The organism is Roseovarius carneus (genome assembly GCF_020141465.1).
GTDB lineage: Bacteria > Pseudomonadota > Alphaproteobacteria > Rhodobacterales > Rhodobacteraceae > Roseovarius > Roseovarius carneus.
In genome coordinates, this window is sequence record NZ_JAHSPD010000001.1 from 2,910,144 (window position 1) to 2,965,881 (window position 55,738).

The window sequence follows — 55,738 nt, forward strand, 5'->3', positions numbered from 1 at the left end:
AGGCTTCACAGGCCGCCTTGATGGCATCCAACGCCTTGGCGCGTTTCTTACCACTCAAAGCCTCAAGCTCTTCAATCGTTGCAGCTTCTCCCAGATCGTCCCGGAAAACCGTGACGTCGATATCCTCCGAAAAGCGCCGGATCAGCCCAAAGCCCTTTGACAAGGACGTCCCGCCCTTGAACAGAAGCCTTGGCCCGTCCGGCAATCCATTGAACAGCGCGTCGAGGGTCCAACAAACCCAGAAGTCCTTTTCGACATTCTGCGGTGTAGTGCCCAAGCGCTGTGCTGTTGTCGTGAAAAGACCAAGGCGCGTCTCATCATCCGCAGAAATAATCTTGTCAAACGCGGGGTTCACGCAGCACCTGCTTGCTCTGCCAGTATCGGGCGCAATAGACTCTGCATCCAACTCGGCAATGTCGTCAGCCCGTCCTCGAGATCGTCGCGAAGGCGCTTGCCGTTCGCAGGATCATTGAGAAGAGCCGTGAGACGGCGGATCAGCACTTGATCCTCGTCGACTTGCCCCATCGTATCCCGCAACCAATGCAGAGCTTGCACAATGCGCATGGCCGGCCGGCCAGCCCAATAGAGCTTGCTGGCAGCTGTTGGTTTGAACACGATGTCGAGCTGGCCGAGCGAAATCGATTTCAACCGGGCATCCGTATGCACCAGGATCTTGGCCGGAACAGCATTGGTGAGCCCCAGATCGTTGGCTGCCGTCATCCCATCGACAAGGACGCGTATCTGATCTCGGCGTGCGATGGCATCAATCACTTCGCGGGGATCTGCCGGGCTGTCTTTCTGGGTCAGGCGGTTGGTCGACGGTTGATCGTAGAGGCCACGATCCACCCGGCGCAGAGCCCCTGCCCGCGTCAATCGCTGCAGCACCTTGTCCACGGCATCACGTTCGCCAAGATCCAGAAAATCCCTCGGCGTCCACACGCCGCGCGGCGTGCCATTCGCGATCCGTGTCAAGATATCGCTCTTTAGATCTGTTGATGCATGGTTCATGTCCGAAATATGTAGCATGATTTCGGACATGGTGGAAGTGATTTGTCCGAAATATGTATACAAACATCGGACGACCGCCCAAGCAACAGAGCCCCATTAAGAAGCGTTTGATCCGGAAAACCATCGGAGTGGGAGAGCGGAGGCTGTTCCCGTGACGGGTTTGGAGGTCGAGAGAGAGGCTCCTGACCGCCCGTCGCGGAGGTTTTCTCATGAATACCCAAATTATCGATGCCGGGCGTGACGCCAGCGGCGGTTACAAGATTGATGTGTCACGCGGTGAAAACGTGGATCGCGTGTCATCGGAGTGGTTCTCGCGCCCCGATGATGAGCGATACCTGTCACTCGACGACCTCTTTGCGTCGGTGAAAACCCGCGCTGAGCAGAGCCGAACACGCACTGTGGAGAGTGCCGCGATCCGGGTCGAGGCGCATCGCGATGACCCCGAGAAACTGGGGCTGGTCCTACCCGGGACCGACGAGCCCATCGCGCCGACGCATTGGAGTTTTGGGCAGCTGTCCAGCATTGTCGGCGCGCCTGCCGCCTACTTGCGCCAGCTACCCGCACCGCTGGCAGGCATCAACCTGCAATACGGGCTGACCAACCACCGGGCAGAGCAGATCAAGACCATGGAGTTCGCGAACGGGCGCACGGAACTGCGTGCCGTCACCGGTCCGGACTATGGCCGCATCTACGACCACGAACTGGTCTCCGCCGTGCAGCGCATCGCGGGCAATGGCACCGGTGATACACGCTGGAAGGTGCCAGGCGTCCTCGACTGGTCGACCGGCATCTACAATCCGCGTGTGGACGTGACCAAGGAAACAACAACGCTCTATGCATCGGATCGTGATGTGTTCCTGTTCCTCGTCGATGACCTTAACCCAATCGAGGCGGGGATCCTGCCCGATGGTTCGCCCGACCTCTATTTCCGCGGCTTCTATTGCTGGAATTCAGAGGTCGGTGCCAAAACGCTGGGCATCGCCAGCTTCTACCTCCGTGCCGTCTGCCAGAACCGCAACCTCTGGGGCGTCGAGGATTTCCAGGAGATCAAGATCCGCCATTCGAAATATGCCGCGTCCCGCTTTGCACATGAGGCGGCCCCGGCCCTCAAGAATTTCGCCAACTCATCGCCCGCGCCCTTCATCGACGGCATCCGCGCCGCGCGGGAGAAGATCGTCGCGCGCAACGACGAGGACCGGTCGGACTTTCTGCGCAAGCGCGGGTTCTCCAAGGCTGCCGCGACCACTATCATCGACACCGTGCTGACCGAAGAAGGCCGCCCGCCCGAAAGCGTCTTCGATTTCGTACAGGGCATCACGGCGGTCGCGCGCAACAAACCCCAGCAAGACGCGCGGCTGGAGATGGAAACCCGCGCCAAGACACTTTTGGAAAGTGCCGCCTGAAACTCGTCGCACCCAAATCGCCCCGGTCCGCGTCTTCCCCAGAGGAAGAGGTGGGCCGGGTTTTTCGTGACGGGTTTGAAAGGTCGAGAGAGGTTCCCGACCGGCCCGTCGCGGAGAACTCCGATGACCAAGCAACAGAAAATCACCCTCAGCGCTTCGCGCGATATCCCCTTCAACAAGCTCCTGCTCAGCCAGTCCAACGTCCGGCACATCAAGGCGGGTGTGTCGATTGAGGAGCTGGCCGAGGATATCGCCCGGCGTACCCTTCTGGCGAGCCTGACGGTCCGGCCCGTGTTGGACGAGAGCGGTGCCGAGACCGGCATGTTCGAAATCCCCGCAGGCGGGCGCCGCTACCGGGCGCTGGAACTCCTCGTCAAGCAAAAGCGCCTCAATTGCACAGCCCCCGTGCCCTGTATCATCCGCACGGATGGTCTCGCCGAGGAAGACAGCCTGGCCGAAAACATCCAGCGCGCGCCGCTCCATCCGCTGGATCAGTTTCGCGCCTTTCAGGCGATGCGCGAGAAGGGCAAGAGCGAGGAAGAGATCGCGGCGGCCTTCTTCGTCTCCGCCAGCATCGTCAAACAGCGGCTCAAGCTCGCCGCCGTCGCTCCGTCCCTGCTCGATGCCTATGCGGAAGAGGAAATGACCCTCGACCAGCTCATGGCGTTTACAGTCAATCCCGATCACGAACGGCAGGAGCAGGTCTGGGAGGCGCTGCGGCGGCATTACTCCAAGCAGCCCTATGAAATCCGCCGCATGCTCACAGAAGGCGCGGTGCGCGCCTCCGACCGTCGCGCCCAATATGTCGGGCTGGACGCCTATGTGGACGCAGGTGGCGCGATCCTGCGCGACCTGTTCCAGACCGATGATGGTGGTTGGCTGCAGGATGCCGGACTCCTCGACCTGATGGTCACCGAGAAACTGCGTGAAGATGCCGAGACGATTCAGGCCGAAGGCTGGCACTGGGTCGAGGTGGATACCGACTTTCCCTATGGCCATACATACGGCATGCGGCGCATCCCAGGCGAATCCGAGCCGATGAATGAAGAGGAAGCGGCGACCTACGATGCGCTTAAGGCGGAGTTCGACCAGCTTGAGGCAGATCATGCCGATGCCGACGACTTGCCAGAGGAGGTCGATGCACGGCTGGGCGAGATCGAAACGGCGATGGAGACGTTGCAGGATCGTCCCGTCCGCTTCGAGGAGTACGAACTGGCAATCGCCGGGGCCTTCGTCAGTATCGACAGTTCGGGGCGGCTGCGCGTCGAACGCGGCTATGTGCGTCCGGAAGACGAACCTGCGTTGCCCTCTGAAGATCAACCAGACGCGGATACAGCCGATGCGGATGTCGATGACACCGACATTGATCCTGACGCCGGAGCACCACATGACGAGGAGGACGAAGACGACGGCATCAAACCGCTCTCTGACCGCCTCGTCACGGAACTGACGGCACATCGGACGCTGGCCCTGCGCGACGCACTTGCGGGCGATACACATATCGCCTTCGTCGCAGCCCTGCATGTGCTGACGCTCAAGCTGTTCTACCGCTATGGGCTGAACAGCTGCATCGAGATCGATCCCCGCAGCGCCGCCTTCTCGGCTCAGGCCTCCGGTCTGGCCGACACGGCGTCGGCCCAAGCCATCGAAACGCGGTCCGAGAACTGGGCCAAGCACCTGCCCAAGGCACCGGAAGACCTCTGGGACGTGCTGATCGACTTCGACAGCGACAGCCGTCAGGCCCTCTTCGCCCATTGCGTGTCGTTGACGCTCAACGCGGTGCATGAGGCCTATAACCGTCGTCCCGGCGCACTTGCCCATGCCGACATTCTGGCCACTGCGCTGAGGCTAAACATGGCCGCAGAGGGCTGGACACCGACGGCGGAGGTCTACCTGTCGCGCGTGACCAAGGCGCAGATTCTCGAAGCGGTGCGGGAGGCCAAAGGTGACGATGCCGCTGACCGGATCGCTGGGCTGAAGAAGCCCGAAATGGTCACGACTGCCGAAGAATTGCTCGAGGGCTCCGGTTGGTTGCCGGAACCGCTCCGCACGCAAGGGCAGGAAACTTCGGTCATCGAAGCCGAGGCAACCGACGCAGGCGAGTTTGCCCCAGACGGCAACCTGGACGCTGCGAATGCGCCCGACGCGGAAGATGAAGCACCGATCGAAACGGTTGGAACCGTCGCCGCCGAGTAGCGCAGGCTTCCTTCCAAACGCACCCGGACCCGGCCTCGCGCCGGGTCCTTCCTCTTTCAGCACAGGAGAATTCCGATGACAGAACCAAACACAACACCTGCCCCATCCTTCGACGTCGCCGCCTGGGAGGTCGAACGCCGCGCGCATGAAGAGGCCCAGGCAGCCATCAGACCGGCGAACAAGACCGCCCTCTTCAGCGTGCTGTCCGCCGCCAGCATCACCAGCGTTGATGTAACCTTCGACGGGTATGGCGACAGCGGGCAGCTCGAAAGCATCGATGCGAAAGCGGACGAGACGGACGTGCCTTTGCCAGAGGCAACCGTGTCCCTCAGCATCATTGGCTGGCGAGACACCGATCCGACGGAACGCACAATGTCCATCCGCGACGCCATTGAGCATTTCGCCTATGACTGCCTCGCCCAGACCCATGGCGGCTGGGAAAACAATGAGGGTGCATACGGCACCTTCGTATTCGACGTCGCGGACCAGTCGATCACACTCGACTACAACCAGCGATTCGAGGACGTCGAGTCTTTCGAACACGCGTTCTGAGGGCGGCTGATATGGCAAATCCCTGGCATCACGCCCTCTCCTCCGCACGGCGCTTTGGCGGCGTGGCGGACGACTATTTGGCCCTGCACAGCTGGTTCGACGAAAGCAAGCTCATCACAGCGGACTTTCGGCACCGGGCGCTTAGGCACCACGCTGAGGGCATCTTCATGGCCGAGCGCTTCTTTGGTACGACAATCACCGTCTCGACGGGTCGCAAGGTTCCGGTCCGCTTGATCGGCGAGCAGCATGTCATCGAGGATCTGGGTTTCATCCCGAGCTTCGCGGATTGGGTGCGCTGCATCCGCCCCGAACCGTGGATGGGCCGCGCGCAACCGCTCCACAGAACCGTCGAACCCGTTCCTGACGTGCCGGTGGCAATCCCCATCGCGGCCGAGCGTAGAAACGACGGCAAAACGGCCATGGAACGGCAAGATGGTTCGGGTGATCCTGACGACACGAGGCAGGACAGGCAGTGCACCGCTGCGGAATGACGACTTCACTCCCCACTGGGTCCGCTGCAAGGCGGGCCCTTTTTTTATTGGAGGCATCCTCATGTCAGGGTCCATTGCCGATCTGACCGAAGCGCTCGCCAGCGATGCTGAAGCTGTTTGTCGGCACTACCTATCGAACGGGCATCGCGAAGGCAGCTACTGGATGGTTGGCGATGCCCGCAACACGCCCGGACGCTCCCTGTTCGTGCGCTTAAAAGGGCCAATTTCGGGGAAAGGTGCAATCGGAAAATGGACCGATGCGGCCACCGGAGAGCATGGCGATCTGCTCGACATAATTCGCGAGACCTGCGGTTTCGTCGATTTTGCCGATATAGCACAAGAGGCCCGGCGGTTTCTCAGCCTGCCGCTACCAGAGCGCTCAGGCGACACCGCCTCCCGATCTGACCCCGCACCGACCGGATCGCCAAAAGCAGCCAGACGGCTATTTGCCATGTCGCAAGGGATTACAGGGACGCTGGCCGAAGCCTATCTGCGCAATCGTGGGCTGGCGGCGTTGTCCAAAACAGCGAGCCTGCGATTTCATCCACGCTGCTACTACCGGCCAGATCGGCATTCGGAGACCGAAGCCTGGCCTGCCCTCATTGCGTCGGTCACCGATCTTGATGGGACGATCACCGGCGCGCATCGCACTTGGCTTGATCCGATCGGCTTTTCGGAAACGAACTTGGGCAAGGCCCCAATCGACACGCCCCGCCGTGCGATGGGCAACCTGCTTGGCCACGCTGTCCGTTTTGGCACCGCACGCGATGTAATGGCGGCAGGCGAAGGCATCGAGACCATGCTATCGCTGAGAATGACCCTGCCCAATCTACCTATGGCCGCAGCGCTGTCCGCAGGCCATCTTGCCGCCATCCGGTTCCCGCCATCCCTCAGACGCCTCTATATCGCCCGTGACAACGATCCAGCCGGTGACGGCGCATCGGCCCGTCTGATGCAACGTGCTAGGGATGCGGGCATCGAGGCGATCACCCTGTCGCCGCAACTGGGCGATTTCAACGATGATCTCCGCCTGCTTGGCGCTGATGCCCTCCGAGACGCGCTCCGAGTCCAGATCGCACCGGAAGACGTCGCCCGCTTCATGGATGCTGCAGCTTTGAACGCGCATGAGACCGCGCCCGGCTAGTGCACCCTGCCTGTGACCGGCAAGGGATGTGCCCCTGGCTCGAAGAGACGCGCGACCCCGGCCTTATTGGGAGGGCGACCGGACGGCAAACGGGACAGCCCCGCAATGCCTGCGCCCGGTTCTTTTCCACCGCGCCCAAACGGGCGCTTTGCATCGCGAGACAAAAGAACCGGCCTCCGCCCTCCTCCGCTGCGCTGCGGCCCTTCCGGGTGCAGGTCCGTCCCGCCTGCCCTCTTTCGGCGCCATGAAGGCCGCGGCGGTCGCGGTCAAACCGACGAAGGAGCACACCATGTATGCCGATCCCCACCAAAGCGATGCCGAGCCGCACCACGACGCGTCCGCCACCCACGCCATCTGCAGCGATCTGGAACTCTTTGGCTACCGCCATTCCGAAAACGACCCCGACCCCCGCGACGTACCCGAGGATCGCCTGATCGCAGGTGCCGTCAGCGACATCTTCGACGCCCTCGTCGCCACGATGGCCGACACCAGCCTCGATGCCGATCTCGACGAGATGCTCTGGTCGGCGGTCAACATGTTCCACCGCGCGACCGATCGGATCGAACGCAAACTGGACGACAACGAGCAGGCGCAAAAACGCCGCCAGCGCGAACAGGACGGATCCGAGGTCAAATCAGTTCAGCTCGAACATCTGATTGCAACCGGACAATCCCTGCTCGACCGACGTGATTGCATGGAGGTCTTCCGAGACCATGCCGCCGATCACTATCTGCGCTTGACGGGCTCGCCTTGGTCGACCCGCTCCGGGTCACGGGTCAATCACCGCAATCTCACTGCGGCCATGATCGACAGTCGGGACTTCCTTGCAGCGAAGACCCGCGCCGATACTGAAGTCTATCTGCCAGCGGGAACCAAAATTGCCTTCACCGGCGGCCTCGAGTTCAACGATCACCGATTGATCTGGGACACCCTCGACAAGGTTCACGCCAAGCACACCGACATGGTGCTGCTGCATGGCGGATCGCCGCGCGGTGCCGAACTGATCGCCGCCAAATGGGCCGAGACCCGCAAAGTTGTGCAAGTTGCCTTCAAACCCGACTGGACGCGCCACGCCAAAGCCGCCCCCTTCAAGCGCAACGATCAGATCCTCGACGTCCTGCCCATCGGCGTCATCATCTTCCCCGGCACCGGCATTCAGGACAATTTCGCAGATAAGGCCCGCAAGCTCGGCATCAAGGCCTGCGATTTCCGCAAAGGGTGCAGCGCGTGAGCGCTGCATTTGCCGAGCAATTTCAATATAGGAAGGACTCGAGATGCGGACGCTGAGTCAGGGTTTCAACGGGGTCTGCACAGTGGCCTTCCACAGAACTTCTCTCAATGTCTGTTTCGCTATCCAGATTGCAGCCTTAAAGACGCACTAGCTCTCGATCCCAAATGCAGCATTTATCTTCTTGAACAAGCGTTCTGCATTGGCAGCAGTGCCTTTTGGCAGGTCACTGATTTTCATCCAGCTGTCGAAGTCTTTTAACATCTCTGTCAGCACATCTTTCTTCTTAAGCTCACGCCCATGGCGTTGCTTCAAGGCAATCTCGACACGCTTGGCAATGAGGGTCGAACCGTCTTCTGGAAGATCTTCCAATTTGAGCGCCAGCCCGTAGGCGCGGTTTACACAGTCAAGAAACCACTCGTCTGGAAACAGGTCTTCGATCGCGACGTCCGTTTTCTTTACTCCGGCTGCTTCTCCAAGCATCAATACCCGGAAATCATGGCCAGTCTCCTCGGCGTACGCTTTGAGGTTCATATCCTTGATCTTCTCGTGCGCCTGATGGCCAGCCTCATCGGTATCGAGCAAAACCCCAGCATTCCACCTTTGGCCGATCGCAAACGCCGCATACATCGGTGCTTTGGTTGAGGTCTGCGCGGGCCACTTATATATCTGATCAGACAGCCCAACTTTGTCGCCCTTGGTCAACAGACCTGACAGCTTGCTCAATATCAGAGCGTCAGTGCCACCTTCCACAATCAGAACTTTGCGGTTGCCAAGCATGCCGGAGAGGTCGGGCGTGAGGCCAAGCGCACTCTCAATGACTGCCATTGGAGCAGACTGGCTACTCACCACGCCATGCGTAACCCGCAAATGGTGGTCAGTGTCAGTTTCGATAATGCGAACCCGCTCAGGGTTTGCTTGATCGACCATCGAAGACAGATGGCTGGTGTACACGACCGTGTTCGTTTTCGACAGGTCTTCAAACACTCCGAGCAGGTCACGTTGGCCACTGTAGTGGAGGTGAATGCCCGGTTCCTCCAATAGAAGCGTGCAATTCTCGAAGTCACCCTCAGATGCGTGCGTAAATTTCCATGCGAAAGAGACGTACCATCGGAAACCAGTTGAGCGCCGATTCAGGCGCACCGGAAATCCGATCGCCGTGTCCTTTGCAAAGATGTTGAGTGTCTGGCCGTCGACGCGAATATCGAATTCGACAAGCTTTTGCTTCCACAATTTCTGAAATTGCTTGGTGAGGTAGGTCGAAGCGGCGACGCTATCAAACTGGCGCAGTGTCCGGCCGTCAGCGCTTGCGCCCTTCTCAACAATGTCATCGAGATCAATCTCGGCAAGATCGAGTACGATCAGGATTGTTTGATCGTCGGTGGAAAGCTCATGGCGCTTGCTGCCCGCCGCATCCAAGCGGCTCTTAAGCTCGTTTAGCTCAACCTGCGCCCCGGAAAATTCATAATCTTGAATAAGAACAAAGCGCGGGACGTGCTCGCTGGCCCATTCCGATACTTTTTCCCTGGAAATGCCCAAATCTGTCGCCGCAATGGATTTGCCCTCCTGATCGCTTAGGCTGAACCCGGTAAGGTGCCCATAGCTGCGGCGAGCAAAGAGACGAAGCCCATCCGGAGGAATTGCGATCGCGGTTTCAAGCTCATTTCCCTCGTCGTCAGTTGATATATCCGTCGCAAATTCAAACAGGGCTTCAGCTTCACCTTCATCAAAATCAAAGTAGGCCTGAGCCACTGGTTTTCCTTCGGCATTCTTTTTGCCTTTCCAGTCGTCGACTGGCCAGTCCTCATCGGGGTTGAACCGCGTCTCGACGTAGGAGTGCAGACAATACAGCGCCTCAAAAAGATTACTCTTACCCGCTTCGTTTTGTCCGACGATTGCCGTTACATTGGTCACTTTGATCCATCCGGAGTCGATGATGTTCCGATAATTCGTGATGCAAAATTCTGATAACCGCATAATCTGCCCCAAATTCGATTGTTTGGCACAATATATTCCTAGGAAGATCGTTGTGCGAGTCGTTAATCTCCGCAAGTCGCCTTTCGAACTTCACGCAGCATTGCTTGCGATGCAGCCTTTCCCGAACTTAGGTGCGACCCGGACTTAGCTCCCATACACGCGCCAGCGTCGCGCCGACGCCGCGCAGTCATCAGCCTTGATGGCTGGCGATAGCTTGCAACTTCTCGCCGATCAGCCTCGGTGTAAGCACGCAAAACTACCTAAAACCTGCTTTCTGACCTACAATCCGCTAGCGTTGAGGTGGTGGTGGCAGGCGCGACCGATCACCTTTTTGCACGGAGGCATTCACCATGCTTGTCCTCAATATCGTCCTATTGCTCGTCACCATCGGGTTTCTCTGTTGGCTCGTATTCACCCTTGCCGTCTTTGCGTTGCCACTGTTGGTGGGCGTCACCGCCGGACTGTGGGCCTATGAGACAGGAACAGGGCCTGTCGGAGGTTTCCTTGTGGGAACAGCCGCCGCTTGGGCGGTAGCGATTGTCGGCCAGCTTCTGTTCGCCTTTGCGCGTCCGCTCTGGGTCCGGGTCATCGTTGCAGGTTTGTTTGCCGGTCCCGCTGCCGTTGCCGGGTATGCCGCCACCCTTGGCATTGCCAGGCTCGCGATCCCCTCCGAGACGTGGCAGATGGCGGTCGCCTTTATCGGTGCCTTGGCAGTCGGCATCACCGCATTGTTTCGGATGGCGGGTGTAACCCCACCCGATCCACGCACGGAAATGGCCAGCGAAGCTTAGTCGCACAGTGGTGGCCGGAAAGAAGGATCATTGCTGGTCTGTCACCTTATCTTCGGCGTTCTCGATGGGCGACTGAGCTGAGACTGCTTGGACGAGCAGCTTGAGCCATGACGTAGGAGGAGCACCTCAATTGTCTTCAAGGCAGTTCCGATCCACGCAGCACGTCACAATCTGCGGCTGCAACGGTTTCGCGCAGGCTGTTTCGAACAATGAAGTTGCGAGGCATTTGACCTGAAACGCGTAACGATTTTCGGACATTCGGTCGTACCTGACCCCGTGAGTGGGTTTGGTCGCCAAATTCTCCACTGATCATCTCTGTCTTGGTCGACCGCTCCATATGGCCTCGTCAATGGACTGATCTGACCGAAGGACGGCTGCGCCTCGACCGCCTAAGGCTCAACGGGGTTGGTCGACTTTCTTCCCCTGTCGGCTGCGCCGCCATTCCTCGCGCGACAAGAAAGTCTCTCGTCCCCGTCCTCCACTCACGTTCCGGCACCATGGGTGAGCCGTCGGTCGCCTCCGGCCTGTCGATCTCCATCGAGGCCGCAATGGTGCGGGCTCGAAAACATCTGATCAAGGAGACCTACAATGGCAACCATCGGCACCTTCAAGAAGTCCGGCACCGAATACACCGGTGAAATCGTCACCCTCAACGTTCAGGCCAAGAACGTCCGCATCGTTCCCGAAACCAGCCAGACCAGCGAGAACGCCCCGAGCCACCGCGTCCTCGTGGGCCGCGCCGAAATCGGTGCCGCCTGGTCGAAGACCTCCAACGAGGGCCGCACCTATCTGGGCCTCAAGCTGGACGATCCGAGCTTCACCGCTCCGATCTACGCCAACCTCTTCGACGAGGAAGACGGCGACGCCTACAGCCTGATCTGGTCCCGCCCGGTCCGCCGCAACGGCGATTGAGCCACCGCTTTACCTTCCCCGCCCAGCACTTCGGGCGGGGACACACGCACCCAATCCCACCCGAATCAGATTGCGCGATTTCCGCCAAACACCTGCCCAAGAACAGATAATCTCTCGCCATCAGTACAAAGAACGACTATTATAGTCGTATTTCTGGCGTGCGCAGATGTGTCCGTGGAGGTGATCATGCATGATCACCGCCCGACAAACACGGGCCGCGCGCGCGTTACTTGGTTGGACGCAGGAAACGCTCGCTGAACGGGCCCTGGTCTCATTGACCGCGTTGAAACGCCTCGAGTCGCGCCACGGCAAGCGGGTCTACGAGTCGACCGATGATCAAGTGCGCCGGGCGCTTGAAGCCGCCGGCATCGTATTTCTGACGACCGCTCAAGGCGAAGGTGTGTTGATTAACGAGTCCGATGAGGTTGGCAAAGGAACCCGTTAGAGCAGATTGCTGCACCAGTTGTCTGCGTCATTGCATGGAATTGGGGCCTTGGGCACCCAAGGGATGGAAATGGTTAACAGATGCTTCAATCGGCAGTAACGTGCCAATAAAGGGGGCACTTTGAAGAACACAGACTTCCTTGACGCACCGCCCGAAAGTGCGGTCCTGACCGATTACGACCGGACGCATGTCACACTCTACATGCGCCTGCTGGACGCCTATGCCGACAATGCAGATTGGCAAGAAGTCGTCTCCGTCCTGTTTGCGTTCGACCCTACGAATGATCCCGAACGTGCGCGGCACATCCACGACAGCCATCTGGCGCGTGCCAAATGGATGACGGAGCACGGCTATCGGCAACTTTTAGGCGGCGACACGCCCTGACCCCGGCAGGATACTGCCATTGCCCTATTTTTGAGCACGCTCTCAGCTTGTCTCGACTCACCTTTTGATTGAAAATCTATCCCTTAAACCAATGTGCATGTCCGGAGGATCTCTATGCCCCGTCGACCATCGCGTTGGCGCTCGGCATCAGACTACGACTATGTCGAATCCCTGACTGCACCGGACCTCGCCTGGGAATGGTTGCGTCGAAACGTCGACTATCAAAAAGCCTATGCCCGCGCCGTTGAGAGGAAAGAGGACCCCCGTGATCTGATGCACATGATGCGTCGGTCGTGGGGGTTACGATTTCCCAATCGATCCACAGCGGACTGCCTTGCAGGCGGTTGTCTATTGGCAGCCTGAGATAGATCCGGGCACGGTCATTCTTTCAACCAGATCGCCAATCGCAGGTCTTCAACCCGTCGATTTCCCATCGGTCGAACCGGACACTACCGTGCATGACCCGGATGGAACGAGTTTGACTTTGTCCGATGACCTTGGGGCGCTGCGCGTTCTCTTCATTGATGACGCAGGGCCCGACACGCCCCTCGTGGCGGTTATACCGCTCGATGAAACCGGTCTGGATCGCATCGAAGCGGCCTTGCGCCTCTGGCGCATGCTGCAGGGCCGTCCATCAGCATCGAATGGACGACTGACCGCTCAGCGTCGTCAAAGGTTGCGCCGGATGCTGCAAGCAATTGACGGACATATCGACGGTGCGAGCTACCGCGATATTGCGAAAGCCCTCTATGGAAAATCCCGCATCGCTGCCGAAGCCTGGAAGACTTCGGCGCTGCGGGACAGCACGATCAGCCTCGTCCGGGACGGTCGCGCCATGATTGATGGCGGATATCGCACGCTTTTGCGTCAGCGCCGCCGGAAGTAGACCGCTACCATTCCAACGGTCCTTCCGTCTCGATGATCATCGCCGTTGCTGCTGCGACTGGGCAAAGGGGTGCGATTCAAGCACCCGTTTCTTCCCCATCCCCCTTCCCGGTTCTTCTTCGCCAACGTGGCCGCAATCCGCCGCCCCTCTCTGGTGGCCGCATTGGAACCAACGGAGGCCCGATCATGCCCGCAAATACAACCGACTTGCCGCCACGCTACCTGCGCACCCCTGAAGCAGCGCGCTTTCTGAGCCTGTCGGGCCGCACACTGGAAAAACACCGCACCTATGGCACCGGTCCCGCCTACCACAAGTTGGGTGGTCGGGTCGTCTATTCCATCGAAGACCTGCAAGCTTGGGCCAATCGCGGTGCCGTCACGTCGACGTCCGACCCCCGCGGATCAGTCTTGCCCGCAAAGCATCATGACCCTGTCGCGCTGACCCGCTCCGGCGGTCGGTCGCGCTGATCCGGTAAGCGGTCTTCTGTGATGATCAAGCGAACCCCCATCCCATCTGAACGCGGTCAGCTGGAGCTTTTTCGGGCGCACAGCACTGCGCTTGCCCCGCGCGATGCGCAGGATCTGATGGCGTATCCGTTCTTCAGCCTCGCCAAATCGCGGCGTATCCAGCCCATCGACTACGCGGTAGCCGGGGTTATGATCCGCGTCGAGGCTGTCGCCGAGCACGGTATGGCGACAATCTGGGACGCCGATATCCTGATCTGGGCCGCAAGCCAGATCGTCGAGGCGCGCGACGCAGGCCTGCGCACTTCCCGCCTGATGGCCGCGACCCCTTACGATATCCTCACCTTCATCGGACGGGGTGTGAGTGCGCGTGACTATCAGCGCCTGAAGGCGGCCTTGGACCGCCTGCAATCCACGACAATCGCAACGACCATCCGCCAGCCCAGCGAAGGTCGGCGGCATCGCTTTTCCTGGATCAACGAATGGATTGAGAGGGTCGATCCCCATGGCCGACCAGCCGGTATTGAGTTGATCGTACCAGACTGGTTCTACAATGCCGTCCTTGACGACGCGCTGGTCCTGACCATCGACCCTGACTATTTTTCTCTTACCGGCGGATATGACCGGTGGCTTTACCGCATCGTGCGCAAGCACGGAGGTCGCCAACGCAACGGCTGGCGGTTCGAATTCCGTCATCTCTATCTGAAATCCGGCAGCCTCTCGCCATTCAAGCGCTTTGCCTTCGAGTTGCGCGGCATTGTCCATCGCCAGCCCCTACCCGGATACCGTTTGTGGATTGAGAATGGACCCCGCCGACAAACGCTCCTCGCATTTGCGCCGGTCGGCTGTGGACAACCTGTGGACGGCCTCGTGCTATCGGGAACCCGCCATATCGTGCCATCAGGAACCGCTGGCTCGTGCTATCGGGAACCGAAAACCGACCCAAACCCTTACACACAAGCAGAAAATCCGGCTCTTAACTTAGAATCTAACAGAGATTCTAACTTTGGTAGTAGCGCCCGTTGCGTTGGGGACAAAGACGAACAGACGCGCGACTCCAGCATGGCGGAGACCCGCGATGAGCAGTGAGCGCCTTTACACCCAAGCCGTCTCCGGGACAGGCAATGATCTGAAAACTCATGCGCTTACGCATGTCGAGTTGATCTGGGTCGAAGGCAGAATCGAATACTGGATCCGCTTCGGTCGCGTTGCGAAAGAGCAGATCCTGGATCGTCATCGCCGCATTGTCAGCTTTGCACAGGACAGTGTTTTCGCCTTGGTCCGCTGGCGATCGAACGACTATGGAATGATCCTGTCGCGCATCGACGTCCTGCGCGCCGTTCATCCCAGTGAACCGCATCAAACCTTACCGTGCGTCCGGCCAGGAGCTGAAAGTCTTCTGCACCTGACCGGCTGGCCAAATGTCCAGCAGGTGCTGCAAGCAACTGACGCCATCGACGCGCTCGGCATCGGTCCCGCGGACGTCGCACAGGACTATTGGCGTCATGTCCACAACCGGATCGCAGCGGGTCAAACGCCCCGCCTCTACACGATTGAACGGCATGCTGCTTGGATCAAGCGCCAGAGGGCGGGTCAATGACGCGCCGTATCTGGGCAGGCATCGCGTTCATCACAGTCAGTGCGACTGCTCTTTCGACTGCCGTCGACTTGCCGTCAGTGCTCCTCTGGAACGCCAGTTCTTCGGTCTCAATGGGCCTCTATCGCTTGCAGTCGGTCGACCATCTTGGCCCGCGCGATCTTGTTGCCGTTGCCGCGCCCGACCAGATCGCCGCGTTCATAGCCGAACGGGGCTATCTGCCACCAGATATCCCACTCCTCAAACATGTGGCCGGGCTGCCGGGACAGATCGTCTGCCGACTTGGTCGCAGCATCTCTGTCGACGGGGTCAGTCTGGGACAGGCGCAGCATACCGACAGTCGCGCTCGTCCAATGCCCGTCTGGCAAGGCTGCCACAGGATAACATCCGACGAAGTCTTTCTGATGAACCCGGAGGCCGAGAACAGTCTCGACGGTCGTTATTTTGGACCGATCTCCCGCAACGCCCTCCTCGCCGAAGCGATCCCAATTTGGACTGCGGATGCGCATGCTAAGCAGCAACCATCGGCGTCCGATGTGATCGGCAACGCCCTAATCTCAATCACCAGCACCCCCTGAAAGGAGATACCTATGGCACATATCGGACAATTCACACGCACCAAAGACGGCTATCACGGTCGGCTCAAAACGCTCACCCTCGATATCGAACTGACGCTCGTTCCGGCCGACCACAACGACACCGAGAATGCGCCCGACTACCGCGTGCATATCGGTACCGACGATCAGAGCCTAGAAATCGGCGCAGGCTGGAAACGCACCGGCGAGAAGGCTGGGGCTTACGTCTCGGTGCTGATTGACGACCCAGCATTGCCGCATCCAATCAACGCCAATCTGTTCCACTCAGTGCAGGACAATGACCTCTATTTGCTGACCTGGAACCGGCCCTCAAAGCGCCGCGACCGGTCCTGATCAGATGGACAATGCGCACCATAACCGAACCAGCATGTGGCAAACAACCACCCGAATTGCGTCCCTTTTCTTACTTTCCGGACTGCTTGTGAATGCCGCCCCACCGATACCTGTACATGCTCAGAACTTTGCGGCAGAGCGTTCATCCGCGCATCCTCATGCCGACCATATTGCCGAAGCTTCGCAGCGGTTCGGCATTCCGGAGCACTGGATCAGGGCGGTGATGGAGGTGGAAAGTGCGGGTCGGGTGACCGCCGTCTCGTCCGCCGGAGCATTGGGTCTGATGCAGATCATGCCCGGCACCTGGACGGAACTGCGCCTTCGCCACTGTCTTGGTAACGACCCGTTTGAGCCCCGCGACAACATCCTCGGCGGCACAGCCTATCTACGCGAAATGTACGACCTCTTTGGCGCACCGGGCTTTCTCGCTGCCTATAATGCGGGTCCTGCTCGGTATGCTGACTATCTCTCTACGGGACGTGTACTACCGCGCGAAACCCGTGTTTACGTCGCGATGCTTGCGCCGATGATCGGATCAGATTTCCCACCGGACAACCGTCATACTGCGGTACGACCGACGGATTGGCGTGACGCCGCGCTTTTTGTAGCGCCTGCAGATGGCGCACCGACCACAGTTCGACAGCAGCTTCACCGTCAACCTGACGCCGATCCGAGAGCCTTGGGTCCGCATGCCCTTGCCCCGTCAGCGGATCGTCCGGACGGGATATTCGTCACACCATCTCGCTAGGATCCTTCAAAATGATGGGCATGAGGCGAAATCGCACCCTAGAGGTCTACCGCGCAGTCTGGCGTATCAACAGGTGTACAACAGACGACAGAGGAAGGGGATGGCGAGATAAAAGGGCGCGATGTGCGCCTCGGTTGTGGGGAGTGATTTCAGGGACTTACAGAGCTATTTTGCGAGGTGTCCAACCTGGGCACAGCCTGCAACCTATCCTGTTCTGCAATCGTTTCAGAGCGTTAACGCGATGTGCAGGGGTGGCGCGATGAACGATGACGACACCTTCCACATCCGCCCTGGCCGCATTCGCTCATCATCCAGCCAACGTGCGCGGCCCTTCATTTCGCAAGCTCTTGCGGCGACACAGCGCGCGGGGGGCAAGGTCTCGCGTTCAGGCAAGATCACGTCCGGCAGTCGATCCCATTTTGGTCGCGGCAAGAGCGCCAGCGTGCAGGCCATTCGTTGGCTCAGCCCACGGTCCCGTGTCGCTGTCATCAAGACGCGGGTTGTCCGGCACAGCAGTCGCAGTACCCCACTTGCCACCCACCTTTCGTACCTCCAACGCGATGGCGTCACGCGCGACGGGGAGAAGGCACAGTTGTTCGGACCTGAGGCAGACGAGACCGACGCAAAGGAGTTTGCCAAACGATGCGAGGGCGACCGACATCATTTCCGCTTCATCGTCTCCCCGGAAAACGCCGTCGAGATGACGGACCTCAAATCCTTCACCCGCGACCTGATGCATCAGGCTGAAACGGATCTGGGCACGAAGCTGGACTGGGTCGGTGTCGATCACTGGAACACGGAACATCCGCATATCCATGTGATCGCCAGAGGTCAGGCCGATGACGGCGGTGACCTCGTGATCGCGCGCGACTACATCAGTGACGGGATGCGCGCCCGAGCGCAGGATCTGATCACGCAGGAACTTGGGCTTAGAACTGATCGCGACATTCACAACACGCTGGAGCGTCAAATCGACAGTGACCGCTGGACCAGCCTTGATCGCCAGCTTGCCAAAGAGGGTGGCCGAAACGGCATCATCGATCTCGCGCCGCGGTCGGGAAGCCAGCCAGACAACCATCACGCGCTGAAAGTCGGGCGCCTACGCAAACTGGAATCCCTCGGCCTCGCCGAACAGATCGGGCCGGGCCAGTGGGTGATGGACGAGAGTGCCGAGACCACCTTGCGTGAGCTTGGCGCGCGCGGCGACATCATTAAACGCATCCATCGTGGCCTGTCGGACAGCGCCATTGAACGCAGCGCAGCCAGTTACGTCTTGGCGGGAGAAAGCCTCGACGATCCCATTCTCGGCAGGCTCGTTGATCGCGGCCTTGATGATGAGTTGAAGGGCACCGCCTATGCAGTGGTCGATGGCGTGGATGGCCGAACGCACCACATCCGCTTGCCCCATATCGACGCCGCCGGTGACAGCCCACCGGGGTCGATTGTCGAGCTGCGGAAATTCGATGATGCGAAAGGCCGCCGCCGCGTTGCCCTCGCCGTCAGGTCGGACTTCCCAATCGAACGGCAGGTCACGGCGACGGGCGCGACCTGGCTCGACCGGCACGCCATTGCCCGTGAGCCAATGTCCCTCGGTGAAGGCGGGTACGGTACAGATGTCCGCGGCGCGCTGGAAAAACGCGCAGATCACCTGATCGCGGAAGGGTTAGCGAAACGTCATGGACAGCGCGTGATCTTCAACCGCGACCTTCTGAATACGTTGCGCAACCGCGAACTCAAAGCTGTCGGTGAGAAAATCGCCACGGAGATCGGTCGTCCTCACACGCCCTCAAAGACAGGGGACTATGTCACCGGCACGTATCAGCGCCGCATCGCGCTCTCGTCAGGGCGTTTTGCCATGATCAATGACGGGCTCGGCTTCCAACTCGTGCCGTGGACTCCGTCCATCGAGAAACACCTCGGCAAACACATCAGCGGCGTCGCCCGCGGCAATGGCGGCGTGGATTGGGATTTTGGGCGAAACCGGGGGATCGGGTTTTAGCCTCAACCATCGCCAGGAAAGGAAAGGATCATGTCAGCAACGAAAATCCTCTGGGGCCAGATCCTCATCGTGTCCCTGATCGTGCTCACCACGACCTGGACCGCGACACAATGGACGGCTCTGCGGCTCGGCTTCCAGCCGCAGTTGGGACAGCCGTGGTTTGAACTGTTCGGAGTGCCCGTCTACTACCCACCCGCCTTCTTCTGGTGGTGGTATGCCTATGACGCCTATGCGCCGCCGATCTTTATCGAAGGTGCCCTGATCGCGGCGTCGGGCGGATTTTTGTCCGTTGGGGTTGCGATCTTCATGTCGGTCTTGCGGGCACGCGAGGCGCAAGACGTCGACACCTATGGTTCCGCCCGTTGGGCAGAGGAGCGCGACATCAGAGAAGCGGGACTGTTCGATCCGGATGGCGTGATCCTCGGAAAGCGAGACCAAGCCTATCTGCGACACGACGGGCCGGAGCACGTGTTGTGCTTTGCACCCACGCGATCCGGCAAAGGGGTTGGGCTGGTCATCCCGTCGCTCCTGACCTGGCCCGGATCAGCCATCGTGCATGACATCAAGGGCGAGAACTGGCAGCTCACGTCTGGCTTCCGCGCGAAGCACGGTCACGTTCTGCTGTTCGATCCGACCAACTCAAACTCTTCAGCCTACAATCCGCTGCTGGAAGTGCGGCGCGGCGAATGGGAAGTGCGCGACGTCCAGAACATTGCTGACATTCTTGTCGATCCAGAAGGCTCGCTCGAAAAACGCAATCATTGGGAAAAGACCAGCCACGCGCTGTTAGTTGGCACAATCCTGCATGTCCTCTACGCCGAGGCCGACAAGACACTCGCTGGCGTGGCAAAGTTCCTGTCCGACCCACAGCACCCTATCGAAACCACGCTTGAGACAATGAAGACAACCGCGCATCTCGGGAACACCGGACCGCATCCCGTCGTTGCAGGTGCCGCGCGTGAGCTGTTGAACAAGTCGCCCAACGAACGCTCCGGCGTCTTGTCTACGGCAATGTCGTTTCTAAGCCTCTATCGCGATCCTGTTGTGGCCAAGGTCACCCGACGTTGCGACTGGCGGATTGGAGATCTTGTTCAGGGCACTGACCCGGTCACACTTTACCTCGTCGTACCACCGTCCGACATCAACCGCACCAAACCGCTGATCCGCCTGATCCTGAACCAGCTTGGCCGCCGATTGACCGAAGATCTTGCGTCTAAGGATCGGAAGCATCGTCTCCTCCTCATGCTGGACGAGTTCCCAGCGCTGGGTCGGCTGGACTTCTTCGAAAGCGCGCTGGCGTTCATGGCGGGCTATGGCATCAAGAGCTTCCTGATCGCGCAGTCCTTGAACCAGATCGAGAAGGCTTACGGGCCCAACAACTCGATCCTCGACAATTGTCATGTGCGCGTGAGCTTCGCGACCAATGATGAGCGGACGGCAAAGCGCGTGTCCGACGCGCTCGGCACCGCTACCGAAATGCGCGCGATGAAAAACTACGCGGGTCATCGCCTTTCCCCTTGGCTCGGCCATCTTATGGTCAGCCGACAGGAGACGCCACGCCCCCTTCTTACCCCCGGCGAGGTGATGCAGCTTGCACCCACAGACGGAATTGTCATGGTGGCGGGAACGCCGCCGATCAGGGCGCAGAAGGCGAAATACTTCACAGATGCTCAATTGCACGCCCGCATTCTACCGCCAGCGACGCCAAACAAGACTGATGCACCAGCCAACGACGTCTGGAGCCGGATCGTTCCACTCAAGCCACCGGAGATCGCTAATCCCAAGATACAGACGGCAGACGAAAGCGCAGCGACCGACGACCCGAACGAACAGCGGCGTCAACCAGAACTGGACCGAAGCCAAGAAATAGCGAATGCAAAGCCCATCGAGAACGAGTTTGAACCCGACCTCAAGAAGCCACCGAAAGACCAGGCCGTTCAATTGAGGCAGCTTGATCAGCGGGCCCGCCAGCTTGCCCGCCAAGCCTCGATGGATCCAAACGACGGCATCGAAATGTGAGGGCCTGAAAATGAAACAACCCAAGAAACATCGCCTATCTGTCTATTTAGACCCAGACATCATGGCTTCGCTTGCCGATTACGCCGCCCGGCGCGACCACTCGCGCTCTCTCGTGGCCGAAGCCGCCATTGCATCATTTCTGTCGCCCGACGGCGCAGAGCGGCAAGAAGCAGCTACCACGAAACGCCTCGACCAGATCGATCGCCGCATGATCCGTTTTGAGCGCGACGTCAGTATTTCGGTCGAGACCCTCGCGCTATTTGTCCGGTTTTGGCTCACCACCAACCCGCCTCTGCCAGAGCCCGCCAGAGCGGCGGCTCAGGCACAAGCAGGCGAACGGTATGATGCCTTTATCGCAGCGCTCGGTCGGCGGCTAGCCAAAGGGCCAGCTTTGCGTCAGGAAATCTCTGAAGATGTAAGCGGTGACGCAAAACAATTGTAACGAATACGGTCAATGGGGTTGTTCACTAGCCAACATGCAGGTTTCCGCAGTGCGGGCGAAGCGTAAATTCGCTGCGCATGCGTGTACGGCTGCTTAAGCGCGCGTTGCGGCCTTTCAAGATGAATTGCTGACCTTCATTGGTAATGGTCTTGATCCGGTAAGAGAGTCTGCTAATCGTTCCGACTTCGAGCCATAATCCAAACTTCTGTCCCATAGCTGACCGCCACGCCATGTGAAGTGGCGATCAAAGCAAGTGACTTAGGTGGTTAGACCTACGAATGGCGCTCAAACACAATGGTCTCTCCACCATGCAATACAAGTAGCGTTTCGAAAGCATCGCGCTGGTCCCCCATCTCCATGCCGGGCGAGCCGATCGGCATTTCGGGAACGGTCAGGCCAACGGCATCTGGACGCTCAGCCAACAGGCGTTGGATGTCAGCCGCCGGGACATGGCCCTCGATGACGTACCCTTCTATGAACCCTGTGTGACAGGAGCTAAGCTCGGGTGTTATCCCTGCATTGTCCTTGGCGGCCCACAAGGCATCTTGCGTGATGTCTTGCGCATCGACGTCAATCCCGGCGGATTCAACGTGGGCGATCCATGCCGAGCAGCATCCGCAAGTCGGGGATTTGAGCACTTTCATGCTTGGCGTTGCGGCAAAGACCGGACCAGCGGCAAGTGCTGAGCCAGCGGCGATCATTAGGAAGTTTCTACGGTTCATTGGATTTCTCCTTTAGTGTTTTATTCTGGCGCTAATCGGTTCAAGCCACGCGCAGCCATGTCATCATTCCGCCTGCAGAATGCTCCAGCATGTGGCAATGCAAAAGCCAATCTCCGGGATTGTCGGCAACAAAGGCGATCTGCGCGGTCTCGCCTCGGTCTATAAGAAGCGTGTCACGCAGGGGACCTGCCGTCCCATTCGTGGCGATCTGGCGGAAGTGATGACCATGAAGATGCATCGCGTGGGGCCAGGCCGTATCGTTGGTGATGTCGATCCAAACGGTTTTGCCCCGATCAGCCGCAACCAAAGGCTCATCCGGCATGTCGGCCATGCCGTTGAAGGCCCAGACTTTACCGGCGCCGGCCATCTCGCGCATGCCCATCATCTGTCCGCCCATCATGGCACCACCCATACGTCCCATGGCCCCGCCTTCCATCAGAAGGGCTGCCCTTCTGGCAGTCTCCAAAGGGCCAAGCTGCGGCACCGGGTTGGGTGGCAGGGGTGACGGAGCGTCCAGACGTTCGGATCGGGCAACCGCTGTGACGTCAAATGTCGCGATTGCATAACCGCCGTCACGCTCAAAGCTGATAAGGAAAGCTTCCTCGCCAACGCTCGCCGTCACGTCAACAATGATATCCGCCCGTTGCGCCGGCGCCAGTGTCAGGCGATCCAACGGTTGTGGCGCATCAAGCGGCATGCCGTCCAGAGCAACAATCCATCCGGCAAGGCCTTGAGCCTCAAGCGAGAAAATCCGCGCATTTGCGGTGTTCACAAGGCGCAAACGATGACGATTGTGCTGCTGAACAGGTTTCCGCCAGGCACCCAATCCGTTCACAGTGATCCAGTTCCCAATCCGACCGGCATGCGCCCAATCGTGCATATCACCGAAACCGCCCGCGATCTGGGCATCCTCCGACAGACGCCAGTCATCAATTAAAAGTACCTCATCGTTGTCGACTTCGGGGCCTCCCTCGGCTTCTTCGACGACCAGCGCCCCGGAAAGCCCCCGCGCCATCTGCTCATAAGACCGATTGTGGGGATGATACCAATAAGTTCCGGCATCGGGCACAACGAAGTCATAGAGAAATGTCGCTCCAGGTTCGACGACGTCTTGTGTCAGACCGGGGACGCCATCCATCGCGTTGTCGATGCGGATCCCATGCCAGTGGATGGTGCTTGGCTGCGGGAGTTCATTTAGAAATCGGCGCGTCATTCGGGCGCCTTGCGGCAGCCTGAGCGTAGGACCTGGAACCGCTCCGTTATAGCCCCACACCTGCGTTTCAGGGTAGTTCGCGGGTGCGAGTTGAAGCGCGCCTTCGCGCGCAATCAGGTCTGGCGGCGTTTCAGCCTGTAAAGTTGTCGGACGAAAGCCAGTTGCCGCCAATGCCGCAACCATCCCACCTCCAAACCTCCGACGTGTGATCGTTTTCATAAGAAACCCCCTCTGTTCGTTTCTGTGGTCTGACCGCTGGCGGCCGCACTACCGATTTGGTTTGTCGCTTCGGGCGCGCTGATCGTGGTCAAGATTGCTGTTGTCATAAGGATCAATGCCACAAGCACCGATTCCATTTGAATGCTCCGACGCAGATGCGCGCTGGCACCCGGCTCTTGCCGAAGCGAGGCAGGCGTCAGGCGCAACTTGTTCCATGCGGCAAAGCCAATGATGCCGAGAAAAACGCCCAGCTTCATTGCAAAAAACTGCCCGTAGGAGGTAAAAAACGCATCTAGTACGTTGCCAGTTAGCAGCCATAGGGTAACTCCCCCCGCCAAGGTCAACGCACCAACGACCCAGATGGCAATCCGGCCAAAATCGTGGCTGACCTGCCCGGCGACACTGGCCGTGTCCGCCCCCGAAAGGCGGTAGAGCGGCGTGAAGGCCCCAATCCAGAACGCCAAGCCCAGGATATGGAGCGAGATGAGTGCGGCAAGCAAAAAGCGTGGTTCTTCCAGCGCATGGCCGCGAAATACGAAAGATGCCGCCACGACAAGGACACCGAAGACCGCGAGCGGTCGCCCGAGACGTGCGGGCAGCAGGATCGCACAAATCAAGGCCAGTCCGACAAGCCGCAAAGCGATGCTGGAGCCCAGGGGGCTTTCCGAAACCATCGTCAGCATCATCAGATCAGTTGCGCCCTGCCATGTGCCGCCCATCAGGAAACTCGCACGCAGCGGAAGTCGCAACAGAGACAAAAGGGCTGCCCCAATGGCGCAGAAGACCGACAACCGGCGCAGCGCTTGCACCTCGGGTGCGGGAAGACGGCGGAGTATCAAAATACTCAATATGCTGCCCATTGCGATCAAGGCCGTCGCGTAGACAAGCGCCTTTACGCAAATGGACAGCCAAGTGACCAAGTCAGCTGAAGCGAGCGCGCTCAGCATCGGCTCTCAATTCGAGATTTCAAAACTGAACGTCCCTTGCATTGGATGACCATCGGCTGCCAGTCCCCGCCACTCGACCTTGTACTGACCTGCTGGCAACGCTGGCGGCGCGGCACTGAATTCACTGACAGGCTGCATATTGTCGCTGCGCGTCACATCATGCGAAGCTCCATCCTGATCGGTGAGAGAGATCAGAGTGACGCGCATTGGCATGTCAAAGCGCATTGAAATTGTCGGCGGAGACGTCTCCAGAACGGCCCCATCCGCTGGCTCCGTTGCCTCTTTCTTGGAATGCGCATCTGCGCTTGGAGATGCGAACGCCAGCGAAAGTGCCGCGATCGCGGCAAAGTAAACGGCAGGTTTCATATTTTGCTCCTGAGCCTGGATTTGAAAAACGCTGACCGGAAACAAGGTCTCCGGCCAGCCGTCGCCGCCTTATTCAGGCATCATCGCGCCAATTGCATACATGCCGTCGTCGCCCTTTATCAGCATCAGCGTGACGGAATCTCCGGCCGCAATATCGCCCATCATTTCCGCGTCGGGCATCATCGCCAAATCCATCGTCATGGCCGGCCAGCCGATTTCAGGAATGGGTTCGTGACTGACATTGGCAGTGCCTTCGCCGATGGAATTCACCACGGCCTTGGTATGCACGGCACCTTCCATCATTTCGTCACTCATCGGCATGTTCGAATGGTCCATGTCCGAGTGGTTCATTTGCGCAAACGCCAGTGGCGCGCTCAGAACGAGAACAGAGAGGGCAAGAGGGAGAGTTTTCATGGGTAGTCCTTTCAGGTTGGGTTGATTGGCAGGCTTCATTCTGCCGGTAAATGTGCTGCGGGTTCTTGAGCTGGTTGCAGCAATTCTCTGTTGACCCGTTTCAGGGCCAGCCTTTTCCAGATCACGAAGATCGACGGAATGACAAAGAGCGTCAGAAGGGTCGCGGTCGCCATGCCACCGATCATCGGAGCCGCGATCCGCTGCATGATCTCGGACCCGGTTCCGGTGCCGTACATGATCGGAATGAGGGCTGCGAAGATGGTTGCGACTGTCATGACTTTGGGACGGACGCGTAGGAGCGCGCCTTCAAAAACAACCTCTTCCACATCTAGCGAGGTCATTTCGCGCCGCTCAGTCGCGGCTTCTTTCTTGCGTTTTTCCCATGCCAGATTGAGATAGAGCAGCATCACGATGGCCGTCTCAACCGCCACGCCAGCCAGCGCGATAAAGCCCACCAGAACAGCGACCGAAATATCGAAGCTGAGATACCATAGGAACCAGACGCCCCCGGCCAAGGCGACAGGCAACGCAGCAAGTATAATCCCCACCTCGATTACCCGATTGAAGGCCATGAACAGCATCAGTGTGATAATCAGAAGTGTCGCCGGGGCTACGAGCTTGAGCCGTTCCTGCATGCGTTCGATGTATTCGTATTGCCCGGACCACGTGATCGAATAACCCGTTGGCAGTGTGACCTGATCGGCGACGAGCGCACGGGCTTCATTGACATAGCCACCCAAATCGCGCCCCGCGATGTCGATGAATACAAATCCGGTGCGTCGCGCATTTTCGGACCGGATCATGGCAGGTCCATCGACGACTTTTATTTCCGCCAGACTGCCGAGCGGAATGTGCGCACCCGAGGGCGTCACTACCGGCAGATCCCGCAGCCTTTCGGGGCTGTTGCGCCATTCCTGCGGGTAGCGCAGGTTAATCGGGAAGCGTTCCAGCCCCTCGACGGATTCCGACACCTGCATGCCGCCGATGGCGGTCTGCACAACATCCTGAATGTCACGCACAGACATCATGTAGCGGGCAGCGGCATCGCGATCGACATTGATCTCAACAAAACGCCCGCCAATGGGGCGTTCAGCGTAGGCCGATGCCGTACCATCAATATCGGCCACCACGCGCTCCACCTCGATCCCGATCTGTTCGATCACACTGAGGTCTGCGCCGGATATCTTGACGCCCACGGGTGTCTTGATGCCGGTCGCCAGCATGTCGATCCGGTTCTTGATCGGTTGAATCCAGACATTGGTAACGCCGGGGATCTGTACCACGCGATCAAGCTCGTTGCGGATCATCTCCATCGTCATGCCGGGCCGCCAATCTTCCTCGGGCTTCAACTGAATGGTGGTCTCGATCATCGTCAACGGCGCAGGATCGGTGGCGGTGTCCGCCCGGCCTAGCTTGCCATGCACGGTCAGGACCTCGGGCACCGTCGCAATCAGGCGGTCGGTCTGTTGCAAGACCTCGCGCGCCTTGCCGATAGACACACCGGGATAGAGCGATGGCATATAGAGAAAATCGCCCTCGTTGAGTTCGGGCATGAATTCGGTTCCGATGCGCTGAAGCGGCCACATCATCGAGGCGACAAGTACGCCCGCCAGCACCGTCGTGGCCCATGGCCACGCCACGGCGGCGTCCAAAAACGGGCGGTAAATCCAGATCACGATCCGGTTCAGTGGGTTCTTTCGTTCAGGCAGAATGCGCCCGCGCACAAAGTAACCCATAAGCACCGGCACCAGCGTGATGGACAGGATCGCGGCGGCGGCCATCGCATAGGTCTTGGTGAAGGCAAGCGGTTTGAAAAGCCGCCCTTCTTGGCTTTCCAGCACGAACACCGGCAGGAAGCTGACCGTGATGATCGCAAGCGAATAGAATAGTGCGGGCCCGACCTCTGAGGCGCATTCACTGACGATGCGCCAACGATTTTCGTTGGTCAGTTTCTCCTTTTCGATCCGCCGGTGCATCGCTTCGATCATGACGATCGCGGCGTCCACCATGGCGCCGATGGCAATGGCGATGCCGCCCAGCGACATGATATTGGCGTTCACCCCTTGCAACTTCATGATGATAAAGGCCGCAAAAATGCCAAGCGGGAGCGACAGCAGGATCACCAGCGACGACCGGATGTGCAAAAGGAAAGCCGCACAAACCAGAATGACGACGATGAATTCTTCGGTCAGTTTCTTTTGCAGGTTCTCGATCGCACGCTCGATCACGCCCGCGCGGTTGTAAGTGGTGACGATCTCGACACCTTCGGGCAGGCTGGATCGTAGCTCTTCGATGCGGGTTTCCACGGCCTTGATCGTGGCCAGCGCATTGCCGCCCCAGCGCAGGATCACCACGCCGCCGACGGCGTCACCCTCTCCGTTGAACTCGCCCACACCCCGTCGCATCTCGGGGCCAAGGCGAATGTCGGCGACATCGGCCAAAGTGATTGCCGCACCGCGCGCATTCACCATCAACGGCGCTTTGGCCAGATCGGCCAGTTCGTCGACATAACCCGTAGAGCGGACCATGAACTCGGCCTCGCCCATCTCGATCACGCTACCGCCTGTCTCGCGGTTTGCGCCCTGGATAGCGTTGCGGATCTGGGCAAGCGTTACATCATAGGCGCGCAGTTTGTTGGGATCGACGACGACTTGGTATTGCTTGACCATGCCACCAATGGTTGCCACTTCAGATACCCCATCGACGGTCTGCAGCTCGTACTTCAGGAACCAGTCCTGAAGCGTGCGCAACTCGGCCAGATCATGGCCGCCGGTGCGGTCAATGAGCGCATATTGGTAGATCCAACCCACGCCGGTCGCGTCTGGTCCAAGCTGGGGTGAGACACCTTCAGGCAGATCGGCAGCGATCTGGCCAAGGTATTCCAGCACCCGCGTGCGCGCCCAGTAAAGATCGGTGCCATCCTCGAAAACAACATAGACATAGCTGTCACCGAAGAACGAAAACCCGCGCACGTCGCTGGCCCCCGGCACGGCAAGCATGGCGGTTGCAATGGGATAGGTGATCTGGTCTTCGACCACCTGCGGCGCTTGCCCCGGATAGGGCGTTTTGACGATCACCTGTACATCCGACAGGTCCGGAATCGCGTCTACGGGGGTTTCCCGAATTGCCCAGATACCCGCAACGGCCATCATCACCGCGAGAGCCAGAATGATCACGCGGTTCGCGATGGAAGCGCGAATGATGGCCGGGATCATTGGATCACCTCTGGAGCCGCAGCCACGCCAACTAGCGTCAATGAGAAGTCCGCGTTGCGCTTGAGCAGAAGCGTGACCTCGTCTCCCTCCGGCAAGCGCGACACATCAACTGACGGATCAATGACGAAATCCATCGTCATCCCCGGCATTCCGATCTCCATCATCGGGCCGTGGGTGATGTTTGCCATACCCGCCGCGGCATTGATGGCATTGATGGTGCCTGACACTTCCATCGGCGGAGTAATAGGTTCGGCGGACGCAAGGATCATCGTCATACCATCCGGGCGGGCGAAGGTCAGGGTCATCTCCTGCCCGGTGATCAAAGCGGCAGGATCAAGCGCCGCGTCCAAGGCGAAGCCCATGGTCATGCCGGGCATCCCGATCTCGACAATTGGTCCGTGCGCGATCGTGGCCACGCCGGTCTCTTGATCAACACTCTCGATCGTTCCAGACACCACAATCGGCGAGGCCGCAGCATTGTCTGTTGCCGCTTCCATCGGCTCAGACATGTTCATCTCGTTGTCGCTCATCATTCCGTCGCCTCTCACGGCGACGATTGTGAAGAGCCCGTTCTCCCCTTTGGACAAATCAAACTCGACGGGCTGATCGAGCGGCACCTCTGCCACGTCGAACCCTGCGACTGGCATGTCCATCTGCATTGAAGGCCACCCCAATTCCGGGATCGGATCATGAGATAGTGTCAGTTTGCCATCCGCCGTAACGGCCATGACAGTTCCTGTGCCTGTTGCGGCAATTCCATCGTCGCTGCCAAGCTCGATCAGGCTGAACAACCCGTCCGCGCCGCGTGCCGCGCGGAATGCCACCTGCAGACCCGGTTCCAACCGGCCCAGCGGAATATCGGCGCGCAACGGAAAACGCGATGTCATCGCAGGCCAATCCAGCGCGTCCAGTGCCGCATGTCTGATCGTGGCGCTGCGGTTTTCGATGTCGAGCGCAATCAACTCGCCAGTGCCTCGCGCTGGGGCCTCATCTGTCGGCGCCATGCGCATCAGACCAGCGCTCAAAGCGCTCTCGCTGTCGATCAGAAACTGAGCAGACGCCACGACTTCTTCACCAGGCGCCAGTCCCTGCACGACTTCCGTTCGGCCACCTCCGCCAAAGTTGTCACGGAGACCTGTTGTGATCAGGCGTGGCTTGAATGTGCCTTCTCCGGTTTTCAGAATGACGCGTTCGGCAGCGCCCGTGCGAATGATCGCCTCGGTCGGGACCGTCAGCGCCATGCGTGTCTCGTTGGGGATGAGGCTGACATTTCCGAACATGTTGGGCCTGAGCAGCCCCTCCGAATTATCAAATCGCAAGCGCACGGGCAGCGTGCGCGTCTCAGCATCAAGTTCGGGATAGATGTAATCGACCACGCCCTCGAAGGTGCGTCCGTGCAAATGCTCAAACCGAGCGACCGCGCGCATATCATCCGTCATGCGCGCGATGTCACGCTCAAAGACATCCACGATCAGCCAGACGGCACTGAGGTCGGTCAAAGAGACGGCGCGAACACCAGGTTGCAGGAACATCCCATCTGCTGCCTCGAGGGAGATGACCACCCCGTCCTGCGGGGCCAAAACCTCAATGTTACGCGCAAGCACACCTTCGGCTTCGATCCGGGCGATCTGGTCGTCCGACATGCCGAGGCTCCGCAAACTGCTGCGTGCGGCTTCGAGGATGCGGGGGTCGCCATCTTCAACCGCGCGCACCAGATCGCTGCTGGCAGAGCCGATCTGGGGCGAGAACATTTCGAATAGGACGTCGCCCTTGCGCACCGGATCACCGACGGCGCGGACGTTCAACGCCTCGATCCAGCCCTCCACACGGGTGTGCACATGGCTTGTCAGGTGTTCGTCATAGCCCACAAAACCCACCGTCTCGATCCGCTGCGAAATCTCGGCGGTCTGCGCAATCGCGGTGCGGACACCGATCGCATTGATCTCGGCCGCTGACAGCGTCACCTCGGATGGATCACCCGAAGGTTCCTGACCCGCAAAGACCGGCACCAAATCCATTCCCATCGGGGATTTGCCGGGACCCGATTGCCGAAAATTGGCATCCATCGGAGCAACCCAATAGAGGATTTCTGGCCCTGTCGATCCGGCCATGTCCGATGGATTGAAATACAGTCTTTCCAGATAGATGCCACCAGCAACCCCGGCGGCAAGCGCCAGAATGCTCAGGGCTGAATATCGTCCACGCATTGTTGCCTCGACCCCAGTTCCGACAACGGAACTGTTTCTAATAAATTGCAGTCGCGCAGTCGCAGGATGCGGCCACGGTTCGGAAATCAATCAGAGGTTTCTTGGGGGTCGATCTTTTGAGGAGCTGACGCCGGAAGTCATAAGCCTGCCGCGATCCAGCAATGTGGCATCGGGCAAAAGCATGCCCGCCGCGAGGATTTCCGATGACGGGAACGTCATGTGAAAGCAGCATGTTGAAAGCACGCAGTGCGCGCACTTCTCCTGTGACACACCATTTTCTTGGGCGGTTTCGGCAGTGTTCGCCATCTTTGCCAGGTGCATCGGACAGTCACTCTCTGCACCCGACATGACTTGGTGGTGCGCCTGACTATCGAACATAGAGGCAGCGGCATGTGCAGAAGGCGATATGAGCTGAAAAACGAATGCCAGTATCAGGAGCAAAAGCCCCATCGGTCGCAAAACCGACCCGATCCCGAATCTTTCATTCAGCCATGTCATGCAGCGTTCTTCCAGTGTTCACGACCGAAATGCAAGTCAGATCAGCGTGAACGGGCTGATCAGCGAAGATCTGCGAACGCCAAGGCCTTGCAAATAAAAGCTGATTGATCGTTCACACGAAACGCTTTCAAGGTCTGCCGTATCCAACTTATCATCGTTTTCCTTTTTTGTTTGGAACCTTCCACCGTAGGAATGTTGTTTGTTTTCAAAGGCTGCAATTTGGAGAATGACAATGAGTTACTCGCGATTTCTAACAATGATCGTCACATCGACGGTCGTAATGTTCGGGTTAATGTATCTGAATACATATGCGTTGGGACACATCCAGTTCAGCGAAACACGGACGTATATGGCGCTTTACATGGGCGCCGTAATGGCTGTCATAATGCTTCTCTTTATGTGGGGCATGTACAAAAAACAGGCATTCAACTATGCCATAATAGCATCAAGCGTCGCTATCTTTGCCGTATCGCTCTACCTGCTGCGATCACAAACAACCGTTCAAGATGTGTCTTGGATGCGGGCGATGATTCCGCACCACTCCATTGCGATCTTGACCAGTGAGCGCGCGGAAATCTCTGACCCACGGGTGCAGCGACTTGCCCAAGACATCATTGAAGCGCAACGCCTCGAGATTGCGGAAATGAATGCCTTGATCGCTGACCTTCAGGGAGGTCCACCCGCGACGCCGGAAATAGATGGGCGATGAGGCGGCCTTGACCTTCCAGTCACTGGAAGGACTATGTTGCGCCCATGGAGGACCTGAGAATGTCGGAGACAGCACTCGCAGAGAAAATCATCACGCGCGATCCCGTGTGCGGAATGACAGTCGATCCCGACGCGGGCAAACCGCGATTGGAGCATGATGGGCATGTCTATCATTTTTGCCACGACGGATGCAGGGACAAGTTCGTAAAAGATCCCGAGGCGTATATCGAGGCGACCGATCCCGTTTGTGGGATGACCGTCACGCGGGCGACAGCACAGTTTCTGTCAAAACATGAAGGTGAACGTTTCTACTTCTGCTCGGGACGCTGCCAGCACAAATTTGATGAAGCTCCCAACGACTATCTGGGGGATCGTGCTGAGAGTGAACCGATGCCGGAAGGCACCATGTACACCTGCCCGATGGACCCTCAGATAGTTCAGGAAGGCCCGGGTGACTGTCCGATATGCGGCATGGCACTCGAGCCGATGATGCCCACAGCTGATGCAGGACCAAACCCCGAATTGGTCGACTTTCGACGCAGGCTCTGGATCGGAGGACCATTGGCGCTGGCCGTCCTGGCGCTTGAAATGGGCGGGATGATCGGCATTCCGTGGGCTGGGTGGTTCGGCGCTGAAACCGTCCGCTGGCTTCAGTTCCTGCTCGCTTCACCGGTTGTCCTCTGGATCGCGCTCCCATTCTTCAAGCGTGGCTGGTCGTCGATCGTGACCGGCAATCTCAACATGTGGACGCTGATCGCGATTGGCACGGGTGCCGCCTATGCCTTCAGCCTCGTTTCTCTCCTCGCACCGGGTATTTTCCCTGCCAATCTATTGGGCGATCACGGTCCGCCACTCTACTTCGAGGCTGCGGCCGTGATCCTTATCCTTGTCTTGGTCGGGCAGGTGATGGAGCTGACGGCCAGAGAACGGACCGGTGACGCGATCCGCGCACTCATGGATTTGGCTCCCAAGACGGCGCGACGCGTAACGGATGCTGGCGACGAAGATGTAGCACTTGATGACGTGGTCACAGGCGACAAGCTACGGGTGCGGCCCGGTGAAGCTGTGCCCGTGGATGGAATTGTATACGAAGGCCGATCATCAGTAGATGAAAGCATGCTCACCGGGGAACCTGTCCCGGTCGAGAAGGCTGCGGGAGACGCGGTCACGGGCGGCACTCTCAACAAGACCGGTTCGTTCGTGATGACAGCGGAGGCCGTGGGCAGCGATACGGTACTTTCAAGGATCGTTGCAATGGTTGCGAGTGCTCAGCGTTCGCGCGCGCCAATCCAGGCGATGGCAGACCGGGTGGCAGGCTACTTCGTGCCGATCGTCATCGGTATTGCAGTGCTGGCTTTCGTTGTCTGGATGGTCTTCGGCCCAACACCAGCACTCGGCTATGCGGTTGTGGCTGCCGTCAGCGTTCTGATCATCGCTTGCCCCTGTGCCCTCGGGCTAGCCACACCGATGTCGATTATGGTGGCAACTGGACGGGGCGCTCAGGCAGGTGTCCTGATCCGAGACGCAGAGGCGCTGGAACGATTTGCAAAGGTGGATGTTCTCGTGCTCGACAAGACAGGCACGTTGACGGAAGGAAGGCCGACTCTGACGGATGTTGTCGCCTTGGGCGATAAGACAGAGGAAGAGGTTTTGGGGTATGCGGCAGCTCTTGAACGCGGCTCAGAGCACCCTCTTGCCGAGGCTATCCTGAAAGGTGCCGGGGAGCGCGGGGCCGGGAAGCTGGACCTAGCGGATTTCAGTGCGGTCACTGGCAAAGGTGTCCGCGGCAGAATTGACGAAACCGAAGTCGCCCTTGGCAACACGGCACTGATGCAAGGCCTCGGCGTCGACATTTCTGCTGTCAAAGATCAACTGGCCGCGTTCCAGAACAGCGGAAAAACCGCCATGCTCTTGGCTGCAGACGATAAACTTGCCGGGATTGTCGCAGTTGCCGACCGGATCAAAGACACGACACCTGCGGCCATTCGTGATCTGCATGCAGCCGGTCTCAAGATCATCATGGCGACAGGAGACAGTCAAGGCACCGCAGACGCCGTCGCCCGAGACCTCTCGATCGATGAAGTGCATGCCGAGGTCTCGCCCGAAGACAAGGCGGATCTGATCGCGGAACTGAAAGCGAAGGGATATTCGGTCGCTATGGCTGGCGACGGCGTGAACGACGCGCCCGCCCTTGCGGCGGCGGATGTCGGCATCGCAATGGGCACAGGCGCGGATGTTGCGGTGGAGAGCGCTGGCGTCACCCTGCTGAAGGGCAACCTCGGCGGCATCGTGCGTGCGCGGGTTCTGGCGCAAGCCACGATGCGCAATATCCGCCAGAACCTGTTTTTCGCTTTCATCTACAACACGGCGGGCGTCCCGATTGCAGCGGGCATCCTGTTCCCAGTTTTTGGCGTGCTTCTGTCACCCATGATTGCTGCGGCGGCAATGAGCCTGTCGTCGGTATCCGTGATTGGCAACTCGCTGAGACTGCGGGGTATCAAGTTATGAAGCTGGTCGTCTCAATCGGAATCACGACTGCACTGGTGGGTATGGTTGCATTCTTTTTCTTTGACGCAGGTCCGAAGACCTCTGTCATCGGTGAAGACTATCTGCCGAACCTTGCGCGCGGTGAAGCGGTCTATGCGGAGGCATGTGCTTCATGTCATGGCGCAAATCTAGAAGGGCAACCGAATTGGAAATCCCCGGGACCAGATGGACGTCTACCCGCACCGCCGCATGACGAAACCGGCCACACATGGCACCATCCAGATCGATTGCTGCTTCAAATCACCGCTTTGGGCACTGCAGCCGTGGTCGGAAATGGATATGAAAGCAACATGCCTGGTTTTGGCGAAATGTACTCAGAAGATGAGCTTCGAGACGTGCTGGCATGGATCAGTACCCAATGGCCCGATCGCGAGCGCGATCACCAAGCGCAAGTCACCGCGCAGGACAGCCAAAGCAATTGACGTGCGTTGACCGCCACGATCGTATTGCAAGACTAAGCTGCTATGAGACGAGGCGCACACGCCCGCGTGCCGGCCTGATCACCCTCCCTTGTTTCTCAAGTTTGGCGATTGCCCTGTAAAGTGCGGGTGCAGTCACATCCAGATCCTGCGCCAATGAAAGAAGCGGAACGTCTTCCGGCAAATCATCGTTCTCATCCACCACCTCGATGAGCCTCGCGATAATGCCCTCGGTCAAAGGCTTGGTTGCCCTCAGTTCGAGCAAGCGTCGGGACTGCATCAGCGACCTAGACAGATACATAGCAAAACGCTGTGCGAGGTCAGGGGATGTCGCCAAGGCATCCAGAACCGCCTTCCGTGGCAATATATCGATCGCGGCAGGTGTAGATGCCACAGCGTCGCAATGGCAGGATTCAGCAAAAAGGGATGCTTCAGCGAAGGTTTCGCCCTGCCCTGCCGCGTGAATGCGTATCGAACGCCCCGTCTCGGAGCACCTGACCAGATCAATCCGTCCTTCATGCACCTTCATGAAACCGGGGGGCGTTTCTCCTTGGCGAAACAGGACTTCACCGCCGTTCAGAATGACCCGCCTCACCTTGGCCGGCGCGCAATTGTAGTTCAGCTCAGCAAAGAAATCGAGAAACGGCATGACCATGATCATATTCGCATAGAGCGCTCGATGCTACCTATCATACCAGCCAAAAAGGAAACTCCTGTGAAAGTTCTTTATCTCCCTTGCCTTATCCTGACTTGGACGCTTGCGACGGCGAGTACGACGTCAGCTCAGCACAGTGATCATCAAAATCATGGCAGCATGAATTCGATCACGACCATGCCAATTGAACCCGGTGACGCCTCTTTTGCCGCAATTGCCGAGATCGTGAAAATTTTGGCGCAAGACCCGGACACCGATTGGGAGCGAGTTGATATCGACGCCTTGCGCGTTCACTTGGTCGACATGACCCAGCTAATTCTGGGCGCGAGCGTTGAAACGGAAGAGATACAGAATGGCCTTCGAATGACAATATCGCAGTCGGGCCGTCCGGGGGAAGCCGCATCCCGCATGGTCCCCGCGCATGGTCCCGTGCTTGCTAGTGAAACCGGTTGGTCATCGACTGTCGTTTCCAACGAAGGATTGATCACTTGGACCGTGATCGACCCTGAAGACGGCGATGTCTTTCAAATTAGGTCACTTGGTTTTTTTGGTCTGATGGCGACTGGGGATCATCACAGAGAACACCATATCGCTATCGCAAAGGGTGTTTCGACTCATTAGCGAGTGACCGCTTCGACCACACCACTAAAGCTGATCCATATCTCTATCAAAGGCTACGGTGTGCTTATCGTATGCTCGGCCAATGCTGATGATAATCATCAATAACAATTGGGTGGCTGTGTGATCGGCCACCGCGAACATGCGGGTGATCTTCTGGAAGATCATCATGAACATGTTCGAAAGTTCCAGTATCGTCACGCGCCCAAAGTAAGACCCCACAAATTATCCCAATGGCTGCGAGCAATGCCAAGAATGCAAAGGCCGTTGTGGGTCCCGTGATGGTAAGCAGCCAGCCTGCGAGCGGGTATGTCACCAGCCAGCAGGCGTGTGATAAAGCAAACTGAGCAGCGTAGACGGCGGGTCTGTCTTCAGCGTGCGCGGATCGTTTGAGTAGCCGCCCTGATGGGGTCAGCACGACAGAATAGCCGATCCCTATAACGAACCATCCCGCAAGCAGTGGGAGCCACTGCGTGTCGTAGATCAGTGAGATCAGCGACAGACTGAGCAGCGAGATAACCAGCACTGCCGCACCGCCGATCATCACCGGGCGGTCGGGGAAGTTGTCCAGAAGTCGGGGAAGCAAAAGGGCGGCCAGCATTGACCCGCCACCGAATGCACCAAGGGCAATGGCGACTTGCGCATCCCCAAGCCCCAGATTGGCGCGGACCAGCACCACCGTGTTCACCAACACCATAGCACCCGCTGCTGCCGCTGCGAGGTTGAGCGACAACAGCCCGCGCAGGCGCGGTGTGGCGAGGTATATCCGCATCCCGCGCGTGGTGCGATCATAGATGCCCCGATGTGCGGTTGGTTGCGGGCTGGGCAGCGGAACCGACACGACCAGAAAAGCCGAGCCAACGAATCCGATCACGGTGCCGAAGAACAACGCATGATAGCTTACGAAGGTCAGCAGGATTGCGGCTAACATCGGGCTGATGATGTTCTCAAGGTCGTAGGCCAGCCGTGAGAGCGACAGAGCCCGAGTATACCGGTCTTCCTCTGGTAGGATGTCGGGGATGGTCGCCTGAAACGTCGGCGTGAACGCGGCAGATGCGGATTGCAGCACGAAGATCAGGATGTAGGCCTGCCAAACCTCGGTTACGAATGGCAGGCACAGCGCCACAGCGGCGCGCACCAAGTCGAGGCTGACCAGCATCGTGCGGCGCGGCCACCGATTGGCGAAGGCCCCAGCGATGGGCGCAATTCCGACATACGCCACCATTTTTATGGTGAAGATCGTGCCCAGCACCAGCCCGGCACGTTCGCCTGACAGATCATAGGCCAAAAGCCCCAGAGCGATTGTTGCAAGACCTGTCCCAAGCAGGGCCACGATCTGTGCAAGGAAGAGATGCCGGTAAGTGCGATCAGCCAGGACAGAGAGCATGGGCCTTCCTCATAGGTACTTGGTGATCACCTTGAACTCCGCGGTTGCAGGCGCTCCATCGCTGCCCGCACCGGCCATGGCAGCATCAAGGCAATGGTCGATATGATCTTGAATCAGGGTGCGTTTGGCCTGCGTGATGGCCTTTTCGACAGCATGGAGTTGCTGCGCGATTTCGGTGCACGGGCGCTCCGCCTCGATCATCTCGATCACGCTGAGAAGATGGCCGTTGGCACGTTTCAGCCGCTTGATGATATCGGGGTGGGTTGCATGGGGCGTGTGTTTTGTCATAAACAGACGGTATCCCCCCTGGGGGGATAGAGCAAGCGGGCCAAGACCTGCAGAAACGGGCACATGAAACGACAGGTGAACTCAGTCCTGCGCTATGCAATGATCATCGCTTTGGCGGTCGGGATCATGCTGTCGCCTTATGCGCAGAGCGAGCTGCATGAATTTGCCGAGATCGCAGAACTCCTGGCCGAGCATCAGGCCGAGATCGAAGACCATGGCCATTCCCATGATGATATCGTGGATATTCTGCATATTTTCCAAGGCCATGCACACGAAATGGCTGACCACGACCACAACACCGCCTATCTATCCCCCAAACGCGGCTTGGGCTTCATTGCAGCTTCTAGCGCCAACTGGTCGCTGACAGAAACCGCAGCGTCCGACCGCAGTGCCTACGATCTGGATCGACCGCCACGAGTGTGAAGTCGCGCCTTTCTGGCGCTGTCTTCCATCACACTCAATAAACGGAAAATCAAAATGATACTCAACCGATCTTATCGGTCAGGGCACCCGTCGCATATTTTGCGGCAGTCCCTGATCGTCTTCACAACCAGCCTCTTGGTGCTGATCGCATTCGCGACCTCGGCTTACGCCCATGCCGTGACCCCCGGTGACGCGGGCTACATTCAGGAGATTTTCGGGGTTCATATCATCTCGTTCATCTATCTGGGCGCAAAGCACATGATTACGGGATATGACCATATCCTGTTCCTGCTCGGCGTCGTCTTCTTCCTATACCACATGAAAGACGTGGCGATTTATGTCAGCATTTTTGCGGTCGGCCACTCCGTCACCATGATTGCGGGCGTCTGGTTTGGCTGGGGCATCAACGCGTATATCATCGATGCCATCATCGGCCTGTCGGTCGTCTACAAGGCCCTCGACAACCTTGGCCTCTATCAGAAATGGCTCGGGTTTCAGCCAAACACCAAGGCCGCAACCCTGATCTTCGGTCTGTTCCATGGCACCGGCCTTGCGTCAAAAATCCTGGATTATCAATTGTCCGAAGACGGGCTGCTCGCGAACCTTCTGGCCTTCAACGTGGGCGTCGAGGTGGGTCAGCTTCTGGCGCTTTTCGTGATCCTCATCGTAATGGGGTATTGGCGTCGCACCCCCAACTTCATGCGTCAGGCTTCTGTCGCGAACATCATCGTGGTCGGCCTTGGCCTTCTGCTCACCTACCAGCAGATCGCAGGCTATATCGCCAGCACATAGAGATTGGAAAGAACAATGAACAACGCACCGAAACCTAACATCGAAGACCTGCCGACCCCCACCCAACTGCGCCGGTCCACGATCATTGCCAGCCTGATGGCAGTTGCCATAGGCGTTATGGTTTACCTGCCCGCCGAATACGGCACCGACCCCACAGGCGTAGGGAGCATCCTTGGCCTGACGGAAATGGGCGAAATCAAGCAGCAGCTTGCCGCCGAAGCGGCGGCGGACGAAGCGCTTCATGGCAACGATGACAGCTCATCTCTGATGAATGATATCTTCGGCCTATTCGTCGGGGCAGCACACGCACAAGAGGCCTGGCAGGACGAGATCACATTTACCCTCGCGCCCGGCGCATCCACCGAAATCAAGGCCACGATGGAGGAAGGTGCCACTATGAACTACGCGTGGGTCGCTAGAGGCGGGCGGATCAACTTCGATCTTCACGCTCATGCAGATGGTGAGGAAGTGACCTACGACAGAGGTCGCGGCCAAACATCTGGTGACGGCAGTTTTCAGACCCCCTTCGCGGGGGATCACGGCTGGTTCTGGCGAAACCGTGATGATGCTGACATCACAGTGATCCTGCAATTGCGTGGCGACTACAGCGAGATCGTTCGTAGCGAGTGATGCAAGAAACCGGCCACCCGCTCAGGGATGTGCGGGTGGGCTGTTCGCTACACCGGACTTTAAATGGAAAGGCGCAGGACGACGCCGCCGTTGCCGTTGCGATTTGGAATGTCTCCTATCGCTGTCAGTGCTCCCTGCTACAAAGCTCATGATCGGCCAAAGCTGCGAGCACATAACAATCTTCGGATATGCCATGCCCATCGCAACCCTTGGAGATTCGGGTCAGTTCCTTTTCCAATAGCTTGAGCCGTTTGATTTTCTGACGCACGTCCGCAAGCTGCGAAACAGCAATGTCTGTCGCCGCAACGCACGATCGGTCTGGATGCTCCTGTAGTTCAATAAGCGATGAAATGGCTTCAATCGAAAACCCCAGATCGCGCGCATGGCGGATGAAACTCAGCCGTTCCAATCCGGTTTTGTCATAGCGTCTTTGGTTACCACTTGTACGCTCGGCCTCCGCTAAAAGGCCCATTTCCTCGTAGTACCGGATGGTAGGGACCTTGACCTTGGTGCGCTTTGAAAGCTCGCCGATAGAAAACATGAAGAAACCTCTTGAACCTCTAGTCACTAGAGAGTGTAGATAGGGTGGGACACAGACTCAAGAGGCCACCATGACCGACCAATACCTGTCCCCGACACCCTTTCTGGACTTCGACGCGACACCCATTCAGCGCCTAATTGCTGACCGTGACTGGCTGTCCCTTTCACAAACCGACCGGATTGGCGCTCCGTATGACTTTGTCCGCAACGAAATTCTGTTCGGCTACAATTCTGATGATGCGTTGCCAGCCTCCAAGGTGCTGGCTGACGGCTATGGGCAGTGCAATACGAAGGGGACGCTGCTCATGGCGCTCCTGCGCGCCCTTGGTGTACCGTGCCGCTTCCATGGTTTCACCATCGACAAGCGATTGCAGCGTGGGGTCGTGCCAGAGCTTGTCTATCCGCTTGCTCCTCGTAACATCATCCATTCATGGGTCGAAATCTATCATGGCGGGCAGTGGTTGAACCTCGAGGGCTTCATTCTGGATGCAGCCGTCCTCGCCGCCTTGCAAGATGCTTTCCCGCAGCGTCAATCCTTGTGCGCCTATGGTGCGGGCACGGATTGCCTGCAAAATCCGCAAGTCGAATGGCGCGGGGCCAGCACTTACATTCAGAAGACTGGTATCAACCACGACTTTGGCACGTTCGACGATCCCGATACATTTTATGCATCCCACCGTCAGTTGACCGGCATCAAGGGTCTTCTCTATCGCCTCATAGTTCGCCACTGGATGAACCACCGCGTCAAGAAGTTGCGGAGAGGTCATGTGCCGAGCATTCCCGGTGGCGAGGCAAGCCTCGTGCCAACTCAATCGGATTTCAAAACGAAGGAGGCAATCTAATGGCCGGTTGCTGCGGACACGACGCCAAGTTTGACGGCGTATCAGATGACTACAAACGACGTCTCTGGATCGTCATTGCCCTCAATGCGACAATGTTCGCGGTGGAAATGACGGCCGGTCACATTGCCAAATCGCAAGCGTTGCAAGCCGATGCTCTCGACTTCGCGGGTGACGCAATGACCTACGGTATCTCTCTGGCCGTCATCGGGGCGTCACTTCGCGCCCGCACCAATGCCGCGCTGTTCAAGGGTTTCAGCCTCATGTTGATGGGGCTTTGGGTCTTCGGATCGACTGTCTACCGCGTGTTTTATGTCGGGGTTCCCACAGCCGAGATTATGGGTGTTGTTGGCTTTCTGGCTTTGCTCACCAACCTTGCCAGCGTTTTCTTACTGGTGCGTTATAAGGACGGGGATGCCAACGTGCGGTCCGTCTGGCTCTGTTCGCGCAATGACGCCATCGGCAACGTCGCCGTCATTTTCGCAGCCTTGGGCGTCTGGGGTACAGCAACAGGCTGGCCTGACCTGATCGTTGCAACAATCATGGCTGGGCTGTTCCTGTCGTCCGCTTTCCAGATCGTGCGGCAAGCCCTCGCAGAGCGGCGGGAAATAGTCGACCGCAAACACGCAGAGGCATGATGCAGGGTTTTCTAGTTACTTTGGGTCTGGTGGTTGCCGCTATGACCCTTGCAGCAATCCTCTGGTCGATTGCCTTTCCTGATCGGCGCATATGGCCGCCAAAACGCTACACTAGGCTTACGCCTTTCCTTGTTTGGGTACCAACATTCACGCTGTTCGGGGTTCTCATCCTGCTTGGTGTCTGGGGCTGGGCTGATCTGGCCATACCGAGTTGGTTGCGGTTTGGCGTCGGCCTGCCACTCATCCTGATCGGCAACGTCGTCGTATGGATGGAAGTCTCACATTTTGGAGTGCCGCAGACGGGTGGAGCCAAGGGCACCCTGCGCACCGAGGGCATGTATCGCTACTCGCGGAACCCGCAGTTTATAGCTGATATTTGCATCGTCATTGGTTGGATGATCCTGTCAGCAGCGCCTTGGGCCATGGTTGTCGGACTGGCTGGAATAGTTGTGCTTATTGCCGCCCCATTTTCTGAGGAGCCTTGGCTCAAAGACCAATACGGCACCGCATTCGAAGACTACTCAAAGCGAGTGCGGCGTTTCCTCTGAGGTGGGGCCAAAACCTGCAAAGCGGACACTCGTGTATCGTGCAGCATTGGTGCTTCTGGGCTCAAATCGGTCATTCGCCGCAAGGATCGCAAACGACTGCCCACTAAAAACCTGTCCCTCAACAAAGAAACGGTGCGTTAGTTTCTCTTGAGCGACCTCGCCGCGTCCCTGTCTTTCTACGCTAGCGTACTTCTACTCCCTTGACGCTATTGCCGGGCGATCATTTCAGGTTTCTCTAATTGTCCCCAATCTAGGGCCGTCCACCGACGTCCCATCGCGCGGGGATGCACATGACGGCACAACATCGATACTCCCAAGCAGTTTCACGCGGTTCTCGCATGTTGCGCACCGCGCTTGGCTCGGCCATCGCCGGATATCTAGACGATGCGCAAGTCGTCGAAGTCATGCTCAATCCTGATGGACGGCTCTGGATTGACCGTCTGTCCGAAGGTCTTTGCCCGACCGATCACTGCGTTTCCCATGCGGATGGCGAGCGCATCATCCGCTTGGTCGCCCATCATGTCAGCATCGAAGTCCATGCGGGCGCGCCGCGCGTCTCCGCAGAGCTACCCGAAACCGGAGAACGGTTCGAAGGGCTACTTCCACCAGTAGTTGCCGCACCCACATTCGCAATTCGCAAGCCTGCCGTGGCAGTCTTCACGCTTGGAGATTATGTGGCAGCCCACATAATGACTAAAGCACAGTCAGAAACGCTCCGCGTTGCAGTCGCCGACCGTTGCAACATCCTCGTCGCCGGCGGCACCTCCACCGGCAAGACCACACTCACAAACGCTCTTTTGGCGGAAGTTGCCAAAACCGAAGACCGTGTCGTTCTGATCGAGGACACACGGGAGTTGCAGTGTGCGGCCCCGAACCTGGTGGCCCTGCGCACCAAGGACAATGTCGCCTCGCTCTCTGATCTAGTCCGCTCTTCATTGCGTCTGCGGCCTGACCGCATTCCCATCGGTGAAGTGCGCGGTCCAGAGGCGCTCGATCTCCTAAAAGCCTGGGGCACAGGTCATCCCGGCGGCATCGGCACAATCCATGCCGGGACCGCTCTTGGTGCCCTGTGTCGAATGGAGCAGCTCATTCAAGAAGCCGTCGTCACTGTCCCGCGCGCCTTAATCGCCGAGACTATCGACCTCGTCGCCGTCTTGTCGCGACGCGGTCTCGCACGCCGTCTCTCTGAACTGGCGCACGTCGAAGGCCTCGATGCGACCGGCGATTACCGTCTTTCCCCCGCAACCGACACCAACAAAGGATCCTCTTGATGTTCGTCCATGGAAAACCCATCTTCCGGGCGGTCAATGCACTCTGCATTTCTGCCTTCGTCTCACTGACATTAGCCTCCCCTGCGCGGGCAGCAGGCTCCTCGATGCCTTGGGAAGCACCGCTGCAGGCAATTCTGGAATCCATCGAAGGCCCGGTCGCCAAGATCATCGCCGTAATGATTATCATCATTACCGGCCTGACCCTGGCCTTTGGCGACAGTTCCGGGGGCGCGCGACGGCTGATCCAGATCGTCTTCGGCATCTCGATTGCCTTTGCGGCATCGAGCTTCTTTCTTTCGTTCTTCTCCTTTGGTGGCGGGGCGGTGATCTGATGCATCATCCAGATATGATCCCCGGCTTCGTCATCCCGGTCCATCTGGCGCTGACCGAACCGATCCTGCTTGCAGGCGCCCCACGCTCCATTGCCATTCTCAATGGCACGTTTGCCGCCGCCATCGGGCTTGGCTTGCAGCTTTGGCTGGTAGGGTTGCTGATCTGGATCGCTGGTCATCTTGCGGCTGTCTGGGCGGCGAAACGTGATCCACTTTTTGTCGATGTGGTGCGCCGTCATCTGCGCATCCCCGGCCACCTTGGGGTATGATGGATGATGAACCTCGCCGAATACCGACGCAAATCCTCGCATTTGGCCGATTTCCTACCCTGGGTGGCGCTTGTCGGCGCGGGCGTTGCCCTCAACAAGGACGGCTCTTTCCAGCGCACTGCACAGTTTCGTGGTCCCGATCTCGACAGTGCAGTGCCCGCCGAACTGGTCGCGGTCGCGGGCCGGATCAACAACGCACTGCGGCGGCTCGGCTCTGGCTGGGCAGTCTTCGTCGAGGCGCAGCGCGTCCCGGCCCTCTCCTATCCCGACAGCCAATTCCTCGATGCAGCGTCGGCTTTGGTGGATGCAGAGCGCAAGGCGCAGTTCGAGGAGGAAGGCGCGCATTTCGAGTCGCAGTATTTCCTGACGTTGCTGTATCTGCCACCCGCCGAAGAGGCCGCGCGGGCAGAACGGTTTTTATACGAAGGACGCGATCGTGAGAGCGGGGCCAACGCCCGCGAGACGCTGGCGGGCTTTGTCGATCGCACTGACCGCATTTTGCAACTTCTTGAGGGGTTCATGCCCGAGTGTGTCTGGCTCGATGACGCCGAGACCCTCACCTACCTGCATGCAACGATCTCGACCAAAGTGCAGCGCGTCCGCGTGCCGGAAGTGCCGATGCATCTGGATGCGCTGCTCGCCGATCAGCCGCTTACTGCGGGATTGGAGCCGATGCTGGGGAACGCCCATCTGCGCATTCTGACGATCACCGGTTTCCCGAGTGCGACGATGCCAGGAATCCTCGATGATCTCAACCGGCTGGCCTTCCCGTATCGCTGGTCGACCCGCGCGATCATGCTCGACAAGACCGACGCCGCGCGGCTCCTCGCCAAGATCCGGCGACAATGGTTCGCCAAGCGCAAATCCATCGCTGCCATCCTCAAGGAGATCATGACCAACGAGACTTCGGCCCTTCTCGATACTGATGCCCACAACAAGGCGATGGATGCCGATGCCGCCCTGCAGGAACTCGGCTCCGATCTGATTGGCGAAGCCTATGTCACCGCGACAGTCACGGTCTGGGACGCGGACCCGCGGCTTGCCGACGAAAAGCTGCGCCTCGTCGAAAAGGTCATCCAGGGTCGCGATTTTACCTGCATTGCTGAGACGACCAATGCGGTCGAAGCCTGGCTCGGCTCCCTGCCCGGCCATGTCTACGCCAATGTCCGCCAGCCGCCAGTCTCGACGCTCAACCTCGCCCACATGATCCCGCTCTCGGCTGTCTGGGCGGGTCCCGCACAGGATGATCACTTCGCGGCCCCGGCGTTACTCTTTGGGCAGACCGAAGGCTCGACCCCGTTCCGGCTCTCCCTGCATGTCGGCGATGTCGGGCACACACTGGTCGTCGGACCGACCGGCGCAGGCAAATCCGTACTGCTGGCTCTCATGGCGCTGCAGTTCAGGCGCTACGCGGGGGCCCAAGTCTTCGCCTTCGATTTCGGCGGATCGATCCGTGCCGCGGCCCTGGCCATGGGCGGTGACTGGCATGATCTCGGCGGTGCGTTGTCCGACGGTGTGTCCGACCCCGTCGCCTTGCAGCCGCTGGCCCGCATTCATGAACCAGCGACCCGCAACTGGGCTGCCGACTGGATCGCCAGCACCCTGGCGCGTGAAGGCGTGACGGTGACACCAGATGTAAAAGAACACCTTTGGTCTGCACTTTCATCTCTGACCTCAGCACCGGTGGGCGAGCGCACTCTGACGGGCCTTTCCGTCTTGCTGCAATCCCAGGACATCAAGCGCGCCTTGCAGCCCTATTGCATCGGCGGCCCTTTCGGCCATCTGCTTGATGCCGAAGAGGAACGGCTCGGCACCGCCACCGTCCAGGCCTTCGAGACTGAAGGGCTCATCGGCACTGGCGCGGCCCCTGCCGTGTTGGCCTATCTGTTCCACCGCATCGAAGCCCGCCTCGACGGCTCGCCAACTCTGCTCATCATCGACGAGGGCTGGCTGGCACTGGATGACACAGGTTTCGCCGGGCAGCTGCGCGAATGGTTGAAAACCCTGCGCAAGAAGAATGCGAGCGTCGTCTTCGCGACCCAGTCACTTGCGGATATCGACGGCTCGGCCATCGCGCCCGCGATCATCGAAAGCTGCCCGACCCGGCTGTTCCTGCCGAACGAACGTGCCTTGGAGCCACAGATTGCCGAAATCTATCGCCGCTTTGGCTTGAACGACCGCCAAATCGACATTCTCGCCCGAGCCACACCAAAACGCGATTACTACTGCCAATCGCGGCGCGGCAACCGGCTCTTCGACCTCGGTCTGGGCGAGATTGCTCTCGCCTTCACCGCCACATCTTCCAAATCGGATCAGACAGCGATCACCCGCATTCTCGCCGAACACGGGCGCGATGGTTTCGTCTCGGCCTGGTTGAGCGAACGCGGTGTCGATTGGGCCGTCGGTCTACTTCCCAACCTGACCAATCTCGCCCCCGCGCCACCAGTTTCCGACATCGAAGAACAATACGGAAAAGACCCAGCAGCGGGTCCCGCACCCCTCACGCAAAAGGAGACTTCCCCATGACCACTAAACACCTCACCCTCCGCCTTGCGACGGCGCTTTTCCTTGCCGTTCCCGTGACAGCAACACTCACCGCCACACCTGCCCTCGCGTTTTTCGGCGGCTTCGGGCGCATCGTCTACGACCCGCAAAACCACGCCGAGAATATTGTCTCCGCCGCCCGCGCACTCGAACAGATCAACAACCAGATCACCTCGTTGCAGAACGAGGCGCAGATGCTGATCAATCAAGCGCGCAACCTGACCAGCCTGCCCTATTCGGCCCTGCAGGACCTGCAGCAATCGGTGCAACGAACGCAGCAGCTTCTGGGCGAGGCACAGCGGATTGCCTATGATGTCCAGGCAATCGATCAGGCCTTCCAGACAGATTATGGCCCGGCGTCGCTGACGGCCACCGATCAAGCACTCGTCGACGGGGCCCGCGAGCGGTGGCAAACCACTGTTGGTGGATTGCAAGACGCAATGCGGATGCAGGCCGGAGTGGTCGGCAATCTCGAGACCAACCGCGCACAGATGTCAGCTTTGATTGGCGAAAGCCAGGGCGCGACGGGGGCCTTGCAGGCGACACAGGCCGGCAATCAGCTTCTCGCCCTGCAATCGCAGCAGATCTCGGACCTGACAGCGTTGATGGCCGCGCAAGGACGCGCCCAGAACCTGGAAGCGGCGCAAATGGCCGCCGCCCAAGAGCAAGCCCGCGAGCAGCGGCGGCGGTTTCTGGAGCCTGGCACCGGCTATCAGCCGGGCAATGCGCAGATGTTCCAGAACTGAGGTTTGAGATGAAAGGCGCGCTCCTCCTTCGGCTTGGCATGGGTGTTCTCGCCTTCATGGCTGTCCTCGGCGCATTGCTGGAGATCGCCCGTGAGGATGACATTGACACCCTATCCATCCCCGAACGGCCCGAGGTGAATGATCCGCTGCGCGCAGAGCTGCAGCGCTGCCGGGACCTTGGAGACGCCGCTTTGGACGATCAAGACTGCGGCGCCACCTGGACTGAAACTCGCCGCCGGTTCCTGACCCCGGCTCCATCCTCAGACCCGGAGGAGTGACCCAATGGGTGGTACCGGCGTCATCGACCGCTTCCTCGAGGTCTTCACCAGCTACATCGACAGCGGCTTCGGCCTGTTGGGTGGCGAAGTTGCCTTCCTTGCCACGACACTGATTGTCATCGATGTCACGTTGGCGGCTCTCTTCTGGGCCTGGGGCGCGGATGACGACATCCTCGCGCGTCTGATCAAGAAAACCCTCTTTGTGGGCGTCTTCGCCTACATCATTTCGAACTGGAACGCGCTCGCACGCATTGTTTTTGAGAGCTTCGCCGGGCTTGGTCTGCAGGCGAGCGGCACCGGGTTCAGCGCCACAGATCTGATGCGTCCCGGGCGCGTGGCCCAGGTTGGGCTCGACGCTGGACGGCCAATCCTTGCGTCGATCTCCGACCTGATGGGCTATGTCAGCTTCTTCGAAAATTTCATCCAGATCATCGTGCTGATGTTCGCCTGGATCATGGTGCTGCTCGCCTTCTTCATCCTCGCGGTGCAGCTCTTCATCACCCTGATCGAGTTCAAGCTGACAACGCTCGCTGGGTTCGTGCTGATCCCATTCGGCCTTTTCGGCAAGACCGCGTTTCTCGCCGAACGGGTGCTCGGCAACGTCGTCTCTTCTGGCGTCAAGGTGCTGGTGCTCGCCGTGATCATCGGCATCGGGTCGAGCCTTTTCGGTGAGTTCACGTCCGGGTTTGGGGGAGATCAGCCCAATATCGAAGAGGCCATGGCCATCGTGCTGGCCGCCCTTTCCCTTCTTGGCCTCGGCATCTTCGGTCCCGGCATCGCCAACGGGCTGATCTCCGGCGGACCGCAACTCAGCATGGGCGCAGCCGTGGGCACCGGGCTCGTCTCCGGAGGTGTCACCGCCGTCGGCATGGCCGGAACGGGTATGGCCGCAGGCGCTGCGGGACGCGGCGTGCTCGCCGGTGCCCGCGGCGGGGCCGCAACCGTCGGTGGGGCTTCCGCAACGTACAGTCTCGGATCGGCCGGACGAACCGGAGCCGCAGGGGTCGCCTCTGGGGTCGGTGGTATCGCGCGGGCTGGTGCCGGTGTCGCCAGCAGTCCCTTGCGTCGCGCCGCGTCAGCCTTGAGCGACAGCGCCCAGGGTGGCGCACGAGCGGCTGTTGCGACCAGCGGCGGGGCAATCACCGGCGGCAGTAATCCTGATGCCTCAACATCTTCGTCCAGCCCGCCCGCGTGGGCCGCGCGCATGGGTCGCGCGCAAACGCTTCACCACGGCGCGACCGCCGCCACCCATGCCCTGCGCTCAGGCGACAGCTCCGGCGGCGGCACCTCTGTCAGCCTTTCGGAAAGGGATCCCTAATGTTCAAACGCCCCTCGCTCACCTACGGCAAGACACCGGAACCCGAGACCCCCTATCAGAAGGCGGCACAGGTCTGGGACGACCGCATCGGATCGGCCCGCGTGCAAGCCAAGAACTGGCGTCTGATGGCTATCGGATCGCTGTTTCTGTCAACAGCACTGGCCTTCGGTCTCGTCTGGCAATCCACGCAAGGCACCGTCGTGCCTTGGGTCGTCGAGGTGGATCGGCTGGGCGAGGCCCGCAGCGTCGCCCCCGCCAGTGCCGACTTCGAGGTGACCGACCCGCAGATCGCCTATCACCTCGCGCAATTCATCGAACGGGTCCGCGCGATCCCGGCCGACCCCATTGTCGTGCGCCAGAACTGGCTGCGCGCATATGAGTTCACCACTGATCGCGGTGCGATGGCGCTGAATGATCATGCCAGGTCCAACGATCCTTTCGCTCAGATCGGTGAGGTTCAAATCTCGGTCGATGTCTCCAGCGTCATCCGCGCCTCACCCGACAGTTTCCGCATCGCCTGGACCGAACGGCGCTATCAGGACGGCAGCCTTGCCGCGACCGAGCGCTGGACAGCGATCCTGACCATTTCGGTCCAGCCACCGCGCAGCGCCGAACGGCTCCGTCAAAACCCGCTCGGCATCTACGTCCACGCCATCAACTGGTCACGGGAGCTTCAGCAATGATACGTTTGCACACGACTATCCCCATCACACTGACCGCGTGTCTACTGCTGAGCGCCTGTGCAACCTACACCCCACCCGAAATCGACTATGACAGTGATGTTCCCGCCTTGCCCGCGCCTCCGCCGCCCGTGGTAGAAGAACCGCTGCGAGCGGTCCACACGCCGCCGCCCTGGACCCCGTCGCGGGGCGGCGACGCGGATGCGGCCACCGCGGAGGCCCGCGTCATCAATGCCAATACGGCCGCCCGCGTCGAACCCCGCCGCGAGGGCTACTACAATGCGATCCAGGTCTTCCCCTACAGCGAAGGTGCGCTCTACCAGATCTATGCCGCTCCAGGTCAGATCACCAACATCGCGCTCGAACCCGGCGAGCAATTGACCGGCGCGGGGCCGATTGCAGCCGGAGACACCACCCGCTGGATAATTGGCGACACCGAAAGCGGCAACGGGCGCAGCGCCCGCGTCCATATCCTCGTCAAACCCACTCGGCCGGACATTTTCACCAATCTCGTCATCAATACCGACCGGCGCACCTATCTGCTGGAACTGCGCGCCAAGGAGACCTCCTACATGGCGTCTGTCGCCTGGTCCTATCCGCCGGGGCGTGCACTACCGCGCCCGCCTGCAATCGAACGGCCCGTGATCCCTCCGGCCAGCCAGCGCAACTATCGCTATGGACTGCAAGTCGAAGGGAACACCCCGCCCTGGCGGCCGGACAGTGTGTTCGACGATGGCCGCCGCGTCTATGTCGTCTTTCCACGCGGGATCGTGCAGGGCGAGATGCCGCCCCTCTTCGTGCTCGGAACCGATGGGAGCGCGGAACTCGTCAACACCCGCGTCTTCCGCAACGTCCTGATTGTGGATCGGCTTTTTGCGGCCGCCGAGTTGCGGCTCGGAGGTGACGATCAACAGGTGGTCAGGATTGTGCGCACCGATGGGAGACCGCGTCCATGACCACGTCAGCCTCAGACTCCAGAGTGTCGCCCTCGGCCAACCCAAGTGACCCGTTCCGGCTACGGCCCGATCCGCCCCGCGTCGTGCGCCTCTCCCGCAAGGTCCTCGGCGGTATCGCGGTCATCACAGCGGTTGGTATCGGCGGAGCCTTGATCTTCGCCTTGCAGGACCGCCCGACCCGAGATCGCCCCGGCGAACTCTTCACCACCGAAAATCGCCCCACCGCAGACGAACTGCGCCGTCTGCCCTCAGATTACAGTGGCGTCCCGCAACTCGGACCCGCCCTGCCCGGAGACCTCGGACGCCCAATCCTGAGGACACAGGACGCGGGTCAACCTGTTCCCGCCTCGCCCATGCCGGGACCAGATCCTGCCGAGCAACGCCGTTTAGCTGAAGAAGAGGCCGCCCGCACAAGCGAAGTGTTTTTTGCAACGCAATCACCGACCGCTCCTTCGGGCTTCGCTGCACCAAGTGCCGCATCTCCGGGTAGCTTCACCGCACCACAACCAGACGGCGGTGCACAAACGGATCAAGATCGCCAACTCGCCTTCCTCAATGCCCCTGTCGATCGTCGCATCGTTGCCCCGGATCGTGTCACCCCACCCGCCTCGCCTTACGTCCTTCAGGCGGGGTCCGTCATTCCCGCTGCCCTCGTCTCGGGCATTCGCTCTGACCTCCCCGGCCAAATCGTCGCTCAAGTGACCCAGAACGTCTATGACAGCCCATCGGGGCGATATCTTCTCCTGCCGCAGGGGAGCCGACTGATCGGTGAGTACGATAACGGCGTCGGCTTCGGTCAGCGACGTATCCTATTGGTCTGGAACCGGATCATTCTGCCAGACGGTCGGTCGATTGTTTTGGAGCGCCTGCCCGGGACCGACAGTGCTGGTTATGCTGGCCTCGAGGATGGCGTCGATCATCATTGGGGAGACCTTTTGCGAGCCGCCGGACTCGCCACCCTACTCAACATCGGTACGGAACTCAGCGCAGACGAAGACGATCCGGTCGCCCGCGCGATACGCGACGGCGTTCAGGACACCATCGGCAATGCCGGCCAGGGGATCGTCAGCCGCCAGTTGGATGTGCCACCGACGCTCACCATCCGGCCAGGATTCCCCGTTCGGGTGATTGTCACGCGCGATCTGATCCTTGAACCCCGAGGAGATCACTGATGACTAAATTGAAACTGGGAGCTTTGTCAGACGACAAACCCGTGAAGCTGACAATTGAAATGCCCGCTGCGATCCACCGGGACCTTGTCGTCTATGCAAAGGTGCTGGAACGCCAAACTGGCCAAACGCTTGACGATCCGGCCAAACTGATCAGCCCAATGCTTGAACGCTTTATGGCAACAGATCGAGGATTTGCAAAGCTGCGGCGAGAGGTGCCGAAATAGCGCCGTTCCGCTGCTTTGCGACCGGCAATCACGTAAGTAGCAGGTCTTTCTGCTACGCCACATTGCGCCACTGCATCTCGTTCTAGCCGTGACCAATCTAACGCCGCCGGAACCCGCCGCCCGCTCCCGTTGATTTACGCCTGTTTCCAGTCGATTTTGACACCGAAACCATGGTCTGCGAGGCATTCATGAACACCCTCTTTCTCTTGATGGCGCAATATGATGCACGCGCAATCGTGCCTGCAGAAACTGTCTGCAGGGACTACTTCTCGCATTTATCGCTTGCCAAATTTCTTAGAAAAGTGGGCTCCGGAGACATTGACCTGCCGCTTACACGCTCAGAAAAAAGCCAGAAGAGTGCGCGGGGCGTCCATATTCAGGATCTAGCGGAATATCTGGACAGGCGACGCGCTGTGGCATTGTCAGAAGCCCGCACCTTTCAAGAAAGTCCCTAAGGTCGAAGCGAAGAGCGATCTTGGAGACTTCGCAAACTGTCAGATCAACGCCAACGACGTACAAATTCATTAATTCCCAAGCCTGGAAGACCAGTCGCATACTGAAACGCACGCTTCTCCCCTGTGATACGGCCCCCTAGGATAGCGGTCATTGATCCAACTTGCGGCGAATGGCTGGAACGAGCCGATACTGTTGAAAAACTCCGTATTCGAGCGATGGCGACCAAATCTGCGGAACACAGTCCCGCGAAATGCGTATATCGCGAACAACGTTTTCTAGGGGCCCCCTGAAAGAACAAAGTTCCAACTTTTCAAGGCGATTTTGAGGTTGAAGAGTTTTTCAACAAAATCAGCCCAAACCACCGGATGCTGCGCTAACAACCGAGGTCGGAAAAGCGGTCCAAAGTTGCCGTTCGACCCAAAAATACTTTGTCGCGAGCCGAGCAAATGGCGTGGTCAAATGTAGACGCAGGCGTCGGATCGCACCCTTCTATTTCTAAAGCTTGCTTTGACCGCGTTCGCGGACCTCACCATCGTGATCGGAGTCTCACTCGGTCTTGCTTTGCGATTGCGGCGACAGAATGCCTCTTGATCGCTGAGCGCTAACGCCTCGAACCAGCGATCGGAAGCTTGATGCACACTTCGAAACCATCGTCCTTGCCCACGCGGGGGGAATTGAGGATGAGCTGGCTCCCGATCCGTTCCGAAATTGCCGCGACAATCGCAAGGCCGAGACCGCTTCCGGTGGTGTTCGGGCCTGCACGTTCAAAACGGGCGGTCAGGTTTTCCAGTTTCTCTTTCGGCACCACGGGGCCGCCGTTTGCAACGCTCAATGTGCCATCTTGTGCCAGGGACACGTCTATTGCTTCGTTTTCCGTGCCATGCCGGATCGCATTTTCAATCATGTTGCGACACAGGATACCAAAGGCGTCCGGGTCCAGATCTGAAACGACCGGTCCGTCGGGAAGCGTCAGCACGATGCGGCCCGGCGACATGGTGCGCTCAATCTCGTCCACGATAACCTGCGCGATGCCGCGCAGGTCTGAGGTTTGGTCCAGCCGCAGGCGACCTCCTTCGGCGCGGGCGAGTTGCATCAGGCGTTCCGACAGGCGTGTCAGCCGTTTCAGCGTGGCCTCGATATCTGCTGCCCGCGCAGACGCTGCGGGGTCGTCTGTTTCTGACTGCAACCTTTGCGATTGTGCGATGGCTCCGGCAAGGGGTGTTCGCAATTCGTGCGCGGCATTGGCTGCAAAGCTGCGTTCGGCGTCGAATGCGCCCTTCAGGCGGCTCAGAAGATCATTCAGCGTTGTTGCGACAGGGGCAATTTCCAGTGGGATGTCATCTACCGGAACGGGCGACAGGTCGCGGGCATCGCGCGCATCAAGCCCTTCGCGGAAACGCCGCACAGGACCAAAGCTGGCCCCCACGGCAAGGAAAATGGCGAGGAGAGCCAGGGGGATCACGACCAGAAGCGGCAGGCCCAGCCCCATCTGGATTTCCCGTGCGACCGTGGCGCGGTGGTCCAGCGGTTCGGCCACCGAAATGCGAACGCTGCCCTGCAAGGCGTCCTCGTTGTAAAGCCTGTGGGTTGCGGTCTGACGGAAGCCCGTTCCGTCATAGGAAGGAAATATATCCGGATCGGCGGCATGCGATTGCAGCAGGATGCGCCCCCGCGCGTCCCGCACGATGTAAGTGAAGAACTCGGTATGTTCGCGGATCGCGCCAAGGCGTTGGGTCACACCGTCATCTTCGCGGCCGACAATCTCTTGCACGGCCAGCGGAAGAAGGCGCTGCGCCGTTTCTTGCAGGGCGGAGTCGAAGACCTCATCCATTTCGTGGCGCAGGTTTACCGCCGTCACCGTGGCGGTCGCGATCCACAGAAGCGTCAACCCGATACCCAATGACAGCCCCAAACGGGCCTGGAGGCTACGTGGCAGTCTCATGAAGGTCCCAGACGATAACCCATGCCACGCTCGGTCTGTATCACGTCAGCCCCAAGTTTCTTGCGCAGGCGACTGACATGGACTTCGATGGTGTTGCTTTCGATTTCGGCCCCGTGGGCATAAAGTTTGTCTTCAAGCTGCGTTTTCGACAGCAGCTGACCCGGGCGTGCCAGAAACGCATCGAACAGCGCCCATTCGCGCGCGGTCAGTTGGACCGGTTTGCCGTTCCGGTGGATGCTGCGGGAGGCAAGATCGATGTCGAGTGCGCCATGGGTGATGATCGGGTTTGGATTGCCGCTATACCGGCGCGCGACCGATCCGATCCGGGCGGTGAGTTCCGACAGGTCGAACGGTTTGACCAGATAATCGTCAGCCCCCGCATTCAACCCTTCGATCCGATCCGAAATCTGGTCAAGGGCTGTCAGGATGATCACCGGGGTCACGTCCCCCCGATTTCGGATCGTCTTCAGAAATCCAATGCCACGACCATCGGGCAGCATGAGGTCAAGCAGCAGGAGATCATAGGCGGCAACCGCCATTGCATCGCCCGCCGCATCAAGCCGTGTCACCCAGTCCACGGAGTGGCCATCGGCGGCGATCTGGTCGCGCACGGCGGTGCCCAGAACGGTATCATCCTCGATCAGCAGAATGCGCATGGGTGTCGGATTCCTTTGTTTCACAAGTCATCTTGAACAATCCAGCTTACGCGAGACTGACGCACATCAGCCCGCGAGCTTCAGGAACCTGTCAGGTTGGTGGCGCATGGTCTGGTGAAATTGGCCGCAATCCGGAGTTTGCCGCATGAAGAAGACACTGACAATGCTCGCCGTTTTCGCCACGCTTTCGGCGGGCGCTGCGATTGCCGACGATGATGACTGTTTTGTCCCCATGGCCGACTGGCAGCCGCGCGAAGCGGTGGCGCAGATGGCGTTGGACAACGGTTGGACCGTGCGTCGGATCAAGATCGATGATGGCTGTTACGAAATTGATGGCCGCGATGCACAGGGGCGTCGGATCGAAGTGACCGTTCATCCGCAGACCCTTCAAATGATCGAATTCGAATACGAGGATGACGACGATGACTGAGACCTCTGCACATGAT

General features: G+C 59.2%; 62 protein-coding genes (2 of these 62 only partly in view). 45 read left to right on the forward strand and 17 right to left on the reverse strand.

Annotated elements, in window-relative coordinates; translation table 11 throughout:
• Both KUD11_RS14365 and KUD11_RS14370 read right to left on the reverse strand, forming a co-directional pair.
• A protein-coding gene (locus KUD11_RS14365) for a nucleotidyl transferase AbiEii/AbiGii toxin family protein (protein WP_109384062.1) crosses the window boundary here: on the reverse strand, positions 1–355 show its 5' portion. 689 nt of this gene lie to the left of the window's left edge; the window shows 355 of its 1,044 coding nt (coding positions 1–355); the start codon lies at positions 353–355; its stop codon lies beyond the left edge, outside the window.
• Positions 352–1,038, reverse strand: coding sequence for a DUF6088 family protein (locus KUD11_RS14370; protein WP_219930166.1), 687 nt, complete (start codon positions 1,036–1,038; stop codon positions 352–354). The genes KUD11_RS14365 and KUD11_RS14370 overlap by 4 nt, the downstream gene beginning before the upstream one ends.
• Before the next feature lie 179 nt (positions 1,039–1,217).
• Here KUD11_RS14370 and KUD11_RS14375 point away from each other — a divergent pair, with 179 nt between their 5' ends.
• The 6 genes from KUD11_RS14375 (at position 1,218) to KUD11_RS14400 (ending at position 8,025) form a co-directional block, all read left to right on the forward strand.
• Entirely contained in the window at positions 1,218–2,411 is a 1,194-nt protein-coding gene (locus KUD11_RS14375; protein WP_109384061.1) for a DUF932 domain-containing protein, read from the forward strand.
• A gap of 123 nt (positions 2,412–2,534) precedes the next feature.
• Entirely contained in the window at positions 2,535–4,607 is a 2,073-nt protein-coding gene (locus tag KUD11_RS14380) for a ParB/RepB/Spo0J family partition protein (protein WP_109384060.1), read from the forward strand.
• A gap of 75 nt (positions 4,608–4,682) precedes the next feature.
• A complete protein-coding gene (locus KUD11_RS14385; RefSeq protein ID WP_109384059.1) occupies positions 4,683–5,159 on the forward strand; it encodes a DUF6878 family protein in 477 nt (158 codons plus the stop codon).
• A gap of 11 nt (positions 5,160–5,170) precedes the next feature.
• On the forward strand, positions 5,171–5,650 hold the full coding sequence (locus KUD11_RS14390) for a DUF6915 family protein (RefSeq protein WP_224380267.1): 480 nt from the start codon (positions 5,171–5,173) through the stop codon (positions 5,648–5,650).
• A 61-nt stretch (positions 5,651–5,711) separates the two neighbouring features.
• Complete coding sequence (locus tag KUD11_RS14395; protein ID WP_109384058.1) at positions 5,712–6,794, forward strand: DUF7146 domain-containing protein; 1,083 nt, start codon at positions 5,712–5,714, stop codon at positions 6,792–6,794.
• A gap of 289 nt (positions 6,795–7,083) precedes the next feature.
• Entirely contained in the window at positions 7,084–8,025 is a 942-nt protein-coding gene (locus KUD11_RS14400; protein WP_219930185.1) for a DUF2493 domain-containing protein, read from the forward strand.
• A 147-nt stretch (positions 8,026–8,172) separates the two neighbouring features.
• Here the strand turns inward: KUD11_RS14400 and KUD11_RS14405 are convergent, their stop codons facing one another.
• The gene (locus KUD11_RS14405; protein WP_109384056.1) at positions 8,173–9,999 is read right to left on the reverse strand and encodes an ATP-dependent nuclease; all 1,827 of its coding nucleotides are present in this window, start codon (positions 9,997–9,999) and stop codon (positions 8,173–8,175) included.
• A gap of 350 nt (positions 10,000–10,349) precedes the next feature.
• On the opposite strand from KUD11_RS14405, the gene KUD11_RS14410 reads away from it, so the two are divergent.
• The 15 genes from KUD11_RS14410 to KUD11_RS14480 all read left to right on the forward strand — a co-directional run bounded on the left by KUD11_RS14410 (position 10,350) and on the right by KUD11_RS14480 (position 21,615).
• Positions 10,350–10,790 carry a hypothetical protein gene (locus tag KUD11_RS14410; RefSeq protein WP_109384055.1) on the forward strand — a complete coding sequence of 147 codons (441 nt, stop codon included), beginning with the start codon at positions 10,350–10,352 and terminating at the stop codon, positions 10,788–10,790.
• A 588-nt stretch (positions 10,791–11,378) separates the two neighbouring features.
• Positions 11,379–11,702: a DUF736 domain-containing protein gene (locus KUD11_RS14415; protein ID WP_109384054.1), complete on the forward strand. Its 324-nt coding sequence runs from the start codon at positions 11,379–11,381 to the stop codon at positions 11,700–11,702.
• A 190-nt stretch (positions 11,703–11,892) separates the two neighbouring features.
• Positions 11,893–12,147, forward strand: coding sequence for a helix-turn-helix domain-containing protein (locus tag KUD11_RS14420; RefSeq protein ID WP_109384053.1), 255 nt, complete (start codon positions 11,893–11,895; stop codon positions 12,145–12,147).
• Between the two features lie 120 nt (positions 12,148–12,267).
• Positions 12,268–12,531 carry a DNA -binding domain-containing protein gene (locus tag KUD11_RS14425; RefSeq protein WP_109384052.1) on the forward strand — a complete coding sequence of 88 codons (264 nt, stop codon included), beginning with the start codon at positions 12,268–12,270 and terminating at the stop codon, positions 12,529–12,531.
• A 114-nt stretch (positions 12,532–12,645) separates the two neighbouring features.
• Entirely contained in the window at positions 12,646–12,894 is a 249-nt protein-coding gene (locus KUD11_RS15340) for a transcriptional regulator domain-containing protein (RefSeq protein WP_219930165.1), read from the forward strand.
• The gene (locus KUD11_RS14435; protein WP_224380268.1) at positions 12,866–13,417 is read left to right on the forward strand and encodes a DUF2285 domain-containing protein; all 552 of its coding nucleotides are present in this window, start codon (positions 12,866–12,868) and stop codon (positions 13,415–13,417) included. The genes KUD11_RS15340 and KUD11_RS14435 overlap by 29 nt, the downstream gene beginning before the upstream one ends.
• A gap of 185 nt (positions 13,418–13,602) precedes the next feature.
• Positions 13,603–13,884, forward strand: a complete 282-nt coding sequence (locus tag KUD11_RS14440; RefSeq protein ID WP_109384051.1) for a helix-turn-helix transcriptional regulator — start codon at positions 13,603–13,605, stop codon at positions 13,882–13,884.
• Positions 13,885–13,905: 21 nt separating this feature from the next.
• On the forward strand, positions 13,906–14,970 hold the full coding sequence (locus KUD11_RS14445; protein ID WP_109384050.1) for a replication initiator protein A: 1,065 nt from the start codon (positions 13,906–13,908) through the stop codon (positions 14,968–14,970).
• Positions 14,960–15,481 (forward strand): DUF2840 domain-containing protein, encoded by a 522-nt coding sequence (locus KUD11_RS14450; RefSeq protein WP_109384049.1) that lies wholly within the window; start codon positions 14,960–14,962, stop codon positions 15,479–15,481. The genes KUD11_RS14445 and KUD11_RS14450 overlap by 11 nt, the downstream gene beginning before the upstream one ends.
• A complete protein-coding gene (locus KUD11_RS14455; protein ID WP_109384048.1) occupies positions 15,478–16,056 on the forward strand; it encodes a S26 family signal peptidase in 579 nt (192 codons plus the stop codon). The genes KUD11_RS14450 and KUD11_RS14455 overlap by 4 nt, the downstream gene beginning before the upstream one ends.
• Positions 16,057–16,068: 12 nt before the next feature.
• On the forward strand, positions 16,069–16,407 hold the full coding sequence (locus KUD11_RS14460) for a DUF736 domain-containing protein (protein WP_109384047.1): 339 nt from the start codon (positions 16,069–16,071) through the stop codon (positions 16,405–16,407).
• Positions 16,408–16,411: 4 nt separating this feature from the next.
• Positions 16,412–17,155, forward strand: a complete 744-nt coding sequence (locus KUD11_RS14465; RefSeq protein ID WP_109384046.1) for a lytic transglycosylase domain-containing protein — start codon at positions 16,412–16,414, stop codon at positions 17,153–17,155.
• 259 nt (positions 17,156–17,414) lie between these two features.
• On the forward strand, positions 17,415–19,154 hold the full coding sequence (locus KUD11_RS14470) for a relaxase/mobilization nuclease domain-containing protein (RefSeq protein ID WP_109384045.1): 1,740 nt from the start codon (positions 17,415–17,417) through the stop codon (positions 19,152–19,154).
• A 30-nt stretch (positions 19,155–19,184) separates the two neighbouring features.
• On the forward strand, positions 19,185–21,173 hold the full coding sequence (locus tag KUD11_RS14475) for a conjugal transfer protein TraG (protein ID WP_109384044.1): 1,989 nt from the start codon (positions 19,185–19,187) through the stop codon (positions 21,171–21,173).
• Positions 21,174–21,183: 10 nt separating this feature from the next.
• Positions 21,184–21,615: a ribbon-helix-helix domain-containing protein gene (locus KUD11_RS14480; protein WP_109384043.1), complete on the forward strand. Its 432-nt coding sequence runs from the start codon at positions 21,184–21,186 to the stop codon at positions 21,613–21,615.
• Between the two features lie 272 nt (positions 21,616–21,887).
• On the opposite strand, the gene KUD11_RS14485 is transcribed toward KUD11_RS14480, so the two are convergent.
• The 8 genes from KUD11_RS14485 to KUD11_RS14520 form a co-directional block, all read right to left on the reverse strand.
• Positions 21,888–22,337, reverse strand: coding sequence for a DUF411 domain-containing protein (locus KUD11_RS14485; RefSeq protein WP_109384042.1), 450 nt, complete (start codon positions 22,335–22,337; stop codon positions 21,888–21,890).
• Between the two features lie 40 nt (positions 22,338–22,377).
• On the reverse strand, positions 22,378–23,769 hold the full coding sequence (locus KUD11_RS14490; protein ID WP_109384041.1) for a multicopper oxidase family protein: 1,392 nt from the start codon (positions 23,767–23,769) through the stop codon (positions 22,378–22,380).
• Entirely contained in the window at positions 23,766–24,617 is an 852-nt protein-coding gene (locus KUD11_RS14495) for a copper resistance D family protein (protein ID WP_224380269.1), read from the reverse strand. The genes KUD11_RS14490 and KUD11_RS14495 overlap by 4 nt, the downstream gene beginning before the upstream one ends.
• Positions 24,618–24,722: 105 nt before the next feature.
• Positions 24,723–25,082, reverse strand: coding sequence for a copper resistance CopC family protein (locus tag KUD11_RS14500; RefSeq protein ID WP_109384039.1), 360 nt, complete (start codon positions 25,080–25,082; stop codon positions 24,723–24,725).
• Positions 25,083–25,151: 69 nt separating this feature from the next.
• Positions 25,152–25,496, reverse strand: coding sequence for a copper-binding protein (locus KUD11_RS14505; RefSeq protein ID WP_087205731.1), 345 nt, complete (start codon positions 25,494–25,496; stop codon positions 25,152–25,154).
• A gap of 35 nt (positions 25,497–25,531) precedes the next feature.
• Positions 25,532–28,711 carry an efflux RND transporter permease subunit gene (locus KUD11_RS14510; RefSeq protein WP_109384038.1) on the reverse strand — a complete coding sequence of 1,060 codons (3,180 nt, stop codon included), beginning with the start codon at positions 28,709–28,711 and terminating at the stop codon, positions 25,532–25,534.
• The gene (locus KUD11_RS14515) at positions 28,708–30,918 is read right to left on the reverse strand and encodes an efflux RND transporter periplasmic adaptor subunit (protein ID WP_109384037.1); all 2,211 of its coding nucleotides are present in this window, start codon (positions 30,916–30,918) and stop codon (positions 28,708–28,710) included. Before KUD11_RS14515 ends, KUD11_RS14510 begins: the two co-directional genes overlap by 4 nt.
• A gap of 90 nt (positions 30,919–31,008) precedes the next feature.
• Positions 31,009–31,416, reverse strand: coding sequence for a hypothetical protein (locus KUD11_RS14520; RefSeq protein WP_146190812.1), 408 nt, complete (start codon positions 31,414–31,416; stop codon positions 31,009–31,011).
• Positions 31,417–31,672: 256 nt separating this feature from the next.
• Between KUD11_RS14520 and KUD11_RS14525 the strand changes: the two genes are divergently transcribed.
• The 3 genes from KUD11_RS14525 to KUD11_RS14535 are packed head-to-tail and all read left to right on the forward strand — an operon-like array spanning position 31,673 to position 35,093.
• Complete coding sequence (locus tag KUD11_RS14525; RefSeq protein WP_224380270.1) at positions 31,673–32,125, forward strand: DUF305 domain-containing protein; 453 nt, start codon at positions 31,673–31,675, stop codon at positions 32,123–32,125.
• A 59-nt stretch (positions 32,126–32,184) separates the two neighbouring features.
• Positions 32,185–34,632, forward strand: coding sequence for a heavy metal translocating P-type ATPase (locus KUD11_RS14530; protein ID WP_109384035.1), 2,448 nt, complete (start codon positions 32,185–32,187; stop codon positions 34,630–34,632).
• Positions 34,629–35,093 carry a c-type cytochrome gene (locus tag KUD11_RS14535; protein ID WP_109384034.1) on the forward strand — a complete coding sequence of 155 codons (465 nt, stop codon included), beginning with the start codon at positions 34,629–34,631 and terminating at the stop codon, positions 35,091–35,093. Before KUD11_RS14530 ends, KUD11_RS14535 begins: the two co-directional genes overlap by 4 nt.
• Positions 35,094–35,133: 40 nt before the next feature.
• Here KUD11_RS14535 and KUD11_RS14540 read toward each other — a convergent pair whose 3' ends face one another.
• Entirely contained in the window at positions 35,134–35,751 is a 618-nt protein-coding gene (locus KUD11_RS14540) for a Crp/Fnr family transcriptional regulator (protein WP_109384033.1), read from the reverse strand.
• 54 nt (positions 35,752–35,805) lie between these two features.
• Between KUD11_RS14540 and KUD11_RS14545 the strand changes: the two genes are divergently transcribed.
• Positions 35,806–36,366, forward strand: a complete 561-nt coding sequence (locus KUD11_RS14545; protein ID WP_146190811.1) for a hypothetical protein — start codon at positions 35,806–35,808, stop codon at positions 36,364–36,366.
• Between the two features lie 64 nt (positions 36,367–36,430).
• Here the strand turns inward: KUD11_RS14545 and KUD11_RS14550 are convergent, their stop codons facing one another.
• Positions 36,431–37,750, reverse strand: a complete 1,320-nt coding sequence (locus tag KUD11_RS14550; protein ID WP_109384031.1) for an MFS transporter — start codon at positions 37,748–37,750, stop codon at positions 36,431–36,433.
• 9 nt (positions 37,751–37,759) lie between these two features.
• Positions 37,760–38,038, reverse strand: coding sequence for a metal-sensing transcriptional repressor (locus tag KUD11_RS14555; RefSeq protein WP_109384030.1), 279 nt, complete (start codon positions 38,036–38,038; stop codon positions 37,760–37,762).
• Positions 38,039–38,101: 63 nt separating this feature from the next.
• Here KUD11_RS14555 and KUD11_RS14560 point away from each other — a divergent pair, with 63 nt between their 5' ends.
• The 3 genes from KUD11_RS14560 to KUD11_RS14570 all read left to right on the forward strand — a co-directional run bounded on the left by KUD11_RS14560 (position 38,102) and on the right by KUD11_RS14570 (position 39,883).
• On the forward strand, positions 38,102–38,461 hold the full coding sequence (locus KUD11_RS14560; RefSeq protein ID WP_146190810.1) for a hypothetical protein: 360 nt from the start codon (positions 38,102–38,104) through the stop codon (positions 38,459–38,461).
• Between the two features lie 138 nt (positions 38,462–38,599).
• Positions 38,600–39,253, forward strand: a complete 654-nt coding sequence (locus KUD11_RS14565) for a HupE/UreJ family protein (RefSeq protein ID WP_450103306.1) — start codon at positions 38,600–38,602, stop codon at positions 39,251–39,253.
• Positions 39,254–39,268: 15 nt separating this feature from the next.
• Positions 39,269–39,883, forward strand: coding sequence for a transmembrane anchor protein (locus tag KUD11_RS14570; protein ID WP_109384027.1), 615 nt, complete (start codon positions 39,269–39,271; stop codon positions 39,881–39,883).
• Positions 39,884–40,007: 124 nt separating this feature from the next.
• Here KUD11_RS14570 and KUD11_RS14575 read toward each other — a convergent pair whose 3' ends face one another.
• Entirely contained in the window at positions 40,008–40,424 is a 417-nt protein-coding gene (locus tag KUD11_RS14575) for a MerR family transcriptional regulator (protein WP_109384026.1), read from the reverse strand.
• A gap of 70 nt (positions 40,425–40,494) precedes the next feature.
• Between KUD11_RS14575 and KUD11_RS14580 the strand changes: the two genes are divergently transcribed.
• From KUD11_RS14580 to KUD11_RS14650, 15 genes are all read left to right on the forward strand, one after another.
• The gene (locus KUD11_RS14580; RefSeq protein WP_109384025.1) at positions 40,495–41,265 is read left to right on the forward strand and encodes a transglutaminase-like domain-containing protein; all 771 of its coding nucleotides are present in this window, start codon (positions 40,495–40,497) and stop codon (positions 41,263–41,265) included.
• The gene (locus KUD11_RS14585; protein WP_109384024.1) at positions 41,265–41,900 is read left to right on the forward strand and encodes a cation transporter; all 636 of its coding nucleotides are present in this window, start codon (positions 41,265–41,267) and stop codon (positions 41,898–41,900) included. Before KUD11_RS14580 ends, KUD11_RS14585 begins: the two co-directional genes overlap by 1 nt.
• Before the next feature lie 41 nt (positions 41,901–41,941).
• A complete protein-coding gene (locus KUD11_RS14590) occupies positions 41,942–42,448 on the forward strand; it encodes a methyltransferase family protein (protein ID WP_181375234.1) in 507 nt (168 codons plus the stop codon).
• Between the two features lie 338 nt (positions 42,449–42,786).
• Complete coding sequence (gene trbB / locus KUD11_RS14595) at positions 42,787–43,719, forward strand: P-type conjugative transfer ATPase TrbB (RefSeq protein WP_450103356.1); 933 nt, start codon at positions 42,787–42,789, stop codon at positions 43,717–43,719.
• Positions 43,719–44,051, forward strand: coding sequence for a TrbC/VirB2 family protein (locus tag KUD11_RS14600; protein WP_109384022.1), 333 nt, complete (start codon positions 43,719–43,721; stop codon positions 44,049–44,051). The genes trbB and KUD11_RS14600 overlap by 1 nt, the downstream gene beginning before the upstream one ends.
• Complete coding sequence (locus KUD11_RS14605) at positions 44,051–44,320, forward strand: VirB3 family type IV secretion system protein (protein WP_109384021.1); 270 nt, start codon at positions 44,051–44,053, stop codon at positions 44,318–44,320. The genes KUD11_RS14600 and KUD11_RS14605 overlap by 1 nt, the downstream gene beginning before the upstream one ends.
• A gap of 3 nt (positions 44,321–44,323) precedes the next feature.
• Entirely contained in the window at positions 44,324–46,846 is a 2,523-nt protein-coding gene (gene trbE, locus KUD11_RS14610) for a conjugal transfer protein TrbE (protein WP_109384020.1), read from the forward strand.
• Positions 46,843–47,610 (forward strand): P-type conjugative transfer protein TrbJ, encoded by a 768-nt coding sequence (gene trbJ, locus KUD11_RS14615; protein WP_109384019.1) that lies wholly within the window; start codon positions 46,843–46,845, stop codon positions 47,608–47,610. The genes trbE and trbJ overlap by 4 nt, the downstream gene beginning before the upstream one ends.
• 8 nt (positions 47,611–47,618) lie before the next feature.
• Complete coding sequence (trbK-alt, locus tag KUD11_RS14620) at positions 47,619–47,888, forward strand: putative entry exclusion protein TrbK-alt (protein WP_109384018.1); 270 nt, start codon at positions 47,619–47,621, stop codon at positions 47,886–47,888.
• Between the two features lie 4 nt (positions 47,889–47,892).
• The gene (trbL, locus tag KUD11_RS14625; protein WP_109384017.1) at positions 47,893–49,206 is read left to right on the forward strand and encodes a P-type conjugative transfer protein TrbL; all 1,314 of its coding nucleotides are present in this window, start codon (positions 47,893–47,895) and stop codon (positions 49,204–49,206) included.
• Positions 49,206–49,889 (forward strand): conjugal transfer protein TrbF, encoded by a 684-nt coding sequence (gene trbF, locus KUD11_RS14630; protein ID WP_109384016.1) that lies wholly within the window; start codon positions 49,206–49,208, stop codon positions 49,887–49,889. The genes trbL and trbF overlap by 1 nt, the downstream gene beginning before the upstream one ends.
• Entirely contained in the window at positions 49,886–50,842 is a 957-nt protein-coding gene (gene trbG / locus KUD11_RS14635; RefSeq protein WP_109384015.1) for a P-type conjugative transfer protein TrbG, read from the forward strand. The genes trbF and trbG overlap by 4 nt, the downstream gene beginning before the upstream one ends.
• Positions 50,839–52,014, forward strand: a complete 1,176-nt coding sequence (locus tag KUD11_RS14640) for a TrbI/VirB10 family protein (RefSeq protein WP_109384014.1) — start codon at positions 50,839–50,841, stop codon at positions 52,012–52,014. The genes trbG and KUD11_RS14640 overlap by 4 nt, the downstream gene beginning before the upstream one ends.
• Complete coding sequence (locus KUD11_RS14645) at positions 52,014–52,238, forward strand: DUF2274 domain-containing protein (RefSeq protein ID WP_109384013.1); 225 nt, start codon at positions 52,014–52,016, stop codon at positions 52,236–52,238. The genes KUD11_RS14640 and KUD11_RS14645 overlap by 1 nt, the downstream gene beginning before the upstream one ends.
• A gap of 188 nt (positions 52,239–52,426) precedes the next feature.
• Positions 52,427–52,693, forward strand: coding sequence for a pyocin activator PrtN family protein (locus tag KUD11_RS14650; protein WP_109387731.1), 267 nt, complete (start codon positions 52,427–52,429; stop codon positions 52,691–52,693).
• 602 nt (positions 52,694–53,295) lie between these two features.
• On the opposite strand, the gene KUD11_RS14655 is transcribed toward KUD11_RS14650, so the two are convergent.
• Complete coding sequence (locus tag KUD11_RS14655) at positions 53,296–54,636, reverse strand: ATP-binding protein (RefSeq protein ID WP_109384012.1); 1,341 nt, start codon at positions 54,634–54,636, stop codon at positions 53,296–53,298.
• On the reverse strand, positions 54,633–55,292 hold the full coding sequence (locus KUD11_RS14660; RefSeq protein ID WP_085310917.1) for a response regulator transcription factor: 660 nt from the start codon (positions 55,290–55,292) through the stop codon (positions 54,633–54,635). Before KUD11_RS14660 ends, KUD11_RS14655 begins: the two co-directional genes overlap by 4 nt.
• Before the next feature lie 145 nt (positions 55,293–55,437).
• Here KUD11_RS14660 and KUD11_RS14665 point away from each other — a divergent pair, with 145 nt between their 5' ends.
• On the forward strand, positions 55,438–55,722 hold the full coding sequence (locus tag KUD11_RS14665) for a PepSY domain-containing protein (RefSeq protein ID WP_109384011.1): 285 nt from the start codon (positions 55,438–55,440) through the stop codon (positions 55,720–55,722).
• A protein-coding gene (locus KUD11_RS14670) for a cytochrome b/b6 domain-containing protein (RefSeq protein ID WP_109384010.1) crosses the window boundary here: on the forward strand, positions 55,715–55,738 show its start. Its footprint extends 636 nt past the window's final position; only the first 24 of its 660 coding nucleotides appear in the window; it begins with the start codon at positions 55,715–55,717; its stop codon lies beyond the right edge, outside the window. Before KUD11_RS14665 ends, KUD11_RS14670 begins: the two co-directional genes overlap by 8 nt.

Coding starts and splice junctions, on each gene's coding strand:
- KUD11_RS14410 (WP_109384055.1), top strand. CDS start 10,350: ATGCTTGTCCTCAATATCGTCCTATTGCTCGTCACCATCGGGTTTCTC.
- KUD11_RS14485 (WP_109384042.1), bottom strand. CDS start 22,337: ATGAACCGTAGAAACTTCCTAATGATCGCCGCTGGCTCAGCACTTGCC.
- KUD11_RS15340 (WP_219930165.1), top strand. CDS start 12,646: ATGCCCCGTCGACCATCGCGTTGGCGCTCGGCATCAGACTACGACTAT.
- KUD11_RS14590 (WP_181375234.1), top strand. CDS start 41,942: ATGACCCTTGCAGCAATCCTCTGGTCGATTGCCTTTCCTGATCGGCGC.
- KUD11_RS14550 (WP_109384031.1), bottom strand. CDS start 37,750: ATGCTCTCTGTCCTGGCTGATCGCACTTACCGGCATCTCTTCCTTGCA.
- KUD11_RS14530 (WP_109384035.1), top strand. CDS start 32,185: ATGTCGGAGACAGCACTCGCAGAGAAAATCATCACGCGCGATCCCGTG.
- KUD11_RS14420 (WP_109384053.1), top strand. CDS start 11,893: ATGATCACCGCCCGACAAACACGGGCCGCGCGCGCGTTACTTGGTTGG.
- KUD11_RS14515 (WP_109384037.1), bottom strand. CDS start 30,918: ATGCGTGGACGATATTCAGCCCTGAGCATTCTGGCGCTTGCCGCCGGG.
- KUD11_RS14600 (WP_109384022.1), top strand. CDS start 43,719: ATGTTCGTCCATGGAAAACCCATCTTCCGGGCGGTCAATGCACTCTGC.
- trbB (WP_450103356.1), top strand. CDS start 42,787: ATGTTGCGCACCGCGCTTGGCTCGGCCATCGCCGGATATCTAGACGAT.
- KUD11_RS14555 (WP_109384030.1), bottom strand. CDS start 38,038: ATGACAAAACACACGCCCCATGCAACCCACCCCGATATCATCAAGCGG.
- KUD11_RS14445 (WP_109384050.1), top strand. CDS start 13,906: ATGATCAAGCGAACCCCCATCCCATCTGAACGCGGTCAGCTGGAGCTT.
- KUD11_RS14505 (WP_087205731.1), bottom strand. CDS start 25,496: ATGAAAACTCTCCCTCTTGCCCTCTCTGTTCTCGTTCTGAGCGCGCCA.
- KUD11_RS14520 (WP_146190812.1), bottom strand. CDS start 31,416: ATGACATGGCTGAATGAAAGATTCGGGATCGGGTCGGTTTTGCGACCG.
- KUD11_RS14395 (WP_109384058.1), top strand. CDS start 5,712: ATGTCAGGGTCCATTGCCGATCTGACCGAAGCGCTCGCCAGCGATGCT.
- KUD11_RS14535 (WP_109384034.1), top strand. CDS start 34,629: ATGAAGCTGGTCGTCTCAATCGGAATCACGACTGCACTGGTGGGTATG.
- KUD11_RS14455 (WP_109384048.1), top strand. CDS start 15,478: ATGACGCGCCGTATCTGGGCAGGCATCGCGTTCATCACAGTCAGTGCG.
- KUD11_RS14370 (WP_219930166.1), bottom strand. CDS start 1,038: ATGTCCGAAATCATGCTACATATTTCGGACATGAACCATGCATCAACA.
- KUD11_RS14475 (WP_109384044.1), top strand. CDS start 19,185: ATGTCAGCAACGAAAATCCTCTGGGGCCAGATCCTCATCGTGTCCCTG.
- KUD11_RS14490 (WP_109384041.1), bottom strand. CDS start 23,769: ATGAAAACGATCACACGTCGGAGGTTTGGAGGTGGGATGGTTGCGGCA.
- KUD11_RS14650 (WP_109387731.1), top strand. CDS start 52,427: ATGAACACCCTCTTTCTCTTGATGGCGCAATATGATGCACGCGCAATC.
- trbK-alt (WP_109384018.1), top strand. CDS start 47,619: ATGAAAGGCGCGCTCCTCCTTCGGCTTGGCATGGGTGTTCTCGCCTTC.
- KUD11_RS14415 (WP_109384054.1), top strand. CDS start 11,379: ATGGCAACCATCGGCACCTTCAAGAAGTCCGGCACCGAATACACCGGT.
- KUD11_RS14385 (WP_109384059.1), top strand. CDS start 4,683: ATGACAGAACCAAACACAACACCTGCCCCATCCTTCGACGTCGCCGCC.
- KUD11_RS14540 (WP_109384033.1), bottom strand. CDS start 35,751: ATGATCATGGTCATGCCGTTTCTCGATTTCTTTGCTGAGCTGAACTAC.
- KUD11_RS14375 (WP_109384061.1), top strand. CDS start 1,218: ATGAATACCCAAATTATCGATGCCGGGCGTGACGCCAGCGGCGGTTAC.
- KUD11_RS14450 (WP_109384049.1), top strand. CDS start 14,960: ATGAGCAGTGAGCGCCTTTACACCCAAGCCGTCTCCGGGACAGGCAAT.
- KUD11_RS14585 (WP_109384024.1), top strand. CDS start 41,265: ATGGCCGGTTGCTGCGGACACGACGCCAAGTTTGACGGCGTATCAGAT.
- KUD11_RS14400 (WP_219930185.1), top strand. CDS start 7,084: ATGTATGCCGATCCCCACCAAAGCGATGCCGAGCCGCACCACGACGCG.
- trbF (WP_109384016.1), top strand. CDS start 49,206: ATGTTCAAACGCCCCTCGCTCACCTACGGCAAGACACCGGAACCCGAG.
- trbE (WP_109384020.1), top strand. CDS start 44,324: ATGATGAACCTCGCCGAATACCGACGCAAATCCTCGCATTTGGCCGAT.
- KUD11_RS14560 (WP_146190810.1), top strand. CDS start 38,102: ATGAAACGACAGGTGAACTCAGTCCTGCGCTATGCAATGATCATCGCT.
- trbJ (WP_109384019.1), top strand. CDS start 46,843: ATGACCACTAAACACCTCACCCTCCGCCTTGCGACGGCGCTTTTCCTT.
- KUD11_RS14660 (WP_085310917.1), bottom strand. CDS start 55,292: ATGCGCATTCTGCTGATCGAGGATGATACCGTTCTGGGCACCGCCGTG.
- trbG (WP_109384015.1), top strand. CDS start 49,886: ATGATACGTTTGCACACGACTATCCCCATCACACTGACCGCGTGTCTA.
- KUD11_RS14510 (WP_109384038.1), bottom strand. CDS start 28,711: ATGATCCCGGCCATCATTCGCGCTTCCATCGCGAACCGCGTGATCATT.
- KUD11_RS14605 (WP_109384021.1), top strand. CDS start 44,051: ATGCATCATCCAGATATGATCCCCGGCTTCGTCATCCCGGTCCATCTG.
- trbL (WP_109384017.1), top strand. CDS start 47,893: ATGGGTGGTACCGGCGTCATCGACCGCTTCCTCGAGGTCTTCACCAGC.
- KUD11_RS14460 (WP_109384047.1), top strand. CDS start 16,069: ATGGCACATATCGGACAATTCACACGCACCAAAGACGGCTATCACGGT.
- KUD11_RS14440 (WP_109384051.1), top strand. CDS start 13,603: ATGCCCGCAAATACAACCGACTTGCCGCCACGCTACCTGCGCACCCCT.
- KUD11_RS14405 (WP_109384056.1), bottom strand. CDS start 9,999: ATGCGGTTATCAGAATTTTGCATCACGAATTATCGGAACATCATCGAC.
- KUD11_RS14480 (WP_109384043.1), top strand. CDS start 21,184: ATGAAACAACCCAAGAAACATCGCCTATCTGTCTATTTAGACCCAGAC.
- KUD11_RS14390 (WP_224380267.1), top strand. CDS start 5,171: ATGGCAAATCCCTGGCATCACGCCCTCTCCTCCGCACGGCGCTTTGGC.
- KUD11_RS14380 (WP_109384060.1), top strand. CDS start 2,535: ATGACCAAGCAACAGAAAATCACCCTCAGCGCTTCGCGCGATATCCCC.
- KUD11_RS14655 (WP_109384012.1), bottom strand. CDS start 54,636: ATGAGACTGCCACGTAGCCTCCAGGCCCGTTTGGGGCTGTCATTGGGT.
- KUD11_RS14665 (WP_109384011.1), top strand. CDS start 55,438: ATGAAGAAGACACTGACAATGCTCGCCGTTTTCGCCACGCTTTCGGCG.
- KUD11_RS14570 (WP_109384027.1), top strand. CDS start 39,269: ATGAACAACGCACCGAAACCTAACATCGAAGACCTGCCGACCCCCACC.
- KUD11_RS14640 (WP_109384014.1), top strand. CDS start 50,839: ATGACCACGTCAGCCTCAGACTCCAGAGTGTCGCCCTCGGCCAACCCA.
- KUD11_RS14575 (WP_109384026.1), bottom strand. CDS start 40,424: ATGTTTTCTATCGGCGAGCTTTCAAAGCGCACCAAGGTCAAGGTCCCT.
- KUD11_RS14465 (WP_109384046.1), top strand. CDS start 16,412: ATGGACAATGCGCACCATAACCGAACCAGCATGTGGCAAACAACCACC.
- KUD11_RS14470 (WP_109384045.1), top strand. CDS start 17,415: ATGAACGATGACGACACCTTCCACATCCGCCCTGGCCGCATTCGCTCA.
- KUD11_RS14580 (WP_109384025.1), top strand. CDS start 40,495: ATGACCGACCAATACCTGTCCCCGACACCCTTTCTGGACTTCGACGCG.
- KUD11_RS14525 (WP_224380270.1), top strand. CDS start 31,673: ATGATCGTCACATCGACGGTCGTAATGTTCGGGTTAATGTATCTGAAT.
- KUD11_RS14500 (WP_109384039.1), bottom strand. CDS start 25,082: ATGAAACCTGCCGTTTACTTTGCCGCGATCGCGGCACTTTCGCTGGCG.
- KUD11_RS14645 (WP_109384013.1), top strand. CDS start 52,014: ATGACTAAATTGAAACTGGGAGCTTTGTCAGACGACAAACCCGTGAAG.